Source organism: Vibrio sp. 10N.286.51.E5, assembly GCF_041469125.1.
Taxonomy (GTDB): Bacteria; Pseudomonadota; Gammaproteobacteria; order Enterobacterales; family Vibrionaceae; genus Vibrio; species Vibrio crassostreae_C.
Genome location: NZ_JBFRJZ010000022.1, coordinates 1 through 57,671, shown reverse-complemented (window position 1 = coordinate 57,671; position 57,671 = coordinate 1). Strand labels below are relative to the sequence as shown.

Annotated in this window: 53 protein-coding genes and 4 pseudogenes (1 of these 57 running past the window's edge); 34 read left to right on the top strand and 23 right to left on the bottom strand. The window is 44.9% G+C overall.

Annotation, left to right across the window (positions count from 1 at the left end; all coding sequences use genetic code 11):
• The 3 genes from AB4161_RS08305 to AB4161_RS08295 form a co-directional block, all read left to right on the top strand.
• Positions 1–656, top strand: partial view of a DASS family sodium-coupled anion symporter gene (locus tag AB4161_RS08305; RefSeq protein ID WP_372083186.1) — the final stretch only. 760 nt of this gene lie to the left of the window's left edge; only the last 656 of its 1,416 coding nucleotides appear in the window; the start codon falls outside the window, past its left edge; its stop codon occupies positions 654–656.
• Between the two features lie 292 nt (positions 657–948).
• A complete protein-coding gene (locus AB4161_RS08300; RefSeq protein WP_372083185.1) occupies positions 949–2,829 on the top strand; it encodes a methyl-accepting chemotaxis protein in 1,881 nt (626 codons plus the stop codon).
• A 162-nt stretch (positions 2,830–2,991) separates the two neighbouring features.
• Positions 2,992–3,879: a DMT family transporter gene (locus AB4161_RS08295; RefSeq protein WP_017071213.1), complete on the top strand. Its 888-nt coding sequence runs from the start codon at positions 2,992–2,994 to the stop codon at positions 3,877–3,879.
• A gap of 85 nt (positions 3,880–3,964) precedes the next feature.
• Here the strand turns inward: AB4161_RS08295 and epmA are convergent, their stop codons facing one another.
• Positions 3,965–4,936 carry an elongation factor P--(R)-beta-lysine ligase gene (epmA, locus tag AB4161_RS08290; RefSeq protein WP_065677189.1) on the bottom strand — a complete coding sequence of 324 codons (972 nt, stop codon included), beginning with the start codon at positions 4,934–4,936 and terminating at the stop codon, positions 3,965–3,967.
• Positions 4,937–5,387: 451 nt separating this feature from the next.
• Here epmA and frdA point away from each other — a divergent pair, with 451 nt between their 5' ends.
• The 4 genes from frdA to frdD are packed head-to-tail and all read left to right on the top strand — an operon-like array spanning position 5,388 to position 8,759.
• The gene (frdA, locus tag AB4161_RS08285) at positions 5,388–7,211 is read left to right on the top strand and encodes a fumarate reductase (quinol) flavoprotein subunit (protein WP_372083184.1); all 1,824 of its coding nucleotides are present in this window, start codon (positions 5,388–5,390) and stop codon (positions 7,209–7,211) included.
• Positions 7,211–7,975 (top strand): succinate dehydrogenase/fumarate reductase iron-sulfur subunit, encoded by a 765-nt coding sequence (locus AB4161_RS08280; RefSeq protein ID WP_009847917.1) that lies wholly within the window; start codon positions 7,211–7,213, stop codon positions 7,973–7,975. Before frdA ends, AB4161_RS08280 begins: the two co-directional genes overlap by 1 nt.
• A gap of 1 nt (position 7,976) precedes the next feature.
• The gene (frdC, locus tag AB4161_RS08275) at positions 7,977–8,360 is read left to right on the top strand and encodes a fumarate reductase subunit FrdC (RefSeq protein WP_017061300.1); all 384 of its coding nucleotides are present in this window, start codon (positions 7,977–7,979) and stop codon (positions 8,358–8,360) included.
• Positions 8,361–8,372: 12 nt separating this feature from the next.
• Entirely contained in the window at positions 8,373–8,759 is a 387-nt protein-coding gene (gene frdD, locus AB4161_RS08270; RefSeq protein ID WP_052880182.1) for a fumarate reductase subunit FrdD, read from the top strand.
• 347 nt (positions 8,760–9,106) lie between these two features.
• Here frdD and efp read toward each other — a convergent pair whose 3' ends face one another.
• On the bottom strand, positions 9,107–9,673 hold the full coding sequence (gene efp / locus AB4161_RS08265; protein WP_017061297.1) for an elongation factor P: 567 nt from the start codon (positions 9,671–9,673) through the stop codon (positions 9,107–9,109).
• 33 nt (positions 9,674–9,706) lie between these two features.
• On the opposite strand from efp, the gene epmB reads away from it, so the two are divergent.
• The 3 genes from epmB to AB4161_RS08250 all read left to right on the top strand — a co-directional run bounded on the left by epmB (position 9,707) and on the right by AB4161_RS08250 (position 11,882).
• On the top strand, positions 9,707–10,729 hold the full coding sequence (epmB, locus tag AB4161_RS08260) for an EF-P beta-lysylation protein EpmB (protein ID WP_372083183.1): 1,023 nt from the start codon (positions 9,707–9,709) through the stop codon (positions 10,727–10,729).
• Between the two features lie 13 nt (positions 10,730–10,742).
• Entirely contained in the window at positions 10,743–11,288 is a 546-nt protein-coding gene (locus AB4161_RS08255; RefSeq protein WP_372083182.1) for a prepilin-type N-terminal cleavage/methylation domain-containing protein, read from the top strand.
• Positions 11,289–11,393: 105 nt separating this feature from the next.
• Positions 11,394–11,882, top strand: a complete 489-nt coding sequence (locus AB4161_RS08250) for an MgtC/SapB family protein (protein WP_004733333.1) — start codon at positions 11,394–11,396, stop codon at positions 11,880–11,882.
• 93 nt (positions 11,883–11,975) lie between these two features.
• On the opposite strand, the gene AB4161_RS08245 is transcribed toward AB4161_RS08250, so the two are convergent.
• Entirely contained in the window at positions 11,976–13,097 is a 1,122-nt protein-coding gene (locus AB4161_RS08245) for an ISAs1 family transposase (RefSeq protein WP_372083181.1), read from the bottom strand.
• Positions 13,098–13,522: 425 nt separating this feature from the next.
• Between AB4161_RS08245 and AB4161_RS08240 the strand changes: the two genes are divergently transcribed.
• The 3 genes from AB4161_RS08240 to AB4161_RS08230 all read left to right on the top strand — a co-directional run bounded on the left by AB4161_RS08240 (position 13,523) and on the right by AB4161_RS08230 (position 17,579).
• Positions 13,523–14,905 (top strand): serine hydrolase domain-containing protein, encoded by a 1,383-nt coding sequence (locus AB4161_RS08240; protein WP_372083180.1) that lies wholly within the window; start codon positions 13,523–13,525, stop codon positions 14,903–14,905.
• Between the two features lie 302 nt (positions 14,906–15,207).
• On the top strand, positions 15,208–16,185 hold the full coding sequence (locus AB4161_RS08235; protein WP_372083179.1) for an alpha-amylase family glycosyl hydrolase: 978 nt from the start codon (positions 15,208–15,210) through the stop codon (positions 16,183–16,185).
• A 359-nt stretch (positions 16,186–16,544) separates the two neighbouring features.
• A complete protein-coding gene (locus AB4161_RS08230; RefSeq protein ID WP_372083178.1) occupies positions 16,545–17,579 on the top strand; it encodes an OmpA family protein in 1,035 nt (344 codons plus the stop codon).
• Between the two features lie 168 nt (positions 17,580–17,747).
• On the opposite strand, the pseudogene AB4161_RS08225 reads toward AB4161_RS08230, so the two are convergent.
• The 3 genes and pseudogenes from AB4161_RS08225 to AB4161_RS08215 form a co-directional block, all read right to left on the bottom strand.
• Positions 17,748–17,982: pseudogene (locus AB4161_RS08225) on the bottom strand (transposase family protein); the annotation flags it as partial.
• 126 nt (positions 17,983–18,108) lie between these two features.
• The gene (locus AB4161_RS08220; protein ID WP_017071094.1) at positions 18,109–19,587 is read right to left on the bottom strand and encodes a diguanylate cyclase; all 1,479 of its coding nucleotides are present in this window, start codon (positions 19,585–19,587) and stop codon (positions 18,109–18,111) included.
• 192 nt (positions 19,588–19,779) lie between these two features.
• The gene (locus AB4161_RS08215) at positions 19,780–20,337 is read right to left on the bottom strand and encodes a VC2662 family protein (protein ID WP_017067162.1); all 558 of its coding nucleotides are present in this window, start codon (positions 20,335–20,337) and stop codon (positions 19,780–19,782) included.
• A gap of 441 nt (positions 20,338–20,778) precedes the next feature.
• On the opposite strand from AB4161_RS08215, the gene AB4161_RS08210 reads away from it, so the two are divergent.
• Positions 20,779–23,199, top strand: a complete 2,421-nt coding sequence (locus tag AB4161_RS08210; RefSeq protein WP_372083177.1) for an ATP-binding protein — start codon at positions 20,779–20,781, stop codon at positions 23,197–23,199.
• Between the two features lie 155 nt (positions 23,200–23,354).
• Here AB4161_RS08210 and groL read toward each other — a convergent pair whose 3' ends face one another.
• Both groL and AB4161_RS08200 read right to left on the bottom strand, forming a co-directional pair.
• Positions 23,355–25,001, bottom strand: a complete 1,647-nt coding sequence (gene groL, locus AB4161_RS08205) for a chaperonin GroEL (RefSeq protein ID WP_102397875.1) — start codon at positions 24,999–25,001, stop codon at positions 23,355–23,357.
• A gap of 206 nt (positions 25,002–25,207) precedes the next feature.
• Positions 25,208–25,498 carry a co-chaperone GroES gene (locus tag AB4161_RS08200; protein ID WP_010433998.1) on the bottom strand — a complete coding sequence of 97 codons (291 nt, stop codon included), beginning with the start codon at positions 25,496–25,498 and terminating at the stop codon, positions 25,208–25,210.
• A 218-nt stretch (positions 25,499–25,716) separates the two neighbouring features.
• Here AB4161_RS08200 and AB4161_RS08195 point away from each other — a divergent pair, with 218 nt between their 5' ends.
• On the top strand, positions 25,717–27,066 hold the full coding sequence (locus AB4161_RS08195) for an MATE family efflux transporter (protein ID WP_372083176.1): 1,350 nt from the start codon (positions 25,717–25,719) through the stop codon (positions 27,064–27,066).
• A gap of 62 nt (positions 27,067–27,128) precedes the next feature.
• On the opposite strand, the gene AB4161_RS08190 is transcribed toward AB4161_RS08195, so the two are convergent.
• Both AB4161_RS08190 and AB4161_RS08185 read right to left on the bottom strand, forming a co-directional pair.
• Positions 27,129–27,425, bottom strand: a complete 297-nt coding sequence (locus tag AB4161_RS08190) for a HigA family addiction module antitoxin (RefSeq protein ID WP_017067998.1) — start codon at positions 27,423–27,425, stop codon at positions 27,129–27,131.
• Positions 27,425–27,703, bottom strand: coding sequence for a type II toxin-antitoxin system RelE/ParE family toxin (locus tag AB4161_RS08185; RefSeq protein ID WP_017067997.1), 279 nt, complete (start codon positions 27,701–27,703; stop codon positions 27,425–27,427). The genes AB4161_RS08190 and AB4161_RS08185 overlap by 1 nt, the downstream gene beginning before the upstream one ends.
• A 155-nt stretch (positions 27,704–27,858) precedes the next feature.
• Here AB4161_RS08185 and AB4161_RS08180 point away from each other — a divergent pair, with 155 nt between their 5' ends.
• Positions 27,859–28,344, top strand: a complete 486-nt coding sequence (locus AB4161_RS08180; protein ID WP_136975775.1) for a methylated-DNA--[protein]-cysteine S-methyltransferase — start codon at positions 27,859–27,861, stop codon at positions 28,342–28,344.
• 108 nt (positions 28,345–28,452) lie between these two features.
• On the top strand, positions 28,453–28,704 hold the full coding sequence (locus AB4161_RS08175) for a type II toxin-antitoxin system Phd/YefM family antitoxin (RefSeq protein WP_372083175.1): 252 nt from the start codon (positions 28,453–28,455) through the stop codon (positions 28,702–28,704).
• 36 nt (positions 28,705–28,740) lie between these two features.
• Here the strand turns inward: AB4161_RS08175 and AB4161_RS08170 are convergent, their stop codons facing one another.
• The 3 genes and pseudogenes from AB4161_RS08170 to AB4161_RS08160 all read right to left on the bottom strand — a co-directional run.
• The gene (locus AB4161_RS08170; protein ID WP_372083174.1) at positions 28,741–29,064 is read right to left on the bottom strand and encodes a nucleotidyltransferase family protein; all 324 of its coding nucleotides are present in this window, start codon (positions 29,062–29,064) and stop codon (positions 28,741–28,743) included.
• A gap of 7 nt (positions 29,065–29,071) precedes the next feature.
• Positions 29,072–29,500, bottom strand: a complete 429-nt coding sequence (locus AB4161_RS08165) for an HI0074 family nucleotidyltransferase substrate-binding subunit (protein WP_102481904.1) — start codon at positions 29,498–29,500, stop codon at positions 29,072–29,074.
• A gap of 312 nt (positions 29,501–29,812) precedes the next feature.
• Positions 29,813–30,088, bottom strand: a pseudogene (locus AB4161_RS08160) (2,3-bisphosphoglycerate-independent phosphoglycerate mutase); the annotation flags it as partial.
• A 188-nt stretch (positions 30,089–30,276) separates the two neighbouring features.
• Between AB4161_RS08160 and AB4161_RS08155 the strand changes: the two are divergent.
• Complete coding sequence (locus AB4161_RS08155; protein ID WP_371714710.1) at positions 30,277–30,474, top strand: hypothetical protein; 198 nt, start codon at positions 30,277–30,279, stop codon at positions 30,472–30,474.
• A 67-nt stretch (positions 30,475–30,541) separates the two neighbouring features.
• On the opposite strand, the gene AB4161_RS08150 is transcribed toward AB4161_RS08155, so the two are convergent.
• Positions 30,542–30,700: a hypothetical protein gene (locus AB4161_RS08150; RefSeq protein ID WP_170962346.1), complete on the bottom strand. Its 159-nt coding sequence runs from the start codon at positions 30,698–30,700 to the stop codon at positions 30,542–30,544.
• 190 nt (positions 30,701–30,890) lie between these two features.
• Here AB4161_RS08150 and AB4161_RS08145 point away from each other — a divergent pair, with 190 nt between their 5' ends.
• The 5 genes from AB4161_RS08145 (at position 30,891) to AB4161_RS08125 (ending at position 38,043) form a co-directional block, all read left to right on the top strand.
• A complete protein-coding gene (locus AB4161_RS08145) occupies positions 30,891–31,130 on the top strand; it encodes a hypothetical protein (protein ID WP_372083173.1) in 240 nt (79 codons plus the stop codon).
• A 148-nt stretch (positions 31,131–31,278) separates the two neighbouring features.
• Positions 31,279–31,563 (top strand): NadS family protein, encoded by a 285-nt coding sequence (gene nadS / locus AB4161_RS08140; protein WP_017067989.1) that lies wholly within the window; start codon positions 31,279–31,281, stop codon positions 31,561–31,563.
• A 701-nt stretch (positions 31,564–32,264) separates the two neighbouring features.
• Positions 32,265–33,896 carry a site-specific integrase gene (locus tag AB4161_RS08135; RefSeq protein ID WP_372083172.1) on the top strand — a complete coding sequence of 544 codons (1,632 nt, stop codon included), beginning with the start codon at positions 32,265–32,267 and terminating at the stop codon, positions 33,894–33,896.
• A complete protein-coding gene (locus AB4161_RS08130; RefSeq protein WP_372083171.1) occupies positions 33,893–36,817 on the top strand; it encodes a hypothetical protein in 2,925 nt (974 codons plus the stop codon). The genes AB4161_RS08135 and AB4161_RS08130 overlap by 4 nt, the downstream gene beginning before the upstream one ends.
• On the top strand, positions 36,814–38,043 hold the full coding sequence (locus tag AB4161_RS08125) for a hypothetical protein (RefSeq protein ID WP_372083170.1): 1,230 nt from the start codon (positions 36,814–36,816) through the stop codon (positions 38,041–38,043). The genes AB4161_RS08130 and AB4161_RS08125 overlap by 4 nt, the downstream gene beginning before the upstream one ends.
• A gap of 15 nt (positions 38,044–38,058) precedes the next feature.
• On the opposite strand, the gene AB4161_RS08120 is transcribed toward AB4161_RS08125, so the two are convergent.
• Positions 38,059–38,202 carry a hypothetical protein gene (locus tag AB4161_RS08120; RefSeq protein WP_371723280.1) on the bottom strand — a complete coding sequence of 48 codons (144 nt, stop codon included), beginning with the start codon at positions 38,200–38,202 and terminating at the stop codon, positions 38,059–38,061.
• Positions 38,203–38,230: 28 nt separating this feature from the next.
• Between AB4161_RS08120 and AB4161_RS08115 the strand changes: the two are divergent.
• The 8 genes and pseudogenes from AB4161_RS08115 (at position 38,231) to AB4161_RS08080 (ending at position 44,114) form a co-directional block, all read left to right on the top strand.
• Positions 38,231–38,565, top strand: a pseudogene (locus tag AB4161_RS08115) (type II toxin-antitoxin system RelE/ParE family toxin).
• Positions 38,552–38,881 (top strand): helix-turn-helix domain-containing protein, encoded by a 330-nt coding sequence (locus AB4161_RS08110; RefSeq protein WP_372083169.1) that lies wholly within the window; start codon positions 38,552–38,554, stop codon positions 38,879–38,881. Before AB4161_RS08115 ends, AB4161_RS08110 begins: the two are co-directional and overlap by 14 nt.
• A gap of 404 nt (positions 38,882–39,285) precedes the next feature.
• Positions 39,286–40,647, top strand: coding sequence for a type II toxin-antitoxin system HipA family toxin (locus AB4161_RS08105; protein WP_167853017.1), 1,362 nt, complete (start codon positions 39,286–39,288; stop codon positions 40,645–40,647).
• A complete protein-coding gene (locus AB4161_RS08100; RefSeq protein WP_372083168.1) occupies positions 40,632–41,120 on the top strand; it encodes a helix-turn-helix transcriptional regulator in 489 nt (162 codons plus the stop codon). Before AB4161_RS08105 ends, AB4161_RS08100 begins: the two co-directional genes overlap by 16 nt.
• Positions 41,121–41,543: 423 nt before the next feature.
• Entirely contained in the window at positions 41,544–42,707 is a 1,164-nt protein-coding gene (locus AB4161_RS08095; protein ID WP_372083167.1) for an Arm DNA-binding domain-containing protein, read from the top strand.
• Positions 42,704–43,291 carry a hypothetical protein gene (locus AB4161_RS08090; protein ID WP_372083166.1) on the top strand — a complete coding sequence of 196 codons (588 nt, stop codon included), beginning with the start codon at positions 42,704–42,706 and terminating at the stop codon, positions 43,289–43,291. The genes AB4161_RS08095 and AB4161_RS08090 overlap by 4 nt, the downstream gene beginning before the upstream one ends.
• Positions 43,292–43,551: 260 nt before the next feature.
• Positions 43,552–43,797, top strand: a complete 246-nt coding sequence (locus AB4161_RS08085) for a type II toxin-antitoxin system CcdA family antitoxin (protein ID WP_135455622.1) — start codon at positions 43,552–43,554, stop codon at positions 43,795–43,797.
• Positions 43,797–44,114 carry a CcdB family protein gene (locus tag AB4161_RS08080; RefSeq protein ID WP_372083165.1) on the top strand — a complete coding sequence of 106 codons (318 nt, stop codon included), beginning with the start codon at positions 43,797–43,799 and terminating at the stop codon, positions 44,112–44,114. Before AB4161_RS08085 ends, AB4161_RS08080 begins: the two co-directional genes overlap by 1 nt.
• Positions 44,115–44,464: 350 nt before the next feature.
• On the opposite strand, the gene AB4161_RS08075 is transcribed toward AB4161_RS08080, so the two are convergent.
• The 4 genes from AB4161_RS08075 to gpmM all read right to left on the bottom strand — a co-directional run bounded on the left by AB4161_RS08075 (position 44,465) and on the right by gpmM (position 48,222).
• A complete protein-coding gene (locus AB4161_RS08075) occupies positions 44,465–45,019 on the bottom strand; it encodes a GTP pyrophosphokinase (RefSeq protein ID WP_372083164.1) in 555 nt (184 codons plus the stop codon).
• A gap of 287 nt (positions 45,020–45,306) precedes the next feature.
• Positions 45,307–45,585: a type II toxin-antitoxin system RelE/ParE family toxin gene (locus AB4161_RS08070; RefSeq protein ID WP_372083162.1), complete on the bottom strand. Its 279-nt coding sequence runs from the start codon at positions 45,583–45,585 to the stop codon at positions 45,307–45,309.
• Positions 45,582–45,866, bottom strand: coding sequence for a type II toxin-antitoxin system RelB/DinJ family antitoxin (locus AB4161_RS08065; RefSeq protein WP_372083161.1), 285 nt, complete (start codon positions 45,864–45,866; stop codon positions 45,582–45,584). Before AB4161_RS08065 ends, AB4161_RS08070 begins: the two co-directional genes overlap by 4 nt.
• An 823-nt stretch (positions 45,867–46,689) precedes the next feature.
• Positions 46,690–48,222, bottom strand: a complete 1,533-nt coding sequence (gene gpmM / locus AB4161_RS08060) for a 2,3-bisphosphoglycerate-independent phosphoglycerate mutase (protein WP_372083160.1) — start codon at positions 48,220–48,222, stop codon at positions 46,690–46,692.
• 702 nt (positions 48,223–48,924) lie between these two features.
• Between gpmM and AB4161_RS08055 the strand changes: the two genes are divergently transcribed.
• The 3 genes from AB4161_RS08055 (at position 48,925) to AB4161_RS08045 (ending at position 53,837) form a co-directional block, all read left to right on the top strand.
• A complete protein-coding gene (locus AB4161_RS08055) occupies positions 48,925–50,037 on the top strand; it encodes a capsule assembly Wzi family protein (RefSeq protein WP_372083159.1) in 1,113 nt (370 codons plus the stop codon).
• Between the two features lie 32 nt (positions 50,038–50,069).
• Positions 50,070–52,739 (top strand): SLBB domain-containing protein, encoded by a 2,670-nt coding sequence (locus tag AB4161_RS08050; protein WP_372083158.1) that lies wholly within the window; start codon positions 50,070–50,072, stop codon positions 52,737–52,739.
• Positions 52,740–52,850: 111 nt separating this feature from the next.
• Positions 52,851–53,837: a Wzz/FepE/Etk N-terminal domain-containing protein gene (locus tag AB4161_RS08045; RefSeq protein WP_372083157.1), complete on the top strand. Its 987-nt coding sequence runs from the start codon at positions 52,851–52,853 to the stop codon at positions 53,835–53,837.
• A 197-nt stretch (positions 53,838–54,034) separates the two neighbouring features.
• Here the strand turns inward: AB4161_RS08045 and AB4161_RS08040 are convergent, their stop codons facing one another.
• From AB4161_RS08040 to AB4161_RS08025, 4 genes and pseudogenes are all read right to left on the bottom strand, one after another.
• Positions 54,035–54,823, bottom strand: a complete 789-nt coding sequence (locus AB4161_RS08040) for a hypothetical protein (RefSeq protein ID WP_372083156.1) — start codon at positions 54,821–54,823, stop codon at positions 54,035–54,037.
• A gap of 9 nt (positions 54,824–54,832) precedes the next feature.
• Entirely contained in the window at positions 54,833–56,002 is a 1,170-nt protein-coding gene (locus tag AB4161_RS08035; RefSeq protein WP_372083155.1) for a BamA/TamA family outer membrane protein, read from the bottom strand.
• A 126-nt stretch (positions 56,003–56,128) separates the two neighbouring features.
• Complete coding sequence (locus tag AB4161_RS08030) at positions 56,129–56,473, bottom strand: hypothetical protein (RefSeq protein ID WP_372083154.1); 345 nt, start codon at positions 56,471–56,473, stop codon at positions 56,129–56,131.
• Between the two features lie 340 nt (positions 56,474–56,813).
• Positions 56,814–57,622, bottom strand: a pseudogene (locus tag AB4161_RS08025) (SDR family NAD(P)-dependent oxidoreductase).
• Positions 57,623–57,671: the final 49 nt, after the last annotated feature.

Below are 57,671 nucleotides of genomic sequence, written 5' to 3'. Positions count from 1 at the left end.
TCTTCCCTTCTAAAGAAAGAAACATGGTGCTCAAGCTTGATGGACAATTTAGAAAGAGCTGGCGAGCGATTGTGGTTTACATCACCTTCGCTGCGACAATCTTATTGTGGATGACCACCAAACTGCACGGCATGAACACCTATGTCGTGTCTATCATTCCACTGGCTGTGTTTACGCTCACTGGCATCATGGGCAAAGAAGAGCTCAAGCTGATTAACTGGGATGTGTTGTGGCTGGTCGCAGGTGGTATTGCGATTGGTATTGGCTTAGATAAAACAGGCTTAGCCGCTGCACTCGCACACGCAATTGACTATGAATCGCTCTCACCTGCAGCTGTGGTACTGACATTGTCTATCGTGTGTTGGTTAATGGCGAACTTCATGTCAAACACTGCGACGGCCAACTTGCTGATGCCGATAGCCGCTGCAATTGGTGCTTCCATGGAAAGCCTAGTTGCGATTGGTGGTCTGCAAGGCTTGCTGGTTGTGATCGCCTTCTCTGCGTCACTTGGTATGATTCTGCCCGTATCGACACCACCAAACTCACTGGCCTACTCGACCGGGCTTATCGAAAGCAAAGACATGGCGAAGATGGGCATCATCTTAGGTATTGTGGGCTTGCTGATGGTTTACCTCGCCCTGTTTATCATCACCTAGTAAGCGTTAACGCTCCCCTTTAATCCTAACTAAAGCGCTGAATGTAAATTTGGCGCTTTTTTCGATCTATACCACTCCACCTCAAGCAATTAACTGACATTTCAATCAATAGGTAACTGTGATATTACTTCACTGTTTTACAAAAAGCAGAGCAAATATATTTAGAATTTATGATTTTAAACACAGTCATTCAACTTAAGACAGCGGCACTATACGCCAATCAAAGACACATCAATTCATTATTAAGTACGTCAACGTAGTTAGGTTTTGTCTAATCAGAGAGGAATGGACCTTGAGACATACTATTAAATTTAAAATTCAGATCGCAATTGCGGTCATTATTGCCGTCGTGAGTGGCGCTCAAGCCTGGATATCGGTTAATCAACTGACTCAAGAAACTGAAGTCGCGATCAACCAAGAAATGAGAAATGTCAGTGCTGGCACGACGAATTATATTGCCGATTGGCTCTCGACTCGCAGCGATATGATGCTTGCTAATGAACCGACCATTTCAAGCAACAGTAACTCTGACCGCGAGTTGCTAATCACCAAACAAGCTGGACAATTCTTGTCTGTTTATGCCGGATTCAGCGACGGCACTATCGCGTATGGCGACAAAGGTGAAGATTGGCCAGCAGGCTACGACCCACGCACCCGCCCTTGGTATAAAGATGCCAACGCAACATCAGACCTCGTCATTACTGAACCTTATCAAGACTTTGACGGCAGCATTGTCATCAGCTTTGCAAAAGCATTCAACGGTGAAAGACAAGGTGTCCTCGCGGCAGACCTAACTGTAACCAGCATTATCGACACCGTACTCAACGTGAAACTGGATAACGATGGCTTTGCGTTTTTAGTTGACGGTAACAACAACATCGTTGCCTACAGTGATGAAGAGCTAAGTCAGAAACCACTGACCAGTTTGAATCCGGAACTAACAGCCAACAAAGTGTCACAACTGATCCAAGGCCAAATGATCACTACGCTAACTTGGCCTGGCCAAGAGGATAAAATGGTCTACATTGCCAATGTCCCGAATACCGATTGGTCACTGGGTATTGTTATCGATAAGGAAATGGCGTTTTCCGCAGTATCTGACGCGATTCAGTTCATCGCTCTTACTTCTTTGATTTTGTATATCGTCATTTCGATTGCGAGCACAGTGGTGATCAACCGCCTGCTTTCCCCACTACAAACCTTGTCTGAAGCGCTGACTCAGCTAGCTCAAGGCAGAGGTGATCTCACTCAGCGTATTGATATCACGCGTATGGATGAGATAGGCAAACTAGCCGAACTTGTGAACCAGTTCTTAAGCCAGATGCAAAGCATGTTGAAGGGCGTAATAGAGCACAGCCACGATTTAAACAATCATGCAGAAAAAGCCAATCAACTGGCGACCCAATCATCCATTCGAGTTGAGAATCAGCAAAACGATATCAATCAAATAGCGACCGCGATTCATGAGATGTCAGCCACGGCAGCTGAAGTGGCTAGCCATGCCGAACTCACGGCATCCGCTTCTCAAGCGTCAGCCACCGCTTGTAACGAAGGCCAAGAGGTTATTCAACAAAACCGCGATGCGATTACTGGTCTTGCAACTCAAGTTGAAGACGCTGCCAATGTTATTCGAGAACTGGAAAACAACGCGCAAAGCATCAATCAGATACTATCCACCATTCAAGGCATTGCCGAACAAACCAACCTGTTGGCATTGAACGCTGCGATTGAAGCGGCGCGTGCGGGTGAGCAAGGTCGTGGATTTGCGGTTGTTGCAGACGAGGTTCGAGTCCTGAGCCAAAGAACGCATGGCTCGACCGAAGAAATCCGCGTGATGATTGATACGTTACAGAAGAATACCGAACATGCCGTTGAAAGCATGACCACCAGCACCCAACTGGCAGAGAACAGCGTTGGCTTCGCAGAGCAAGCTCATGGCAGCCTCTCTAAAATCACCCAAGCGATCACTGAAATCAACGATATGGCGCTGCAAATAGCGAGTGCTGCAGAAGAGCAACGCGCAGTAAGCGAAGACATCAGTCGTAATACGCAAGGAATCAAGGATGCCTCCGACGATCTTGCACAACAAGCTGAAAGCAGCCGCAATAGCTCAAATGAAATGAGTAACGCTGCCGAGTCGATGCGCCGAGATGTGGAGCGCTTTAAGGTATAACTCATCTCAAGCAACATAAGTTAAACCTCACCACCGAGCGGCAGGTGACGTAAACCGATAACTGAAACAAAGTGACTCTTTTCACAAGAATCACTTTGTTCTCAGTCCGGTTTAATGCATATTGATGAGCTAATTTATCCCAGACACAAGGATGTTATTCAGATGGGATTCGAATGGTTGGCTCTTGCTGCCGCTTTTCTTTGGGCTATCGCGAGCCTGATGTCAGTAAAGCCTGCTCAACACTTAGGTTCTTTCGCCTATAGCCGTTGGCGCATGGGTTGCACTGCTATCATCTTATCGAGCATGGCTTGGTTTACTGGTGGCTGGTCAACGGTCGAAGCAGACCTAGTCACGCCGATGATGCTGTCTGGGCTAATTGGCATCTTCATTGGTGATACCGCCCTATTTGCTTGTTTGAACAGAATGGGACCGCGCCAAGCAGGTTTGCTGTTCTCTTGTCACGCCGTGTTCTCGGCGATTCTTGGTTACTTCCTATTTAGCGAAAGCATGACTTCGGTGGAGCTGATTGGCTCGGCTTTGGTGTTCAGTGGTGTATTAACCGCGATATTCTTTGGTCGTCGAGGACAAGCCAACAACCAACTCGAAACCATCAAGGGCACCGTGTGGATTGGTGTAGCTCTCGGAATCACAGCGGCTATCTGCCAAGCATTAGGTGGGATCATCGCAAAACCCGTGATGCAAACCAGCATAGACCCTGTTGCCGCTTCAGCAATTCGTATGATCACCGCTTTTGTTGCTCACTCCGCATTTCGCTTAACGGGTGCCAAGCTCTCACGCGCAATTAACCCGATGAATGGTCAAATATTCGCGATTACCGCAGTGAACGGCTTTCTTGCTATGGCGGTGGGAATGACGCTGATCTTGTATGCACTGCAAGAAGGAAATGTCGGCATGGTTGCTCTGTTGTCTTCAACCACACCTATCATGTTGTTACCAATACTTTGGCTGTACACCAAACAGAGACCAAATGCCTACGCTTGGATCGGTGCCATTGTTGCCGTAGTGGGTACTGGTATTCTAGTCAGCTAGCTAGTGAAGTTAATTGGCAGCTGATTGGAAACTGAGAGTGAATAGCTAATGACTATTCACTCTCAGTAAAAACAAAAGCAACAAGTTAAGAACGTGGGAAAGGAAAAGCCGTCACGTCATCGATGTGGTCATAACCTAACGCCAGCATGATCAGACGATCAATACCTAAAGCAACACCCGCACAGTCTGGTAAGCCCGCTTTTAATGCCTCAATCAAGTGATGGTCAATCGGTTGAGGCGATAAGCCCATCTCAATGCGTTTGGCATTGTCATCTTCAAAGCGCTTGAGCTGCTCTTGTGGTTTATCCAGCTCATGGAAGCCGTTTGCCAATTCAATCCCTTTGAAATACACCTCAAAGCGATCCGCCACTCGTGGATCATTCGGGTTAATCTTGGCTAACGCCGCTTGTGATGCTGGGAAGTCATAAACAAACGCAGGCACTTGTTGCCCTATCTTAGCTTCAACCCCAATACTAAACAGCAGCTGCAGCAAGGTGTCGCGGTCTTCTTCTGGTTCTGCAATGTCGCTGAGCCCAAGTTTTGCTGCGGCTTGCTTTAGCGTAGCCATCGAATCTTCCAGGGGACACACTCCTAACACGTCAATAAAGGCTTGTTGGTAAGTCATTCGCTCTGCTGAGCCTGATTTAAGTACCTGCTGTAACAACAGATCCATTTCATCCATCAAGTCATGGTGATCAAAGCCAACGCGATACCACTCCAACATAGTGAACTCAGGGTTGTGATAACGGCCATTTTCTTCGTTACGGAAAGACTTACAAATTTGGTAAATACAGCCACTGCCCGCCGCTAATAGACGTTTCATATGAAACTCAGGGCTAGTCATAAAGAACAGTGGCTGACCGTGTGCATAACCCGGCCCTACGAATTCAGTTTTGAAAGTATGCAAATGCACGTCCGTCACCGTGGCGTGGCTCATCGCAGGCGTATCCACTTCCATCACGTTTCGCTCAGCAAAGAACTGACGAATTTGATTAAGGATATCAGCACGTTGCTTTAACTGTTTAATGGTTGCGGCCGGTTGCCATGTAGAGTGCATTATTGAGTTCCATATTACTGAATTCTAGGCGACGAAAATTACCACCTTTCATCGCTTTTGTAAGCTTCTATCTTTCTATTCGTGAAAGCAAAATGTTGTTTTAATGAAGCCAGAAAATTACGTTCTACAATACAATTATCAATACAGATTTCACATCAACATTGATAACAAAAATCATACTCAACAAGCCGTTAACACCCGTCCTGTGGGTTAATCGTTATCAACAATTCATTGCCGTGATTGCAGTCACATAACCTATAATTTCTATGCCTCCATATGCATTACCGACCTAAAAACCCAAATGCATCAACTTTTCGAATACCTTCCTCTCTTACACTGAACCTACCACTTAAGGCTTAGGGGTGCTAAATGGTTCCTACAATTTAGAACCTCCTAAATAGGCTTTTTATAATAACAAGCGGAATACTCCGCATCACACTGGAGAATAACTGTGAAGACAATTACCACAGATATCGCAGTCATCGGCGCAGGCGGCGCTGGTCTTCGTACAGCTATTGCTGCGGCTGAAGCTAATCCTGAACTGGAAGTAGCACTGATTTCTAAAGTTTACCCAATGCGTTCGCACACGGTGGCAGCAGAAGGCGGTTCAGCAGCGGTAATTAAAGACGAAGATAGCCTAGATAACCACTTCAACGATACTGTTGGCGGTGGCGACTGGCTATGTGAACAGGATGTTGTTGAATACTTTGTTGAAAACTCGACTCGCGAAATGATCCAAATGGAACAATGGGGCTGCCCATGGAGTCGTAAAGAAAACGGTGAAGTAAACGTACGCCGATTCGGCGGTATGAAGGTAGAGAGAACGTGGTTCGCAGCGGATAAAACCGGCTTCCACATGCTTCATACTCTGTTCCAGACTTCGATGAAGTACGACACAATCAAACGATTTGATGAGTACTTTGTGGTGGATTTGCTCGTTGAAGATGGCGAAGTACAAGGCCTAATCGCGATTCACATGTCTGAAGGTGAGCTTGTTACCATCAAAGCAAAATCTGTTGTTCTAGCAACCGGCGGCGCAGGTCGTGTTTACCACTGTAATACCAACGGCGGCATCGTAACTGGCGACGGTATGGCAATGGCTTATCGCCACGGTGTACCACTGCGTGATATGGAGTTCGTTCAATACCACCCAACAGGCCTACCGGGCACTGGCATCTTGATGACCGAAGGTTGTCGTGGTGAAGGCGGTATCATCGTCAACAAGAACGGCTACCGTTACCTGCAAGATTACGGCATGGGCCCTGAAACTCCAGTGGGCGAGCCGAAAAACAAATACATGGAACTGGGTCCACGTGACAAAGTTTCTCAAGCATTCTGGCACGAGCAGCAGAAAGGCAACACCATCAAGCACCCACTTGGTGATGTCGTGCACCTTGACCTTCGCCACCTTGGTGAAGAGTACCTGCAAGAGCGTCTACCGTTCATCTGTGAGCTTGCAAAAGCGTACGTAAACGTCGACCCAGCAAAAGAGCCAATCCCAATTCGTCCAACCGTTCACTACACCATGGGTGGTATTGAGACTAACGGTACCTGTGAAACTCGTATTAAAGGCCTATTCGCCGTTGGTGAATGTGCTTCAGTTGGCCTACACGGTGCAAACCGCCTAGGTTCTAACTCTCTGGCTGAGTTCGTAGTATTTGGCCGCGTTGCTGGTGAACAAGCCGTGAAACGCGCTGCTGAATTCAAAGGCTGGAACGAAGAGTCTATCGCTAAGCAAGTGAAAGCGGTTGAAGAGCGCATCGCAGGTCTACTAAACCAAGAAGGCGACGAGAACTGGGCTGATATCCGTACTGAAATGGGTCACACCATGGAAGCGGGTTGTGGTATCTACCGTCAAGAAGACTTGATGCAAAAGACCATCGACAAACTCACTGAACTGAAAGCTCGCTACAAGAAGATCAGCATTAAAGACAAAGGCAAAGTATTCAACACTGACCTACTTTACGCTATCGAAGTGGGTTACGGTCTTGAAGTTGCAGAAGCGATGGTTCACTCAGCGATCCTTCGTAAAGAGTCTCGCGGTGCACACCAACGTCTAGACGACAACTGCACAGAACGTGATGACGTAAACTTCCTGAAACACTCTCTATCTTTCTACAACGAAGATGCAGCACCAACCATCGACTACAGCGGCGTTAAGATTACTAAATCTCAACCTAAAGCTCGTCTGTACGGTGAAGCTGCAGAGAAAGCCGCTGCCGCTGAAAAAGCAGCAGAAGAGAATGCTAAGAAGAGCGAAGAGGAGCAAGCATAATGTCAGCGAATCGAATCCAAAAAATTGAAATCCTGCGTTATGACCCTGAGCACGATGCAGAACCTCACTTTCAAACCTTTGAAGTTCCGTTTGATGAGACCATGTCAGTACTTGATGCGATCGGTTACATCAAAGACAACCTAGATAAAGACCTGTCTTACCGTTGGTCTTGTCGTATGGCGATTTGTGGTTCTTGCGGCATCATGGTTGATGGCGTGCCAAAACTGGCGTGTAAGAGCTTCTTACGTGACTACCCGAATGGCTTCAAGATTGAGCCTTTAGCTAACTTCCCAATCGAAAAAGATTTGATTGTCGACATGACGCCGTTCATCGAGCGCCTTGAAGCGATCAAGCCTTACATCATTGGTAACGACCGTAAGCCAGAAGACGGCACGAACATCCAAACTCCAGAGCAAATGGCGAAATACAAGCAGTTCGCTGGCTGCATCAACTGTGGTTTGTGTTACGCAGCATGTCCTCAGTTTGGTCTAAACCCTGAGTTCATCGGCCCTGCGGCACTTGCTCTTGCTCACCGCTACAACCTAGATAGCCGTGACAATGGTAAAGCTGAACGTATGAAGCTTATCAATGGCGACAATGGCGCTTGGGGCTGTACGTTTGTAGGTTACTGTTCTGACGTATGTCCGAAGAAAGTAGACCCAGCGGCTGCAGTAAACCAAGGTAAAGTTGAGTCTTCAATGGACTTCGTTATCTCGATGTTCAAGCCAGACGGATCGCAAGTAAAAACAGCAGAGGAGGCATAATATGAGCAATCGTAAGCCTTATGTTCGTGAGATGAAGAGAACGTGGTGGAGCAACCATCCGTTCTACCGCTTCTACATGCTACGTGAAGCGACTGTACTGCCTTTGATTCTATTCACTCTGTTCCTAACCTTCGGTTTGGGTGCACTAGTGAAAGGGCCTGAAGCTTGGGCTGGTTGGTTGAGCTTTATGGCTAACCCTATCGTCGTTGGTATCAACATCGTGGCACTGCTAGGCAGCTTGCTGCACGCTCAAACCTTCTTCAGCATGATGCCTCAAGTGATGCCAATCCGTCTTAAAGGCAAATTGGTTGATAAAAAAATCATCGTACTGACCCAGTGGGCAGCGGTGGCTTTTATTTCTTTAATCGTTCTTGTTGTGGTGTAAGGAGCTTTCGTTATGAACACAAATTACAAAGTAAAACCTGTTAACCACAACCCACAACGCTCTGATGAGCCAATCTGGTGGGGCCTATTTGGCGCTGGCGGTACTTGGTTCGCGATGATCACACCAATCACAATCTTAGTGCTGGGTATCTTAGTGCCAATGGGCATTATCGATGCGGACGCAATGAGCTACGAGCGTGTGTCTGAATTCGCCACCAGCATTATCGGTGCGCTATTCATCATCGGTACGCTAGCACTGCCAATGTGGCATGCAATGCACCGTCTTCACCACGGCATGCACGACCTTAAGTTCCACGTCGGCGTTGCGGGTAAAGTGGGTTGCTACTTCTTCGCAGGCCTAATCAGCGCGTTATCTGTTATTTTCATCTTTATGATCTAACAGTTAAGAGCAGATTCGGGATTCGAGTATCGAAGAGCTTAAAAGCAGATGCGGGATTCGAGTAATCGAGTATCGAAGAGCTTAAGAGCAGAAAAACGAAAGCAGAGCTAGGTTATCCAGCTCTGCTTTTTTGTTATTTGTTGAATATCTTATCTCTCTGACTCGGCTCTGATCTTCCTGCTTTTCGTATCTCGCATCTCGTTCACACATATCTGCTCTTCCAGCTCTTCGTATCTCGCATCCCGCATCCCGCATCTCGTTTACGCGTGTCTGCTCTTCTGCTTTTCCCCGATCTCCAGATACAAAAAAGGCCGCCTAAGCGACCTTTTTCAGATACTTGAAGTCAATTACTTCACACGACCAACGTATTCGCCAGTACGAGTATCAACTTTAACAACTTCACCGATTGCGATGAATAGAGGTACGCGAACTACCGCGCCAGTTGCTAGAGTTGCAGGCTTACCGCCAGTACCTTGTGTGTCGCCTTTAAGGCCAGGATCGGTTTCTGTTACTGCGATCTCAACAAAGTTTGGTGGAGTTACTGTGATAGGGTTATCATTCCACAACGTTAGAGTACATACGTCGTTTTCAACTAACCATTTAGAAGTCTCGCCTACTGCTTTTGCATCAGCAGCGATTTGCTCGAATGTTTCGTTGTTCATGAAGTGGTAGAATTCGCCATCGCTGTATAGGTAGCCTAGTTCAACGTCTACAACGTCCGCTAGTTCTACTGTATCGCCTGACTTAAATGTTTTCTCTAACACTTTGCCTGACAGCAGTTTACGAAGTTTAACACGGTTAAACGCTTGGCCTTTACCTGGCTTAACGTATTCATTGTCGATAATTGAGCAAGGCTCGTTATCCATCATGAATTTTAAACCGCCTTTGAATTCATTGGTGCTTACTGACGCCATGATTTTCTCTTCCACATCTTTGAGTTAATTTCAATGCCGCATATCATAACCCGAAAAGTCGAATCTGTTGAGCAAAACTGGCTCAAACAACTATCGAATGCGATCTCTGACCCGACAAAACTGCTTGAGGCATTGGAAATAGACCCAACACCATGGCAAGCAGGCTTCGCTGCTCGTGAGTTATTTGCACTTCGGGTACCTCTTAGCTTTGTCGAACGAATGGAAAAAGGCAACCCACACGATCCATTGCTACGACAAATTTTACCGCTAAGCGAAGAGTTTGAGGTACACCAAGGCTATTCCGCCGATCCTTTGGAAGAGCAAGACAACGCCATTCCCGGGCTACTGCATAAATACAAAAACCGCGCACTGATGATTGTAAAAGGGGGGTGCGCTGTAAACTGCCGCTACTGCTTCCGTCGTCACTTCCCTTACCAAGATAACAAGGGCTCGAAGTCTGTTTGGCAAACCAGCCTCGACTATGTGGCTGCTCACCCAGAGATCAACGAAGTTATCTTATCGGGTGGCGACCCTTTGATGGCCAAAGACAGCGAACTCGAATGGCTTATCCATGCTATCGAACAGATCCCGCATATAAAAACCGTTCGAATTCATAGCCGATTACCGGTTGTGATTCCCGCTCGAGTAACGGATGAACTGTGCCAATTGTTAGCTCAAACTCGCCTTAATGTGGTGATGGTCAGCCACATTAACCATGCTAACGAAATCAACTTAGAGCTCAAACAAGCCTTCCACAAGCTTAAGTTAAGTGGTGCTACTCTGCTCAACCAAGGCGTGATGCTTAAAGGCGTAAACAACAACGCTAACTCATTGAAAGAATTAAGCGAAAAGCTATTCGACGCCGGTATTTTACCTTACTATATGCATGTACTTGATAAGGTTCAGGGCGCAGCGCACTTCTATATTTCAGATGAAGAGGCGAAGCATCACTTTAAAGGACTAATCTCTGAGGTTTCTGGCTACCTAGTACCTAAGTTAACCCGTGAAATTGGCGGACGCAGCAGCAAGACACCGCTCGACCTACACATTGAATAGAGAAGTTGTATCAATGAAACACAATACCTCAGTTGCTCCACCAGCAACCACATCTCAACCAGCGCTTAGGTTCAGCTCAAGAGGTTTCACCATCATCGAGCTGGTCGTGGTGATCGTGATTCTAGGTATTGTGTCGGTCACTGCAGCTTCTAAGTTCCTCAACCTTCAAACCGATGCTCGTATCTCGACATTAAACGGCCTTAAAGGCGGAATGGAGGGCGCAAGTGCTATGCTTTATGGTAAGACATCAGCATTGGGCTTAGATAAAGCAGCTAGCGCATCGATTAATGTTGAGGGTGACAATATCTCAGTGGTCTATGGTTATCCTGCAGCGATGAACGATCAAACTTGGTCACAGCTCATCGAATCAAGCTTTCTAGATGCTGTTTGGGATACGGGTCAAGCTGACTGGTTCTTTACCAACACAGATGCGAATGATGGCATTATTCTTTATGCGCCTTCTAGCCGAAAAAAACAGGCTGATAACTGCTACCTTGAGTACCAAGAAGCGACAGAGACCACGACACCAGCCTTCACCTTAACAACAAGCGGCTGCTAGGTTTTAAGTAATCTTTATCAATCGTTAAGACAAAAAGTTTTTGTTCGATCGTCCGGTCTATTATTAGCATACTCGGCTCTATTCTAAATTTTTAGGAGGGGTGATATGTCACAATTTATAGAACAAACTCTCAACCTTGCCCCCTTTAGCTGGGCAGGCCTCGCTGCATGCATGCTGTGTGGTTCTTTAATCGGAATCGAAAGGCAAACACGCGGTAAACCCGTCGGAATCCGAACGTCGATTCTGATCATCAGTGGTACCTATTTCTTCCTTACGATGGCGATTAGCCTTTCCCCTAACACACTCGATCAAGCTCGTGTGCTTGGTCAGATAATTACGGGTGTTGGATTTCTTGGGGCTGGTGTAATGATGACACTGGATGGCAAGATTCATGGCGTGACTTCAGCCGCAATTATCTGGGTACTCGCAGCATTAGGTATGATGATCGCACTAGGGCATCTTTCCCAATCGGTCATTATCACGCTAATGGCGCTAGTGATTCTGCTTGGTGTCGATAAAGTGGAAAACAGCTTCCAAAGCTTACGTCGTGGCGTTCACCAAAAGTGGATGCGAAAAGGTCGCGTGAAGAAATAGCGCAGCACTTGATAGCCTTAGTGGTAATGCCAATGATACAAAGAAGCCTAGTCAAACGACTAGGCTTCGCATTCAGGGCGACCGCATGAGTGCTTAGTTTTCAACCAGGGTATTAAAACCAGCACTCAAAACGGCTTCTAACATCGATGTATTCATCATACACCGTTTCTGCTTACCCACGATGCTTAACTTGGTTGATTCTGCTCGAAGCATATTCAAGCTCATATGGCGTAAGCACGACAAATTCTCTGCACCGTGGTCTTTGTAGATCTGGCATGCATCCTCGTTCATACTGACATCGAGAACCCAATGCATCGACTCAATCCCCCAATGTTCTCGTACTGCTATTGCCGCTTCTTCGCCAGTAAGTGCCTTGGAGCTAATGTAGTAACGATACTCTAAATCAACCTCTTTCCCTTTAACAAGGCGGTAATTCTCAACCATAACAATGCGTTGCAAGCCTTTCCATCGTTTGAAGTCACCCTCAAGTTTGGCGCTATCAGCAACGTAGCATTGACGAGACTCTATGCGCCCATGGTGAGTTTCAAGTGAAATACTATCAGCCATATTTGCTCGTTCAGACGCGAAGGCTTTTTCTATGGATTGACGAAGCTTCCCTTGATTGCTTTTGACGGCTAATAAGTAGTCTCCACCCTGATCTACAATGGCTTTGGCTATTTTGGTTTGGCAGGCCATAGCATCGATAGTCACTAGTGCGCCTTTAATATTGAGCATCTTTATTAGTTCAGGAATGGCCGTTATCTCATTGCTTTTTTGCTCGGTTTTGAGTTGCCCAAGCACTAATTTATTTGATGACGCATAAGCACTAACCATATGTATGGTGCTGGCTCTATCTTCGCGGTTGTAGGAGCCACGAAGCGTTTTGCCATCTATCGCAACGACTTGGCCTTCCGTGAGGGTATGGACCGACGACATCCAATTAACAAAGCATTCATGAAACTGCTCAGGTTCAATAGTCGATATGATTCGAGCAATAGTGTCATCGGCAGGAATACCTCTCAAAAACAATCCATTACGTTGGAACCAGTCGCGATGCCCAAGGAGGTATTCGCGAATATCAAACCAACCCTTAGCACCTGCGATAACAGCGCACAATGAACCAAATAGAACTTCAAAAAGGCAATAAGTCACTTTTGCACCTTGGCGCTGGTCGGTGATGGTTTGAAAATGTTCTTTGAAGTGCTCAATGTGCATAATACTCTCCGGAAAAGAGAGTATAAGATCACAGCTCAAAGTGATCGTCAAATCGATCGTTTTAAGTGGTTATAAAACGTTCATGATTTTGCCCTGACTTAAGTTGTCACTTACACTGTCATTTACTGGCTGATTGTTCATTTGTGTTTTGCTCTACTCACAGTCTATCTTAATAGGGAAGAGCTTACTGTCTGAGATGGGCCACTCTTATCCTTTTTTAACATGTAAATTAACTCATACAGTTTCGAAAAGGAATCGCTCAAGCGATCAAACACAAAATGAAGGGGCAATATTATTATTGAGCGCTCGTTTATGTGAAGCGTATTGTTACATTCTGCACGACTCGACCCATCAAATGCGATTGTTCGACGTTTGAGCTTTGAGCTAAGTTGGTTGCATTTGACGAAAATACTATAGGTAACTAAATGATTTCAAAATATAAGTTCGCACTACTAGGTTCTGCAATGGCGGTTGCTTCTTTAGCTATGGCCAATGAAGATAAGCCTTCAATGCAAGAGGTTCTTGCCCAATATCTTGCCGAGCCAGGCGCAACGGTCACCATGCCAGTTTCGGCAGTTAAAGATGGCTTTTCACATGAGTTTGCTGAGGCTGCGCATAAAGGGTTCAATAATTTCCATTATCAGATGGGGGGCGACCACGCGCTTTATTATAACGCTCGACTCAGTGAGTTAATGCGCACTGCGATTGCTGACCCAGCAGCAAAACAAAAAGAGCTCAAAGTAGCGATTGATCAGCGTATTGGTGACATCACCTTTGATACCAAAAACAGCGGCACGATCGCGCTAAAAGACTATGTAGTGCATCCTCACCACCGAGTCCAAGGTGTCATGATGCTTCACAAAGGTGAAATCGTTTATCAAGCGTATCCGGGGATGAACCCAAGTGATAACCACGTTTGGATGTCTGCAGCCAAGGCAACGGTAGGCTTGGTTATTGCTCAACTAGTTGACGAAGGCAAAGTCGATTTAGATGAGTCAATAGTGACTTATGTCCCTGAATTAAAAGGCAGCAACTGGGATCAAGTCTCGGTTAAAAATGCACTGAATATGTCAACGGGCCTTCAACTTGAAGAAACCCTAGAATCAATCTTAGATCCTGAATCAATCATTGTTCGCTTCTTCTCTGCAGAGTTTGGTCAACCAGCACCGGGCAAAGAGGTAGTTGAGAACTGGCTAGATGTGGTTAAACAAGCCGAAAAAATAGACGGTGAAAAGCCGGGTGAGGTAAACCGTTATAGCTCAGCTACGACAACCGTATTGAACTATATGGCTGAAAAAATTGAAAACAAACCGTGGACCGATATTTTTGAACAGCGAGTTTGGAGCAAACTGGGTGCATCGAAAGGCATTCAATTTAACCTGACCCCTGAAGGAACGGCAGTAGCGCACGGCTTAGTGTCAACCACGTTAGAAGACATGGCGAAATTTGGTGCTTTATATACACCGAGTTGGAATAAAGTATCTGATGAGCAAGTAGTGACACCACAAGTCATGTCCATTATGTACGACAATGCCAATCCAACAGCAGTATTTGAGCGCGGCGCCAAATATGCAGGCCTTGTAAGCGACTTTGTTGATGCACCAGCCACTAATACCTTCCAGTTTGATGCGATGTTTGCCGATGGTGCATTGTATAAACATGGCAACTTGGGACAAGGGATCTACATTGATCCGAAACGTGACTTTGTTGGTGTCTATTTCTCATCTAATCCATACGTCCCACCATATGGTGAAGATAAAATGATGGGCTTTATCCGTGAAGCGGCAAAGGTTGTCGCAGGACAATAAGCTCCTAGCCACCACCTTTATAGCTTCAAGTGAAGGTGGTTGGTTGAACAATGTCAACACAAATAATAAAGGCTCTAAGTTGGCAGGACTTAGAGCCTTTACTGTGTGCGACGGTATAAATTATATAAAATCAAATATAAAATTAGGCCACCCATAATAAAATTCACCCCTAAAAATCGTGGGAAAGCATAAATCAAACTACCCAGGTTAAATCACCCCTTAAATCCTGCCATCCAATGCAAATAGCGAGATTTTACGCCCTCTACTAAACTGAAGTAATTTATCGATTTAGGAGTCATGTTATGCCCCGCCCTCGCAGAACCCAAATTAGTATTGAAGACACGCCGTATTACCACTGCTGTAGTCGCGTGGTTCGGTGTGCCTATCGGTGTGGCGATGATGCTTACTCCGGCAAAAACTATGACCATCGCCGAGGCTGGGTTGAGTCGTTGCTGTTAAAGCTTGAAACCGTCTTCGCCATTGATGTGGCGGCTTTTGCGGTGATGTCGAACCACCTGCATGTGGTGTTGCGAGTCGATATCGATTTGGCAAACCGTTGGAGCGACCAAGAAGTGCTTGAACAGTGGCATAAACTGTTTAAAGGCGATGAATTAACTCGTAAATTTGTTAGGGGGGAGTTAGTCGAAACCCATGAAGTTGCCAGATTAAAGCACGCTATTGCGACCTATCGAAGCCGATTGTGTGACATCAGTTGGTTTATGCGCTGCCTGAATGAACCTATCGCAAGGCAAGCAAACCAAGAGGATAACTGCTCAGGTCGGTTTTGGGAGGGGCGCTTTAAGTCGCAAGCTCTACTCGATGAAGCCGCGCTTATCACCTGTATGGCTTATGTTGATTTGAACCCTATTAGAGCCAAGCTAGCCACATCCCCCGAGCTGTCAGACCACACTAGTATTCAACTGCGCATTCGTGCTGCTATCAAAGGCGAACAACCGCAAAATCTGTTGCCATTTGTTGGAAACGAGCACGAGAATCAACATAATGGGCTTGCGTTTTCGTTAAAGGATTACCTCGACTTGGTTGATGAGACCGGGCGCATCATTCGCAATGACAAGCGCGGTTTCATTAGTGAGAAAAGCGCAAAGTTACTGACCAAACTGAGTATCCCTCATGATAATTGGCTAAGGCTTACTACCGAATTTGGTAAACTATTTCATGGGCCAGTCGGCACGCTCGAAGAGCTCACTTGTTATTGCGAACACCTAGAAAAGCGACGACGACATTTTTCTTCTTGCTGTCAGCACCTCAAAGCAAGTTAACTCTGCCCCAGTTTGGTTAACAACCGCCGCCATTTGCTCGAACAAGAGCATGGATTGGCTGAATATCGTCCCAATTCACGATTATTAGTAATATGAGGCGATTTTATCGTGTTCACCTCTTTGACTTCCCCGTGTTCATCGCTTTTACAACAAAGTGACTTTCCGTTACGTGAACGCAAAAAAAAAGGTTTATGTGCTTGTTTTATAATGGGTGGCTAAATTTAGGCTACTCTTTAAATGCATGGTAAATCAATTACATGCGGAATATAGCACGCAGTTACTAACGGTTGGTTAAATGCATAAGTAAAAAGCCACGAAGGGACTAGATTGCAGATTTGACTAATTTAAAAGGATGTTAAATGAATAGAAAACTCGCCTTTTTGGGAACAGTTCTAATTGCAGGTAATTCACTTGCAATGGCACAAGATAACCCTTGGTATGTGGGTGGCCGCATTGGTGTGACACACTATAGTGATTTTGATGGAGTAGTATCTTCAAGTCAGTTGAAAGACGATGATGATTTTGGCGGCGGCGTATTTTTAGGCTACAGCTTTAATGATTGGTTTGGCCTTGAGGGTGGGTATACCTACCTAGGTGAACTGCAAGTAACGGATCAAGCGTCAATCAAAACCAATGTGATTGACTTCGTAGGTAAGTTTACTTGGCAAGCAACAGATTCATTTGATGTGTTCTTAAAAGCCGGTGGATATGGGTATCAAACCAAGGGAAGAGATGGATTATCCGGCCTCAAAGACACCGATATTGATGGCACTGTCGGTATTGGTATTGAGCAGCGCTTTACTGATAACTTTTCAGCTCGCTTAGAGTATCAATATTATAATAACGCGACGCTTGATGATGGTGGCTTTGACTCGAACTGGGACACCAATTTGTTCGCACTGGGCTTGGTTTATAGCTGGGGCGGAACAAAGGCAGCTGCAGTAACTGAAGCACCAATGATTCAAGAAGAAGAGGTCGTTGTTGAAGAAGAGCCTGTCGTTGTTGAGGAGGTTGTTGAAAAATCAATGGTTCAAGTTGAACCTGCGAAGGTTGAAGTATACTTTGATTTCGACAAAGAACATCTGACCCAAAAATCAACTGATCAACTACAACCTATCATTGATCATCTACAAGAACATCCAGAGTCAACCGTTGTTCTTGTTGGTCATGCCGATTCAAGTGGGCCTTCAGAGCTGAATCAGAAACTATCTGAAAAACGTGCTGAAACAGTGGCTAACTACTTAACAACAGAGTATTCAATTTCAGAAGACCGTATTACTACTTCTGGTGAAGGCGAATCAACGCCAATCGCAACCAATGATACAGAGGAAGGCCGAGCTAAAAATCGTCGCGTATCGGTTTTTTCCCCTTCTTTCACAATGGAAGAAAAATAAGCTCTTTTAACCTCAAGTAATTAACGTTAAAAGCCAAGGTAATTTGTACCTTGGCTTTTTTTCGCAATATCAATTCTACACCCAAATGGCTTGTCGTTACGTGAACAAAAAAAGAGGTTTATGTGCTTGTTTTTTAATGGGTGGCTCAATTTATTTTTGCTCAATTTATTTTCCATCGATAGCGACAACTTGACCATCAGTAAGCGCATGCACTGCAGACATCCACTTTGAAGCATTCATGGTGCCCTAGGATGTATTCTCGAATGTCGAACCATCCTTTGGCTCCTGCGATCACGGCGCACAATGACCCGAATAGCACCTCAAATAAGCAGTAAGTTACTTTTGCTGACTGGCGTTTATCAGTCACCGTTTGAAAGTGTTCTTTGAACTCATCGATATGCATGGCGTTTAGTCTCTTATAGGAAAGAGCGCATATGATCACAGGTAAAAGTGATCGTCAAATCGATCCAGCCGGTAGCTTAAAAAGTGTTCGCGATCTCGCCCTGGCTTCGCATTATTTTGGGAGAACTTAATACACTTGAATACACACCTGATTCTTACCCGCAGCCTTTGCCTTATAGAGCTGCTCATCAGACGAACGAATACTCTGGTTTTCCCACAAGTGCCCTACGCTGTCGAACTTATACAAAGAGTAAAGCGTCGCGCCACCAGACACTGAGATACTAATCTTGTCACCCGTAGGGCATCGATAACTCTGTAGGCTAATGTCGTTTTGAATTCGCTCAAAGATCGATGAAAGCAACTCAGACGATTCACCCGTAATCGCGACAACAAACTCTTCGCCACCAAATCGAGCCACGATATCTTGCTGTCTAACGCTGTTCAGCATCAACCGAGCAACATGGCAAATCACCTCGTCCCCCACTTTATGGCCATGCTGATCATTAACGACTTTGAAATCATCGATATCAAACACGCCAACACCAATAATCGGCTCTTCATCTTGCGCCAGTAATCGAGCCTCAAAACCACGTCGATTCAGCAAGCCCGTTAATGGGTCGCGCATTGCTAGCTCATTTAAACGCTGGTGCTCTTGTCTTGTATAGAAGCGCCATAGCCATAAAACCGAGAGCAGATACAAAACCAACAGTATCGAAAGCTGAATCTTCTCCATCTCTAAGACATGCAGAAAGTGCTCGCTCTTATCTTCTTCAATACTCAGATATAGCTGGGTGTTAATGTCATCAACATACAGAGGCTTGGAATACGTAAAATCCATAAACCCGTATTTGTTTGCGCCTCGAGTACTGGTGACTTTATAGCCATGGGTAGGGTTCGATACTAGGTTCGAGACATAACCATCGACACCCAACACCCCTTTAAACTCACCATTAACGTAGATTCCTTTGGTTAAGGTCACCACTTTCTGACCTGTCAGGTAGTCATCATATTGGCCGGTATACACCACTTGGTCTTGCCCTTGAGCTAAGCCAAAGCGAATCGTGTTCACCCAATAAGGCCTGCTATTCACAACCGAATCAAAGGTGTCGCCCTTAATGTAACTGGCAAAATCAGAAGGCGAAGAGATAATGAATTTCTCTTTTGAAATGAAATAAATCGCAGAGATGGTATCAATGGTATTGGCAAAATAAGCCATGGTCGGCGCGATGAACAGGCGCTTGCCCGCTTCGGTATAAAGGTCCGATTCCGGGTTGCACATCTCGCGAGGGCCAGAGAACATAAAATCAAAACGAGGGGCATGTTGCTCCTCACTGGTGAAGTAACACGTCCCACCCTCGATCTTTTTGTCATGCGAGAATACGTAGGTATCCCCATGCAGTGGATAAAGCGCAGTGATGTTGTACTCAAGCGCATTTATGATCTGTGTGAGCTCCGCTAAAGAGCGTGTTACGCCTTGGTTTTCCATTCCATACTGTTTATCTGATTCTTCCGCTGAATCAACGAGCAACAAGCTCAAAACTACTAAAAAACTGGCGGTCAGGCCTAAGAAAGCCTTTTTAAAATCGACGGTATGGTGGTTAATCAAAGCATATAAATCATCATTAGGAATTTATCGCACATTGTACTTATAAGTAAAAATACTGCAATAGAAAATATAAAACAATATGCTTATCTATTTTGGAGGGGCGTTTGGATATCTATAAGAAAATGTTGAGTTGCAATAACGCCTAAGTCAGATGCACTTAGGCGTTATGAATCACTATAGTAACACTAAGCCTTACTTAGCAAAGTTTACAATCGGGAAGCACGGGAAGAAACCGTTGTCAGCACAGTTGATCAGACCAACTTGTACGCCTTCGATTTTGTTGGTTTTGTTGAAGATACCAACCTGAACCGTAGACACTTCTGAAAGGTTCGCAGCGCCAACATCAACCATAGTGTTACCTTCTGAGTAGTTGACGAAACTCACGTTCGCGCCTTTCACATCATTAGTAATGTTCACAGCACCAAGGTTAACACCCGTTGTTTTACCCGTGTTCCAGTTGAAGAAACCTAGAGATGCACCGGTCATTTCTTGGTTCACTTTTGATGCACCCAAAATACCCAGGTTCACACCTGTGGTCGTTTGCGTCTCAGACATACCAACAACGGCAAGATCGACACCTTTAAGGTCGTTCACTTGTCCGTGAAGCAGAGCCAAACGCACACCGCCAACAGCATCTGAGTCAGGTGCGTTGAAGCCATTGATCGTTGAAAACATAACAGGCGAAGAGGCAAATGCCGCCGGTGCCATTACTGCTGCAGACACAGCAAGTACTGAAAGTAGTTTTTTCATTGGGGAGTCTCCACTGACTTATTGTTCACTTGATTAATCCATTTTTAATCAAGCATTTATTGTCCTTTATTCAACAGCTACCCATGTTAAATCAATGTAATAACTGTACTGTTGAATATAAGCCGCTAAATCATAAAGAGCAATGGTTAAGAGCAGATGCGGGATTCGAGTGAACGAGATGCGAAAAGCAAAAAAAACAGAGACCGAAACCTTCGCTCTAACGCTTATTATTCCAAACAAAAATCTAGGCGAGAAAATCAACATGTTTCACAAGCTTATAGCCCACACACTTATTGCCGCATCTAAAGCGATGTCATCCTAAAAAATTTATTGATAAAAGCTCAACAGACCTCAGGTATTCAAAAACTAATGTTCGTAAAATTCTGAAAATAAACTAAATTCTAATATAGGAATAGAACGATATGAAACAGCGGGAATAGCATGATTAAGGAACCTACGAATAAACAGACCATTAAAGCGATTATTTCGCGTGGTTTTTTGGCTATCGTGTTATTTTTAGGCCTCTATATCTATGTTAGCCATGCTCTGAAGAACAAAGAGCAGGACATGATTAATCTCCAGCTCAGTCTTTCTGAAGCTTATAGCGTTATGCTCTCTGTCAGACGACAAGAGCAGCAGTTTGTTTCCACAAGGCAACCAGAGATTCAAGAACAACTCAATATAAAGCGAAGTCAGCTGATCGAAAAGCTGGCTGAGATCGATGGGAAAATCGTACGAAGCGACCTCAATATTTCTTTTAATTATGCCAAAGTTGTCGAGTATCTCGACGAGTACCACACCGCCTTTACATTATTAGCCCTTGAGTTAGTCAGCATACATGGCAAGAGGGACCAAATTGGGCTCATTGAGAAACTAAAAAATGCAGCGTTGACACTTGAGCGCTTCGTACATGAATCCAATAATGTGCAGCTTGAAGAATTGACTTTAGAAACACAAGATCTCATGTATCAGTTCTTTACCGATTTTGATCAGACAACATTAGATAAGATTGTCGATTCATTGTTCAAAATCCAAGATGAAATAGAACAGAATTCCCGAACGATCAGTGCATTAGCTTCGTTTAATAATTTTAAACGCCACTTTTGGCGATTGCAGCGAGGGTTAAAGAGTGTCGGGTACAGCTCTGATAGCGGCCTCAAAGGAGAACTCACCAGCAGTATTTATCATGTTGAAGATGAGCTCAACTTACTTTTCACCGAAACACCCAAGCAGATCGCAGAGAGCCTGACGCAGATAAAGTCGTACAGCTACTTATCGACAGCCGCATTAGGAGGGGTGACGTTACTGGTGCTGCTTTATGTTGTGTGGCGTGCCAGTCAACTTGAAACTCAATTGATTGTTTCACAAGAGAAAGCACGACAAGCAAACCGTGCAAAAAGTGCCTTTCTTGCCAATATGTCTCATGAGATACGGACACCGCTTAATGGCGTGATTGGTATGTCAGAAATACTGGCAGAAACCAAACTATCCGCAGAACAGAAAGACTGCCTTGGGACTATCTATACCTCTTCTCAAACCTTACTTATGTTGATCAACGATGTTCTCGATCTGTCCAAAATTGAATCGGGTAAACTGGAAATTAATCCACATACGACAGACTTAAGAGAGCTGCTGTTTGATAGCGTGACTCTGATTTCTTCTAAAGCTTATCAAAAGCAGATTAAGTTGGAAGTTGAAATTGATGGCGAGCTCCCAGAGTACATTCATGTTGATGGGAATAAAATTCGCCAAGTGTTGATGAATTTAGCCTCAAATGCGATCAAATTTACAGAACAAGGCTCTATCGTATTCACCGCTAAACGGCTTCCATCATTGGAAACAGAGTGTGTGGTCGAGTTTTCTGTTCGAGATACGGGTATTGGTATCGCAGCAGACCAACAAGAGCACATTTTCAAAGCGTTTTGCCAAGAAGATACCAACATCACCTCCAATATTGCGGGGACCGGATTAGGGCTTAGTATTTCGTCACGTATGGTGGAAATGATGGGAGGCTCGATAAACGTTGAGTCAGAGAAGGACGTGGGCAGTTGCTTTCATTTCCAATTAACCGTAGTGCCATCAGATCATTCTGAACATAAAAATCGTAAACAAACCGTTGTCTATTATTCAGATGCGCCATCGAAACTTTTACTCGATGACTTGTTCCGCCTTGGTTACTCACCACAACTAAAATCAATCGAAACAAACTTGGCGGCAACTGACCTCCCAGAGATCGCTTTGATGGAAGATATTAACCAAGCCAAAACACTGCATCGCTTAGCACCAGAGGTGAAAATCATCATAGTGAAAGATAATCTTAGTGATCCTATGAGTGAGTGTCATTTTATCTCAGGCTATGTGACTCTTCCTATGCTCGGTTCCCGCTTAAGTAGCATGTTGAACTCCGTGCTTGAAAGGTCACAGCCACAACCCCCTCAACATCAACCTGAGCCGATAGAAGCGACTGTACGTCAAAAAGTCCTCATAGTTGAAGATAACCGCGTAAATCAGAAGGTGGTATGTATCAATTTAGATAAGTTAGGGATTGACTATTTGATTGCCAATGATGGACAAGAAGCGATTGATTTATATCGAGAGCATCATCAAGAAATCGGCCTTGTTTTGATGGACTGCATGATGCCGAATGTCGATGGCTTTGAAGCAACGGAGCAAATAAGGCGCTATGAAGAAAACCTTCAACTTCAGGCAACACATATCCTCGCTTTAACAGCTTCAGTGCTCGATGATGATATTAAACGATGCTTCGAGTGTGGAATGAACGATTATCTTCCAAAACCATTTAAGCGTGACATGATGCTGCAAAAAATTGATGAACAACAGTTTACGCACAAGGCAGGCTGACCAAGGAGCTTTGGAAAAAAAGAGTGATGGTGAAGCTGAAATACAGATACGGGATGCGAATAAATAAGACTTTAAGAGCAAAAAAAACGGAGACCGAAGTCTCCGTTTTCTAAAGCTTATGTGTGACTTTCTCTGCTATAGAGAAAGGGGGATGATTACATCATGCCGCCCATGCCACCCATACCGCCCATGCCACCCATATCAGGCATTGCAGGGCCAGAATCTTGTGGCTTATCAGTGATCATCGCTTCTGTTGTGATCATAAGACCAGCAACTGACGCTGCGAACTGAAGTGCAGAGCGAGTTACCTTAGTTGGATCTAGGATACCCATTGCAATCATGTCGCCGTATTCGCCAGTCGCCGCGTTGTAACCGTAGTTACCTTCGCCAGCACGAACGTTGTTAGCAACAACAGACTCTTCATCACCTGCGTTCTTCGTGATTTGACGGATAGGCGATTCCATTGCACGTAGTGCAACACGGATACCGACGTTTTGCTCTTCGTTGTCGCCTTCAAGGCCAGCAACTTTAGATGCAGCGCGGATAAGTGCAACACCACCACCAGCAACCACACCTTCTTCAACGGCAGCGCGAGTTGCGTGAAGTGCATCTTCAACGCGGTCTTTCTTCTCTTTCATCTCAACTTCAGTTGCAGCGCCTACTTTGATTACTGCAACACCGCCAGCTAGCTTAGCTACGCGCTCTTGAAGTTTCTCTTTGTCGTAGTCAGACGTTGCATCTTCGATTTGTTGACGGATTTGAGAAACGCGACCTTGGATCATTGTTTCTTCGCCCGCGCCATCGATGATGGTTGAGTTTTCTTTAGTGATAGTTACACGCTTAGCTTGACCTAGGTCTTCTAGCGTTACTTTCTCTAGGTCTAGGCCGATCTCTTCAGAGATAACCGTACCGCCCGTTAGGATAGCGATATCTTGTAGCATAGACTTACGACGGTCACCGAAACCAGGCGCTTTAACAGCAGCCACTTTAACGATGCCACGCATGTTGTTCACAACTAGAGTTGCAAGCGCTTCGCCTTCTACATCTTCAGCGATGATAAGAAGTGGACGAGATGCCTTAGCAACTGCTTCTAGAGTCGGAAGAAGTTCACGGATGTTCGAAACTTTCTTGTCGATAAGAAGAATGAATGGGCTTTCTAGATCAACAGAACCCGCTTCTTGGTTGTTGATGAAGTAAGGAGATAGGTAACCACGGTCGAACTGCATACCTTCAACTACGTCTAGCTCGTCTTGTAGAGCCTGACCTTCTTCAACCGTGATTACGCCATCACGACCTACTTTTTCCATCGCTTCAGCAATGATGTTACCTACTGTCGAATCAGAGTTCGCAGAGATAGTACCTACTTGCGCGATAGCTTTTGTATCTGCGCATGGAACAGAAAGGCCTTTTAGCTCTTCAACTGCAGCGATAACTGCTTTGTCGATACCGCGCTTAAGATCCATTGGATTCATGCCAGCAGCAACGGCTTTTAAGCCTTCAGTGATGATTGCTTGAGCAAGAACTGTTGCTGTAGTCGTACCGTCGCCCGCTGCGTCATTCGCTTGCGAAGCCACTTCTTTAACCATTTGCGCGCCCATGTTTTGGAACTTGTCTTCAAGTTCGATTTCACGTGCAACTGAAACACCATCTTTAGTGATCGTTGGTGCGCCAAATGATTTGTCTAGAACAACGTTACGGCCTTTAGGACCTAGCGTTACTTTTACTGCGTCAGCCAGAACGTTTACACCTTCTAGCATTTTAATACGTGCGTCATTACCAAATTTAACGTCTTTAGCAGCCATCTTAATTTCCTTTCAAATTCTTTGTTTCGGGGCGTCTCAGCGTTATCGCGTCATTCTGAACAGTGAGGGACGAACGTGATTCAGAATCTACTCAAATCGCACTCTGTTTAGATTCCAGATAATTCGTTCCTCATTTCTGGAATGACGATATGAATCATCCAATACTGGCTCTGATAACTTTTACTGAGAGTTAAATGAAAAATAGATTACTCGACGATCGCCATGATGTCGTTTTCAGACATAATCAGAACTTCTTTGCCGTCGATTTTTTCAGTTTTCGTGCCGTAACCTTCAGCAAAGATAACGGTATCGCCAACTTTTACGTCCAACGGTTGCACTGAACCGTTTTCTAGAATGCGGCCTTTGCCGACAGCTAGAATGATACCGCGAGTCGATTTTTCTGCGGCAGAACCAGTTAGAACGATGCCACCAGCAGATTTAGATTCAACTTCTTGGCGCTCAACGATAACTCGGTCATGTAGAGGACGGATATTCATCGGTCTTATCTCCTGATAATTTCCATTTAAATTTTGATAGTTGCCACGATTAGCGTGGGTCAAACAATATGTTGGGGGCGATGTGAAAGATCCCAAGGGGGGAACGGAAAAATTGTGAGCTAAAGTGCAGATTCTCACCCCTCATCTTTCCCTGCTTTTCGTTTACTCGTATCCCGCATCTGTTTATCCTACGCTTTTGGTTTCTATCGGCGTTTTGCATGCAAGATAAGCACGGGCTATTAACTGCCCCAATTGAGAGTACATTGCGTACCATGACCATACCGACCATATTCGGTATGGTGGCGATCTTGATGTTTAACTTGGTCGATACCTTCTTTATCTCACTGCTCGGCACACAAGCACTTGCAGCAGTGAGCTTTACCTTTCCAGTTACCTTTGCGATTAACTGCATCACCATGGGGATTGGCATTGGCTTATCGACATGTATCGGTCGATTGCTTGGCCAAGGCAGCGCACAAAATGCAGCACGCTTTACCTGTCATGGCTTATTGCTGGCTCTGCTTCTGGTCGGCTGCGCGTCTACATTAGGTATTATCGCCTTAGAACCACTGTTTACCCTGCTAGGAGCAAAGCAAGAGTTGTTGCCGCTGATATCGGAATACATGTCGGTGTGGTATCTCGCGATCCCATTTTTGGTCATCCCCATGGCAGGCAACAGCGCCATTCGTGCCAGCGGCGATACTAAAACACCCGCCAAGATTATGCTACTGGCTGGCCTTATCAATGGCGTTTTAGATCCGCTACTTATCTTCGGGTATGGGCCTTTCCCTGAACTGGGGATTCAAGGCGCTGCGATTGCCAGTGGTTTCAGTTGGTTTGGTGCGTTGTGTGGCTCACTCTACGTATTGATGGTGCGAGAAAAACTGCTTGCGCCGCCTAAGCTGACAAACATCGTCAGTGACTGGCGACAGATCTTAAAAATAGGCACCCCAGCGGCTTTGTCTAACGCTCTGAACCCACTTGCCGGCGCTATCATCATGATGATGCTGGCCAAACAAGGGACTGAAGCCGTGGCGGCGTATGGCGCAGCGCAACGTATCGAGTCCATTCTTATCATTGTGTTGATGTCTCTTACTTCGGCGCTTACGCCTTTCATGGCGCAGAACTTTGGCGCAAACAACCCACAACGCAGTTTTAAGGCACTGTTTCTGAGTATGCGTTTTGCTGTGATGTTCCAAGGTTTGATTTTCTTAATGATGGTGCCGTTGAGCATTCCTTTGGCTGCCCTGTTCTCTCAAGAAGAATCCGTCCGAGGCATATTGTGGCATTACCTGTTAGTCGTGCCCTTTAGCTATGGATTCCAAGGCATTGTGATGATGCTGATCAGTGGGATGAATGCCATGCATCAACCACTCAAAGCCTTTCAATGGAGCTTCATGCGTTTGTTTGTCTTTACCTTGCCATTCGCTTGGATAGGCAGCCAAATTGATGGTGTCGAAGGGCTGTTTATAGGCTTAGCCTTGGGGAACATTGTCGGCGGTATTTCAGGGTACTTGTTTGCGCTTCGTGTAAGGGGTAAAGCAGATGCGGGATACGAAGAGGGATAGTACAAACCAAAAACTGAAAGACAAACGCTGACTACGCAGCGCTTAGTCCATCTTCGTTATATTTATGTCGCTAGAGCAAAGTTGATCGTATTTACCTTCGCTAGATTAACGTTCTGTTTTGCTTGCCACAGATCATAGTGATCCTGCATTGTTAACCAACTCTCCGGGGTTCTACCCAGTGACTTAGAAAGACGTAAAGCCATTTCAGGAGAAACTGCACTTTGGCCTTTAAGAACACGATTCAGCGTAGAAGGTGATACATCAAGCTGCTTTGCAACAAAACGACAGCTATAACCAAACGGTTCCATATATAGGTCATAAATAAACTCACCTGGGTGAGGAGGGTTGTGCATACTCATTAGTGATAATCCTCATAATTTAAAATATAGGCATTACCATCAATAAATTCGAAAGTAATACGCCAATTACCATTTACTGTGATTGACCAAATACCATCTCTATCCCCTTTTAATGGGTGAAGCTTAAAGCCAGGTAGATCAACATCATCAATAATGGTTGCAGTATCTATAGCTGCCAACTGCATCCTAAGCTTACGCTCATGCTTAGCTTGAATACCGGCTTTACTGCCAGTCTCAAAAAACTTTTTGAGACCTTTATGCTTGAATGTTTTAATCATACAGAGAGTGTAGCGTGTTGCGCATCATGAATCAAATTTCAAGCGACTTAAGAGCAGATGCGAGATTCGGGTAAACGGGATGCGAAGAGCCTCAAAAACAGATACGAGATTCGAAGAGCTTGAGAGCAGAAAAAGACTAAAAGAAGGAAGATGACATGGAAGACACCACTTACAAAATGCTTTATGACGCACCAATTGGCAAGATGATCATTGTGAGCAATGGTGTGTCGCTTATTGAAATTGACCATGTAAATCACGAAGAGCTAATGACTAGCAATCCAGATGACCTTTGCCAACTGGCAGCGAAACAGTTAGATGAGTACTTCGCAGGTCAACGAATAGAATTCGATTTGCCATTAAGAGCGATAAAAGGCACTGAGTTTCAAAAAGTAGCTTGGCAGGCTTTAACAACCATTCCTTATGGCGAAACCATCAGTTACGGTGAACAAGCAAAGAGAATGGACAACCCAAAAGCAGTAAGAGCTGTGGGTGGTGCAAATGGCAAGAACCCATTTAGTATTGTTGTACCTTGCCATCGAGTCATCGGCGCAAATGGCACATTAACCGGCTACACCGGCGGCATGAACCGCAAAGAGTGGTTACTGGATTTTGAGCGTTCGGTTGTAGATAGAACGCAATAAACCTTACCTCGCTAGATCAATAATATAAAGTTTCACCATCAAGAAGCGCCATTATCACCAGACAACATATAGTCTATATTTAAAATTTCATACAAAGAGGTGATGGTAATGTCCACTGATACGATAGGTTACTTAAAAAAGCACGCAGCCAACCTCGATTTATCTGAACCTATGACCATTACTCAAAATGGTAAGCCCGCTTATACGATTGAATCTTATGACGATAGAAAGCATAGAGAAGAAGCTATAGCGCTAATGAAACTATTATCGTTTTCTATTGATGATGCAAAACATGGCCGAGTCAATTCAGGTACTCAGGTTCGAGATAAACTGGCAAAGCGTAAACAATCGGTTCAATAATCAACATCATCGATACGCTAATAAAAATACGCTCGATTATTTGAGTTTAATCCCATAGGTGTCAATATGGGCAAGTAGCTCATTCGATGTAATTTTATGCTTAACGAGCAAGTCAACCTTGAATGGAAGTGACGATTGTTCTAAACGATCTTGCAAGCCTGCGACGACACTTAACGAAATACCGTCCCCCTCGATAACAATATCGATGTCAGAGTTATCTTTATAAGTTCCAAGGGCTCTAGAACCAAACACCCAGGCATGAATGACTGAAGCATGGTTCAAAACAACATCCTCAATCAGCTGATATTGATGAGGCTTAAGGCCGACAGAGCCTGGGCTAACCAAATAACTATCGTTCACATTTAACCTATTGATCACATTTACTCTCTTGATCACATTTAAGCTTTAAATAGAGTGTGACTTGCCCTATCACTGGTGAAAATGACTCTAAGATCAGTGACTGAGCTTCAAGGACATTTTCCTCATCATAGGTGTGAGACAATAAATTTCGTTTTATGAGTGCTTCAAGCATGATCTCACACTGCTCCGAAGATAGGTGCTTAGCTTCTAAGGCTGTACGAAAAACGCTCCTCGGCGAAGCCACATCAAACCCTTCAAACTCAAGTAAGTCTTTAAGGGTCTTCCATGTAAGCTCAAAAGAAAATTCAAAAGTTTGTACTAACCCAGCAAGCTCTAACTCATTGTAGCTATCTTGTGAGCACGCTCTCTCAAGCCTTTGCTGCGCTTTCATTAAGTTTTGCAGTCGTTGCTTCCAACGGTCTGGGTTTGAGTTCATATAAACAGCCTAGGGATAAGGTAAAAGACAAGTATAGTATGAGCCTTAAGCTACCTAATCATTCAAGAAATGTCACTCTTTCGATATATATCAAGGCCGTTCTTTTTGTCTTTTGTTTAAGGTAGTGTCCTTCTGTTCTTCCCTACCTGTATATCCTGCATATTTTTCTCACCCAACACCTGCCCTTAAAGCTCTTCGATACTCGATTATCCGCATCCCGCATCTATAAAAAAGCCCGCACTTTGAAGTGCGGGCTTTCAAAATCGTTACAGCTCAGTGAACCGCTGAGCCAAACCATTACTTAACTACTTACTACTTAACGATCACGTCACCTGACATTTCAGCTGGGATATCAATACCAGACAGAAAAAGCATCGTTGGTGCTAAGTCAGACAGCTTACCGCCTTCTTTGAACTCAACGTCTTTGCTGCCCACGTAGATAAGTGGAACAGGTAGGTTAGTGTGCGCTGTGTGGATGCCGCCCGCTTCTGGGTTTACCATCATTTCCGCGTTACCGTGGCCAGCAGTGATAAGCAGTTGGCCATCGGCTTCTTTAATTGCTTCAACCACTTTGCCAAGACATTCATCTCATAGGCCCAACGTTGAATAAACTAATAGCAACAAGCAAATCAAAACTAAAGACTCGTGTGGGGTAAAACTTGCGCCGTTAAGCCGCTATGCTAATCTCATTTTGTTAGGTGGTTACTCGGCCCTCAGGTAACCTTCAGTGAAAATCGAGCGTTGGTGATAGGCGCTTACATCAAGAGGACGGCATCATGTTAGCTCCAATTCTCAGTGCGTTGTTAATGACGATTCCCTTTATCGCGGTCAGTGATAAGGTTCCTTCTTGGCTCAATGTCACCGGCTGGGCGTTGATCGTATTGATGCTGTTGCTAGGCTGGGCAACATTAAAAGCCGATAACATCATCGCTTGGTGTGAAAAGCAACGGGATAACGACCGCCCGACTCGTTAACACGAAGGCTTACCTTTTACTCACATTAACGTATCGAAAGCCGCCGCCTTAAAACGGCGCATTTTCGCTAGGGCTTGTCTTTCACGTCTTGTATTTTCTTCTCTTCTGCAGCATCGGGACGTCTTGAACACACCTCTTCAAATTGATTTAACGTCGTTTCATCGATCGCGCCTGATTGGTGTAAATCATTGACGGTCTCACTCACTGTCTTCAATACATCGCTCATCTCATCCTCACTTTGATGCTCACAACCTTTGCTTTTGTCCTCTGAGCTTAACAGAAACGATACCAAAACGAACTCATAAGATCAGTCGCAACTGGCAAAGTGAATCAGCGCTTTTCAACGTTAAGCAAACCTTAACTTAAAGACTCAAGTTTGCGACAGAACCGGGGATTCGCAAGAATACGGCGTTGATATGTGTCTTAATCAAAACTTGCAAAAAAGTAATCCATTGGCTTACACTTCATTTATGCATACAATCGTTGAATTACCCGAATACAAGAAACGAGTTGAAAAGCTCCTTTCTGAGGAAGAGAACAAGCAAATCATTAATTATCTAGCAGAGCACCCGAAAGCCGGTGTGTTAATGCAAGGGACAGGTGGAATTCGTAAGCTCAGGTGGGCAAAAGAGGGCAGTGGTAAAGTGGTGGTGTAAGAGTTATCTATTACTACCATAGTGAAGAAATACCATTATTTATGCTTTCTCTCTTTGGCAAAAACGAGAAAGCTAACTTATCTAAAGCTGAATGTAATGTTCTTAATAAACTAACCAAAATACTTGCAGACAGTTACGGGAGGCAATCATGACTAATGCATTTGAAAGTATCCAGCAAGGTCTAATGGAAGCCATTGAATTCGCAGATGGCGAAAACAAAGAGGCTACAGTTCACAAGTTTGACTCTGTTGACGTTAAAGCGGTGCGTAATAATGTAGCAATGACTCAGACTGAGTTTGCATCTACATTTGGTATCAGTCTAGGTACATTACGTCACTGGGAGCGTGGAGATAGAACACCAAGAGGTCCTGCTTTAGTGTTACTGAATGTACTTGCGAAAGATCCCCAAGCAGTAATCAGAGCTCTTGCTTGAACTACTACACCTCTAAAGGAGTGTTAATTCCTATCGCTCTACCATTAGAATAGAATCGGCTTACATTGTCTCTTATAGGCGTTTAACGTGTTGGTCGTCCCTACCACCAAAAGATTTATGCTGGTGACCTTAACCCCTCAAGTGGAAGCGGGTACACCTAAAATGCAATGAGATTAAATGCAATGCATTGAAATGCAATGTGACATCACACATAAAACACAGATAACGGCTTGACGTCACCACTGAACATTGGCTAACTTTATAAAAACAGCCGTACACGGTTGTCTTTAAACTCAATATTGCCATGTTCTGGCACTAAGCGAGATAAGTATTGCGGTCTCGCTTCAACCTCGCCATTAAGGTACTGCCTTATAAATAACGGGAAATGGCCGTCCCCTTTACACTCAACTGCACCATGATCGCACCTCTTTGTGCGTCATGCAGTGTCACTCGCGAGACCTTCATACTCTCGCTCACTAACTGGCGACACCGCTTGTATTGCTGTGTTGCAGTGCTGCTGATTGTTACTCAGCGCTGAGATGGGATTGCCCATCAAGGACCTGACAACCTCACGCGCAGACTTGATCATGCTCCACCCTGATCACACTTAACTCTCTATTTTCTCAATGAAACATACGACATTCGGATAATCGGATTGCGTACGTTCGGCTTACTTTTATCATGCCTAAAGGATTTTACTTATGGGTAGACAATCAAATGAAAAAAAACGCAACCGAGCCAACAATGCCGGCGGCGTTCCCGTCGATGCGTATAACGTCGCCCTTGCCATCGCCAATGTGTTGCATGAACTCAGACCCAAGACGTCGGGCGTGCTGACTGAACCCACGACGCCCCTCAACCTTTATCACATTTACTTCCTGTATTTATGGATCGCAGGCCATCTGTCTGGCATCGAAAGAGAACAGGATATTCCCGATCTGGTGTTGGTCTCAGGGCGAGTCGATTGTGCACTTCATCACCTTCGCCGAGTGCGTGAAGGTGGCGTTTCATGGGTCGAATATGCCATACCTTGCGCCCTGGCAAAGGAAACCGTGTATTTATGGCAACCCATGCCAGACGCGCTCAATGCCGTCTTTAGCTATTGGCTCACTCATCATGACACGGAGCTTCGCCTCACTAAAATGCAAAAGAAACAGCTCTTTTGGCGATTAAAAAAGAGAAAGCTACGCACGCCGGAGGCGCTGAGAAGCCAACTTGTGCTGCGAAAAGACCTCTTGTATTCCTACATCGAGCGAATGGCACATTGCGATCCTTATCTCTCACTTCCAGCTCAAAAACTCATCACAGCCAAGAAAGTCCACCATCACAGTGCACTGAGTTACCAAATGCTGAACTGCGATCAAATTCGCTATGAGATTTTTTGTGCGCACAACCGCTATTTGCAGAGACTCATTCCCCAAATAAACCAGCGTCATATTAAACCCTTTTGTGATGTCAGGCTTCCCACCACTGGCGCACTTATTCCCGTCTTTACAACGCTTAACGAGCGTCCCCCTTACCTGAAAAAAGCAGGCGCGATCGTGGCGTTCACTCTCGAACTGACCGAGGGCGCTCGAACCTATATTCCAATACCGCCCATTTCCATTGGCTCTACGCGCGCGATCCCGATTCCCAAGCTGAGTCTCTTCTTTGGTCACCTTCGCCAACAACTGGCAACGGTGCCAGAAAGAAACGCCTCCCAAGACGCGCTTCGTGAGTATTACAACGCGCGCACCTACGAGCTGGCGTTGTTATTTGTCCTTCTTACCGGCGCTCGTCCTACTCACCACATCTCGATAGAGCGGGAAGCCTGCTTTGATTTACAACGCGCCCTTATCAAAGACAAGGGACGCTACCGCCTTATCGATATTCCGAACTACTTACGACAAGCGATTGAGTCTTACCTTAAACTTCAAGCGCGCGTGCTCCAAACGTTAGCGCCCAATGACGCTTCTGCCATGGGGCCCCTATGGTACTTGATTGATGAGAACAACGTCGCCGTCCCCCTCACCGCAAAAACCTTGAGGTTGTTTATGCATGCACAGTGGCAGCATTGCTTTCAACAAAGGCTGGGGGCCCCCGAAGAAAAAGTCGTCCCTTACCAGCTTCGTCACAGCTTTGCCCAACACGCCTTGATGGCCACTCACCCACGCTTAACCACCCAACAAATTGATGTACTGATGGGCCACAGCGAACTGGGTGAACACCTTGGCAGCGCTTATGCTTTTCAAGCTTGCAACCAAACATTGATTGCGCATTTGAACCACTGGCCATCGCGGCTGCAGCTCTCTGCCCTTACGCCCTACCCTTCAAAAAAGGACCGTGCCTTATGAACCGTCAAAGCCACACCGCAAAACACATCCATCACTTCTATCAACAGCAGTCGATAGCGTGCGCTGAAGTTGACGCCTTCGAGGCCTTCTTAACGCTGCTTTTTCAAGAGAGGGGCCAAGAAAGTGAGCATGAACGCCAATTGACCGAGTCACAAATGGCCTCGATAAACCGAGCCATTTCAGGTATCCCAACAGGCCGGCAAAGAGCCTTAAAACGGGCGCGTGATGAGACGCTTTATTACCTAAACCAGGTGTGTGGCTGGGTCTTACCACCGGTAAAGGTGCAACAATTTAACGATCATGAACACTTGTGGTTGGTCTCGCTGTATCAACAAAGTGCAAGGGCTCATGCTATCTCTATGCACTACCAACAAGAGAGCCAGCACCGTATCAAGCAAAGAGGAACCCCAAACTTGGCGTGGACCGTGTTGACCTTGATGAGAGAAGTGGCGCCTCTGCCGCTCAACGCTTGGTGTGAAAGACTCAATGATCCCACCCCGCTGGAGCGCATTGGCGATCAACTCACCCTAACCATCACGCACCCTGTTAACCTGTCGTATTTTGATGATACCGAACCCGTCAGTTTTACGCGCTACGCCGTATCACCGCTTGCAGCCCGCGCCTTCTATGACTGGCAGTGCCGACAAGAGCCGGGCAACCCAAGAGTGACACTTAACCGATTGCTCAACTCACTCGAGGATTTTTATCCCTCTGCGCAGCGCAAAGCGCTTACCCCTCATCAATGGCAACAATCTGTCCAAACCTTATGGCTCCATCGCTTCGCCATCCCCCCTGAAATATTAAAAGATTTCTCTGAGCCCATGCGCCATGTAAGTGCGTTACCACAAGAGGCGGCCTTATCGCGCGTAGCCACAGCGCAAGATATTTATCAGCCGCCACCGTTTGCGAAGATCCCCCCCCGAGCCCCAAACCAAGAGACTCCGTTTCATCGCTGGCCTCACGCCATGCTCATCAAGTCGCTCAATATGCCCCAACAAGCCGCGCCCACTCAACCCGAGTGGCAAGCAGACAACCTGTTGCCCCGCTTATTGTTTGATTATGTGCAAGAACTGAAGCAATTTGGCGGCGTGAAAAAAAACACCCTCAGCCCCGCCACCTTGCTGCGCTACACCAGTTTTAAAAATGAACTGTCGACGACCCCACTCCCTCTCTCGATCGCCAATGACAGGGAAGCCCTGCAACAATGGGCCAAAGATCGATACCGCCTCATCCAAGACGAGACAATGGAAAAATGGACTCTGTATCAATTCTTCCGTTTTCTTACTCAGCAACCCATCACTGAGCACTTAGATCTCTCGACCTTCATCAAACCGACCCAAAGCCTAAAAATTGATGCCCTTTCTCTTAGCGCTGAAGAGGTGCACCACCTGGTCACTCAGTTATTAACGCACAGCCTGTCCCCGATGCAGGCGTTATTTGCGAGTGTCAGCGCGTTATTGAGTTATTACGGCGCCCTTCGACGCGGGGAACTCTTACGCCTGCGCCTTCAAGATATTCGATGCACCCACGAAAAAGGTCAGTTATTTGCGATCTACATTACCAATACCGAGGAAGGCAAAACAAAAAGCGGAGACACGCGCACGGTTCAGGTTGTGATGCCCGAAATCGGCGCCAAATTAATACGGTTATTACTGGCGTTCAAAGCCAACCGCCCTCCTAGCGAGCCATTCATTGGCTTTGAAGACGAGTCCATCCATTTACGAGCGCGCCACTACCTTTTGCCTATCACGAAAGTGCTCAAACAATTACACGGTAAAAAAGCGCGCTTTCATCACCTTCGTCACAGCGGCGCCAAGCTGCTCTATCAACAAGCACTTTGCCTTGCTAACGGTGCGGCGCCAAAGGCTTGGCATAAAACGCATCAACCCGTCACCGCGTCTCTCTTCTCAACATCCGTTGTTGAGCAGCGATTTCAATACTGGTTGCAAGGGCGTTCATTTTCAGAGTTAAACAATATGCTGCTGTTTGATGAAATCGGTCGAATGCTGGGCCATCAACACTATGCGACAACTCGACTGCATTACCTGCATGGTATGGAATGGGTCGCGCCTGCCTTTCTCCCTCAACAGCGAGAATACACACATGCCGAGCTGAGATACCTCTGGGGAATGAAACCAGGTTCCAATGATATCACTCGTCTTCTGATGAGGCTTAGCCCTCAATACGCCCAGCTTTCATCCTCTGAAAAGCAGCGCCACCTGCCGAGCTTTACTCATGCACAGCTGACGGAGGCTCTGAGCCAACGTTTGGGCAGCAAGCGCAAACCAAATGGTGATAAAGAACAGCTTCAAGAGGCGGAGTCAAACGACAACGAGTGGATTGGACTTTGGACAAAAGGCGTCTCAAGTGGAACCCAAACCCGCCCTTATCGTTTTCAGTGGGAAACTCGAGAGCAAATCAAACGCTTAAAAGAAACGCCTTTGGCTTTTTCCATGGTGAGTGACGCATGGCGCGCCTTTGGGCAATACCAAGGCATTGAATGGAATAAAGCCGCACGAACCGCCCTACGTCCCCTTGGCGAGCTACACCTCGAAAAGAAACCGCCGCAAAGCGATGACGAGGGAATGATCAATGGCAAGCAATTGTATTTTCTTAGCCCATGCAACCAAAAGGTGGAAAAAGCGCTCCACACCCTCAAGCAATCACCGCTCAAATACCATTGTCATATCACGCTGCATCAAAACCGAAAACGTCTCGACAGTAAAAAATGGGACTTTATACAGGAGGCTTTACTCACAGCAAAAGACACCGCGAATAAAATCATCATCCCCACCGGTCGCACTCAACTCAAGATAGCGTTGGAGTTAGAGGTCACCGATCCACTTCTTCTTGAGCAATTTCAAACCTGGTGGAACACCATGATACTTAACGCCTCACAGCCAAAAGGACACACATTATGAACACATTGAACTTTCAACCAAAAGTACACGCACGCATTACCGAGCTGGTTAGCGGCATCAAAAAAGGCAGCGAGCATCCCTTTGTCACCTTCATTGTCACTGATAAATCGCTTCACCTCATTGGCGGCGCGACGGAGAAGCTCATCATGACCACGTTGGACAGAGCGTCGGATTGCACATTGGACAACGCCGCTTTCTCGTTTAGCGCCACCGCTTTTGCCAACCTATGGCTGTGCCAAACCAATCATATCGACCAAAAAGAAACGATTTCATTGCAGCTCCGTCATGACAACCAACAAGACGGCATCGTACTGGAAGGGCGAACCGAACTGAACTCCTTTCGCTACGCCCTCGCGCAGCCCGCTTGTGAACATCATCTGGCCTTCTTTGATAGCGTCATGACGCACCCCAAGCAAATTATTGAGACCAAGCAAGCGCTGGCGATATGTCAACTGGCCAATACCTGCACCCCTTTCTCAGTGTTTGAGGTCAACAAAGACAGCAATCGCGTTCAAATAGAGAGAGACAACGACATCATTCCTTTCGCGCTTCCTAAGGGTATGAACATCGACATCGATATGGCCCTGACTCCAGAGGCCAAGCACTCACTGGAATCGATCGCGCAAACAACACAAAGCGAGACCTTGTCTGTCTATATCGATGATGAGCAAGCGATGTTTAGCGATGGAGAGCAGGTGTATTGCCACTCCCTGGCGCCATTGCGCGCCTACCGAGAAAGACAGCAGCAACATTTTGAGTTAGAAGCCAAAGTGGTGATTGATGTTCTTGAATTTAAAGCCGAAAGGGACAATTTTCAAAAAATCGAAGAGATTAAAAAAACCAACCAAGCCTTACTTTACCTCACCCCTGAGAGTATGTATTTCGCGAGCTTAGCACCCAAAGTTGGCGCCTTAATGGCACTCACGACCAAGAGTATCATTACTTCACAAGAACAACTGTATAGCGTCAACCTCAACGCCTTATCAAATGTACGTATCAAAGACATCACATCGGCTGATCAAGTCAAGATGACGGTGCTGCGCAGCGCGCAAGGTGAACTCAAATTGGGGTTTCACAATGACGAAGATGGGAAGCACCCTTATTACAGTGTGCCTTTGGAGCGTGCTTTGCCACTCTTGCCTGAGCTAAAACGGATCATCGATATCTCACAGCTCTCAAGTGATAAGCCTGAACAAAACGATCTGTTTGGATTTGATGACGTGTAATGCCATTAATGAGAGTCAGTAAGTGCTCAGACGTCGCGTAGGGAAAGGCTTGATAACACGACCGATGCCGATAAGTAGTGATTCTACAATCAACATGTCTAAGATCAGATCCATTGCCTTAAAAGTCACAACTACGTTAATCACGTATAGCTTCGCCATCTGTACGTTACTTGCGTATATTTTGCGAATGAAAAGTATATTTGCACATCTCGAATCAACCATATTTGAAAAGTATCGTAATGAATATCTAAGTGATGATGAGTTTAGGCTTTTTCAAGCTGAGTTAATGTCTAATCCAAAACAGGGGGACGTGATTCAGGGTACAGGTGGTTTGCGAAAGATTCAAGTTGCAAGTAAGGGCAAGCGTGGCGGGTCTCGTATTATCTATTACTTCCTCGATGAAAAGCGTCGGTTCTACTTACTGACAATTTATGGCAAGAATGAAATGTCCGATTTAACCGCAGACCAAAAGAAACAACTAAAGGCTTTTTTATGGAGGCGTGGCGTAATGAGCAATCGTGATCTATTTACAGAGTTAAGTTCAGCTCTTATTGAGGCTCAAGAGTATTCCAAGGGCAAACTAACTCTTAAAACTCATCATGTTAAAGATATCCGCGAACTAGATATTTCACCTGATGAAATCGTGAGTATTCGTGAACAGTTTAATATGTCGCGTGGTGTGTTTGCGCGTTTGCTGCATACATCATCTCGTACACTAGAAAACTGGGAACAAGGGCGTAGCGCACCAAATGGACAAGCGGTAACTCTTCTAAAATTGGTTCAGCGTCATCCGGAAACTCTGTCTCACATCACGAGCTCTAAGCGCTTAAGAATTTAAAATACTTTTTGTGACTGCTCACCGCCTATCGGGCGATGCTTCTTTCGTTAGCCATTGCTCGATAGTATCGAGACTTACGCAGCTTCACTAAGTGCTTACCTTTTTCTTTGCAGCTTGTACTCCAATTTAACGACAAAGCTGTGCCACGAGGCATCCGCTATGTGTTTCGCCAGTTTGCGGTTTTTCATCATATTGGATTTCAACGTCTCAACAATCACAGCGTGGTTTTTGTCAACGAAAGTTAGACTCACGGTCAAGCCAGCAAGGCTGCTTTCTTGATTGTGCAGTCTTGTGAGACAGTTGTGCCACCTCGCCTATTCATGAGTATCTATTTACTCACAATTTGAAAAAAACAGCATTATTGCGTATTATTTTACACATAAAACACAAGTGAGGTGCAGCCAATGGAAGAATTAACAGTACAAGCTTTTATCAAAGGTGAATGGCTCGATGTTGCTCTCATCTCATTCCCTAAGAGTGCTCAGCATAACTTCCAAATTTCTGAACTCAATTATCTCAGTGATTATGCTCTCTATCATCATGATAAAGACGATTTGCATGCAGTTTCGATCAATCACCCTGTTTCTTTTTTCTTTGATGATATGGGAAAACCTGGTTGGTTAAGATTCCTAGACGACATAATGCCAAGTGGTGCTAGTAGAAGGTACTGGGTCAAGCACTTAGATATTGAGGATCTAAGCTTCGATGAACAAGACTTTGTTTTACTTAAGTTTGGGACGATGTCGCCTATCGGCAATTTACGGGTGAAAGAGTCTCTTCCTGAGCGTTACGAAATATCAGACAACCTCTATTTCTCTGTTGAGGATGTTAAGAACCGAGCGGGTGATTTCCTCGACTATGCACAGCAAAGAGGCGCAGCGGCAGGTGGAGCGACGGGCGCGGGAGGAGAGGCCCCTAAATTACTCCTACGTAGCGAGATAACCCCTCACACTGGCGACGAAAAAATATGGATAGATCCCTATCAAGATGACCCTAGCAATCACGATTTACACTACCTGGTAAAATACCCCAGAGGTTCGAGAAGCACCGTCGACTGTAATATTCTAAGAGCTGAGTTCTATTACTATCATGCACTTACTGAAATGGGTTTTGATACGATTCCAATACAAGGCATGCGCTTAGAAGAAGGTCTTAATTACCCTTCGTTATGGCTACCTAGATTTGATATTCAAATCAATAAGGAACAGGTGGAAAAATTCGGTATGGAATCCGTATACTCCATGCTAAATAAAGGTGCAGGAGTCACTCTCAACCACGAAGCCACTATCAGAAGCCTCATAGAAAAGATGACCCAAAGCCACATGGTTCAACATCAAGGGTATGCTTTCGACCCCCAGGAGTTCGTCGTTGAGTGGGTAAAGCGAGATTTACTCAATATCTTGTTTGGGAATAGTGACAACCACGGAAGAAATACTTCCTTCCTGAGAGGAGACGGTTTTATTAAGCTGGCTCCTATATACGACTTTGCACCAATGAAAGCCGATCCCGAGGGCATTCCAAGAAGCACAAAATGGCAAGCACCACTCGAAGTCGGCGGAACCTATGATTTTATAGGAATAGCTGAATCCCTGTCAGATCTAGTACCAACAGCCGTCCTTCTTGAAGAACTAAGAGATACAGCCGCTAAATGCCTTGACCTTAAAAAGAGACTGGAAGAACAAGGTGTACCAAAACAAATCTTGGAGATGCCAGCAATTGGGTTTAATCATATATCTGAAAAATTGACAAAATGGGGGCTAGCATGAGTAAGAGTAGCCGATCAAATAAAGAGACTGTATATGAGACCGTAGCTCGCCTAAGAGCAAGCCGAGAACAGCCAAAGTCAATAGCTTCCCATCAACCAACACACTCGGGAAAGAGTAAATTACAACCAAATACTCAAGCAAAACAGAAGGTATCTAAGAACTCAAAAGCGATCAGGGCATCTGATCGTAAAACGGCTATGGACGATATTATCAAACAACTCTTGCTTGGTGGGCTCACACAAGGCCAAGCCCTTAGAACACTGCGAGTGAACATACTAGGCCTAAAACAGGATGTTTTTGCAAAACTCGTCGATGTCTCAAGAAAAACACTCTCAGATATTGAAAATGATAGAGGTAGCTACAACACCGAGGTTCTAAACAAAGTATTCAAACCTTTTGGTATGAAAACGGGGGTAATTCCCTCATCGCCGAGTTTGCTCATTTCTCTATTAAACAGTAACGAGACAGAGTGATACAAACTACAGTGAACTCTGATGCAATTCCACAAAGGCGGAGAACAAGCTGACAGGTTTGGGTTTAATGACACATCAGCGGCGCACCAATGAACCGTCATCTTTGATGAAAAAACCATCAAAAGCACTGGACATCGATCCAGTAAACGACTAGAGTCAATATTGAACGTTTTATAGGCTATCGGAAGAAATGGGCGTGAAGACACGCTTTAGGATTTGGAAGATACCGTGAAATGCGCTGGCAGATGATGACCTTGCGTCACACCGCCGCACACAATATGCAGTTGGGATAGGAAGGCGGCAACCTCCCTACCCCGTACCGGCTGCGAGGAGTTTAAACCGACCCAGCCGATGGCTCGATTCTAGCGAATTCCATTGGTGAGGGACAGATCTATTTAAGACCTGATATCAATGGAGGCCGCTATGGCTCATATTCGCATCCGTCCTAATGGGCGCATTCAGTTCGATCTTCATTTGTACGGCCAACGCTTTCGCGAAGGCACCCAGCAAATGGCCACTCCGAAAAACTTAAGGCTTGCTCAAGCCACCCTCAAGCAAATGAACGCCGAGATTGACCTTGGCACCTTTCAATACCGTGACTACTTCCCTGACAGTAAAAAAGTGGCCTTGTTTGAATCCTTACAGCGAGATAAATACCCCGACCGTCTTTATCCGTTTTTCAATGACTTTGCGAATCAGTGGTATGAGCGTCAAAAAGGCAATTGGAAAGCGAGTTATAAAGGCGTGGTAAAAAACACCCTTGAGCACTACCTCATTCCGCACTTTGGCAATACCTTAGTCTCTGAAGTGTCGCTCTCTCAAGTGGAATTTTTTCGTCAGACGCTGCAAGAAGCTCGTAAGGCTAATGGCGAGCGACAACTCACCAACAAGCGCATCAATAATATTTTATGGCCGCTGATTGCCATTCTGAGCCTCGCCGCCGAAGAGCATCACTTTGATTACCCATTTCGACGCTACAAATCCCTGAAAGAGGAAAAAGCGGATTCGAAACCGCTGACCATGGATGAAGTCCGTACTTTCTTAGAATGCTGTGATACGCAATGGCATGATTATTTTTTACTGCGATTTTGGACGGGCATGCGAAGTTGTGAAGTGCATGGCCTGTATTGGGAGCACATTGATTTTGACCATCGCTTGATTCGCGTTAGACAAAATTATGTGAATGGGGAAATTTGCGATGTGAAAACACCCAAATCTCGTCGTGATTTGCAGATGTGCGACACCTTGTTCGCAGCGCTAAAACGTCAGTGGGAAATGAGAGATGAGTGCAGCCCATTTGTGTTTCCCTCTAAAACAGGACAAGGGTTAGATACGCATTACATCAGCAAGCATGTTTGGCACCCAACGTTGAAAAAAGCAGGCCTGAAACCACGTCGCGCTTACGAAACGCGCCATACCGCTGCGGTGCTGCACATTGCTGCGCATGAGAATCCACTTTTTATCTCACACAAATTAGGACACAGCGACACCAAGCTACTGTTTGAGGTGTACGCCCCTTATGTCGCCAATGCTTCCAGACAAGACGGGAACGCGTTTAACGACATGATGTTAGGAGGCGCGGCATGATGATACTGACCTTTAACCGCGCTCAATACTTCCATCAAAACCTAACGGATAATGATCAACTGTGCGCCTTTGCATTAGGCTCTGAACTGCCTTCGGTTTATACACTCATCGGCAACAAACAAGAAATGGCGTTAAGTTCATTGAACGAACAACGCCGTTTAGAAGCGATAGCCAAGCAATGTTATGAGCGTTTTATGGAAGATCCAAGGTTGCAATTGGTACTCGATAAGTACGCCGACAGTATGATGACCTCGGGCATGGCTATGTTTCACGATGTTCGATTACACGCTCAGTCCCCTGGGCTGACTTTAACGAAGTACTACTGCGCACTTAAACAAACGGATGGGCATTTGGATAGATCGATGGTGTGGGAAAAACACCTTCAATGGTGCCAAGCGTTATCTTTTGCTTTGTATGAACATTGCCAAGATCCACGCAGTGATATTTGTTATGGCGAGAAGACCGTCATTATCGATAAGCCGCATAACAGGCAGTGTTACAGCTACACGACCATCAAGAAAGCGGTGTCGTTTCAGCTCAACCGATATCAGTACAGGCAAGTGCCTTGGCAGTGGCAAGACTAGCGCTCCTGATAACACGGGAATACCGATAACATGTGTGACCCGTATTTTTCATTCAAGTTTAAACTCAGAAAGTGCGTCTTTCACGCTTAGTCATAATGTCACCTGTTTTAGTCTCGAGATGATCATACATCACCTCTTAATCAGGTGGCCAAATTAACTAGGCCACTACAAACAATAGCCATGTGATTCATACCCGCTTGTTATATGCCTTTCATGTACCTATACTTAATGCGCACCTTAAATACGCATAGGTAATTATCATGAGAAACGCATATAGCACGCAAGCGCCTAAAAAAGCTGCAAACTTAAGCTTAAATAGCGAATTACTCGCTGAAGCTAAGCGCCTGAATATAAACCTCTCAGCAACAATGGAAAAAGCGCTTGAAAAAGAAGTGAGCCAACGCCGTAAAACTGAGTGGTTGGAGCAGAATGCAGATGCTATCAGTGCTTGCAACGAACTAACCGAAAACCACAGTCTGTTTTCCGATTCTTACAGAATATTCTAATGTCACAGTTTTCACTCTACCAAAATAACGATAAAAGCACTGCTACCGCTTATCCATACTTTGTTGATGTTCAAAGTGAAATGCTTGATACGCTAAATACCCGACTGGTGATCCCATTAACACCAGTTGAAATGTTAGAAAAGAAAGCCCCTACTCACCTATGCCCAGTAATCCATATTGATGAAGGTGACTTCGTGATCCTCACTCACCAAATGGCAAGTGTGCCGACTAAGATGTTACGTGAACCAGTCAATGAATTGAGTACATTTAGAAACGAAATCATTGCTGCTATTGACTTTCTGATTACTGGCATGTAACGCTCGATATACGCCAATAGCTCCGGTGAGCTCACCTTCGCTTTCACCACCAAGTCCACATGAAAGGGGCTTTGTGAAGATAGATAGCAGAGGTATCAAGGATACATTTTCATACAACAGCAAGCTCCTTCAATAGAAGACCGAACCACTGAGGAATCACATTCCGAGGCACATGAAGAGAGCATGCCCCGCTTCAAGGCGTAGCCATTCTTGTTGAGATCGATGCTGAGACATTTACGAGTACCTTTAACGAGCAAAGTTAAAGGTTACGACGTTTATTGAAAGGATTGAATGAGTCGATTTAAAGACGCTTACAACACATGGCTGTTGTCGTGTATCCGTGATGAACCTTAAATAAAGCTTCGCTTAAACTTCTCATGGTTTTCGATATTCGACCTCAAATCTTCTTTATCCCAAATTTGAAGTTCCCACGGAAAGTAAAAGTTACTTCTATTTTTAAAATAGATGTGAAGTCCTTTATAGCCTTCCTTATCGCGCAAATACCAGTTTTTCAAACCAAGTTCATCTTGCCAGTTATCCAGCTCTTCCATCACTTCTGCGATCTCGGACTTGGTTAATATAATCCTTGCCCCAAAAATATCATTGAGCCAATTGTTCACCGGATACTGATTGTCGCGCTCACTATAACGCGCAATTTTATCGTCGATACTTTCTCTTGTTTTTACTCGATAAAAGTATTTCAACTCAATATGGGAGGTCATGAGATAGTCATTGATACTTTCATGAAGCACTAAGCGGTATTTATAGATATGAGAGGCAGGGACGTTCGAGATTGTCCTAGATAGCTTCACTTGCTCAAACATCCCCTGCTCAAAGCAAGACTCTGAAAACTCTTTGTGAATTCTATTGATCTCTTCAATGAGTTTTTTAACTTGCTCCTTCATCCCACCTCCATGATTTTAACGGACTGATGAATAATCTGACATGATTAAATACAGATGGAAGTATAGCAAGTTTGGGAATGGAAGCTAAAGCAAAAGCCACAAAAGCGCCTCTCGGCATAAGCCAATCGCTTTCCATGATAGTACGCCGTATCTTGAAGGGAAACTTGAGTTGAACATGCTTGAGTCATCCTGACCACCAGTGCGCGAAATCTAAATTGATAAAGTAAGCCTAGGTACCAATTTAGAGACCGCCAAATACTTGGGTGTCCTGTATTTTTCACATCACATTAGTCTGTAGGGAATTTTTGCTTCTGATGTAGAGCTCGCATAATACGGATAATTGAACCTTCAACCCAATATGAAACAATCATCGAAACTTCAGAAATAATGAGTAGTCTGCCTTGAGCGCCTTCACGTTGCACTCCCATTAAAGGTTGCTCAAGCAAGTTTTCGACTTTGGCTTCAATAATATTATCGGTTCTTTCAGCTACCTCTGGATTAAAGTCGTAGAGGAATTCAAAGATCTTCTCTCGATCATTAAGAGACTCTTCTTCCCATAAAATCATTGTTGACCTCGGCTACGAATCCTCGCTTTACGGGCTTCCATTCGAGATTTGGCTGAATCATTGTTAATAAACACCGCTTTACCAGAGTCATACTTTTCAAAAGCAAGTTTTACTTGTTCCGTTAACCAAGCATCATGAGATAATGCCTTTCTTTGATGCTCTGCCATTTGTTCTGTCAGTTCACGGCAAGCATCACTAAGAGTGCGACCTTGGCTCTCAGCCAGTTGCTGAGCTAGGCGTTTTGTTTCGTCATCAACACGAAATTGGATTCTAGCATCCATGAGTAGTTCCTTGAAAAGCACTGTACACACAAATGTTAGCACCAGCGCGCTAGATGGCAACTAACGAGCCTTTAAGATTTCACGATGCTTTCACTGTACACGTTCAATGAGAGCCAACTACAGAATTTATCGCCTGCATCCAAGGTTTTTCCGGAGCTGATTTTCCTTTAAATCACAACACCTCGAATACATTGCTCAGCTTAATTATTGGTTAATTGAACTCGAATTTAGGGGATGTTTTGAATAGGGAGCGGCTTTAGGGCAAGCAATCACAAATTGTAACGCAGTTATCGAGCGTTTTAACCAGCTAGGATGCGCAATTATTTACAACGCTTGGTATTATGTATCAATAATCAACACCATCGGCACGCTAATAAACATACGCTCGATTATTTGAGTTTAATCCCATCAGTGTCAATATGGGCTTTGCTGCGCTTTCATTGAGTTTTGCAGTCGTTGCTTCAAACGGTTTGAGTTCATATAAACGGCCTAGTGATAAGGTCAAAGACAAGTATAGTATGAACCTTAAGCTATCTAATCATTCGAGCAATGTCACTCTTTCGATATTCATCAAGGCCGTTCTTTTCGTCTTTTATTTAAGGTCGTGCCCTTCTGTTCTCCCCTGCATATTTTTCTCACCCAATTCCTGTCTTTAAAGCTCTTCGCTACTCGTTTACCCGCATCCCGAATCTGCTCTTAGCTCTTCGTATCTCGTTTACTCGTATCTCGCATCTATAAAAAAGCCCGCACTTTGAAGTGCGGGCTTTCAAAATCATTAAAGCTCAACGTGAACCGCTGAGCCAAACAACTATTTAACTACTGACTATTTAACGATCACATCGCCTGACATTTCAGCTGGGATATCAATACCAGACAGAGAAAGCATCGTTGGTGCTAGGTCAGACAGCTTACCGCCCTCTTTGAACTCAACGTCTTTGTTACCTACGTAGATAAGTGGCACTGGTAGGTTAGTGTGCGCCGTGTGGATGCCGCCCGTTTCTGGGTTTACCATCATTTCTGCGTTACCATGGTCTGCTGTGATAAGCAGTTGGCCATCGGCTTCTTTGATTGCTTCAACCACTTTGCCAAGACATTCGTCTAGCGACTCTACCGCTTTAACCGCTGCATCGTATACGCCAGTGTGGCCAACCATGTCACAGTTAGGGAAGTTACAAACGATAGCGTCGTATTTGCCGCCTTTGATTGCTGCAACAAGCTTTTCAGTTAGCTCTGGTGCGCTCATTTCTGGCTGTAGGTCGTAAGTCGCCACTTTTGGAGAAGCAACAAGCTGACGCTCTTCGCCTTCAAACTCGTCTTCTTTACCGCCGTTGAAGAAGAACGTCACGTGTGCGTATTTCTCTGTTTCAGAGATACGTAGCTGCGTTTTGCCTTCTTTCGATAGCCATTCACCGTAAGTGTTCTCTAGAGAAGCCGGTGGGAATGCACATAGCAGTGGAATATCGGCTGCGTATTGAGTCAGCATCACGAAATCGATCGCTGGGAATACGTTACGAGCAAAACCATCGAAATCAGGAACGAATGCACGTGTAATTTCACGAGCACGGTCAGCACGGTAGTTCATGAAGATAACCGTATCGCCATCAACGATAGCGGCAGACTCTTCACCTTCCGCTTTGATTTCAGTCGCTTTAACGAACTCATCGTTTTCGTCACGAGCGTAAGCCGCTTCTAGGCCAGCTACTGCAGTGTCGAATGTGAACTCTGCTTTTGCTTGAGTCAGCAGGTCGTAAGATTCTTGAACGCGATCCCAGTTGTTATCACGGTCCATTGCGTAGTAACGACCAATAAGCGAAGCAACACGACCTTTCCCTAGCTTAGCGAACAACTCTTGGAAACGTGCCAGTGTGTTTTCAGCGCTACGTGGTGGCGTATCACGACCGTCTAGGAAAGCGTGTAGGTAGATTTTCTCTGCGCCACGCTCTGCTGCCATTTCAACAGCGGCGTAGATGTGATCTTCATGAGAGTGAACGCCACCTGGAGACATAAGGCCCATGATGTGAACCGCTTTCTCAGCTTTCACCGCTTTATCGATAGCGTTAACCAGCGTTTCAGTTTGGCCGAATTCGCCGTCTGAAATGGACTTAGTAATACGAGTAAGATCTTGGTATACCACGCGACCCGCACCAATGTTGGTGTGACCCACTTCAGAGTTACCCATTTGGCCATCAGGTAGGCCTACATCTAAGCCAGAAGCCGAGATTAGCGTGTTAGGTTGGTTAGCAATAAGACCGTCTAAAACTGGAGTCTTAGCGTTCGCGATAGCGTTGTCTTGGTTGTCTTCACGGTAACCGTAACCGTCAAGGATCACTAGAGCCATTGGCTTCTTAGCTGACATAGGACTGACCTCGTTCAATTCAAAATAAATCGGTATAAAAACAAATTAGCGTAATTTTACTACAGTTTACAGTCAAAACTGTAGCGGAAGATCAAGAAAGGGCGCAGGTAGGGAGGCCGGACATGAAAAAAAGCATCACTTTAGGAGAAGCTAGTATCCAGAATACATTGAAGTTAGATCAGATTAAATGGCGGCCAAAAGAGCACTCAGTTGAGTATAGATGAACATCAATACTTAAGTAACCATACTTAGAAATGTCCACTTAACAAACGGGCTGGCAATGACAATTAGATGCATACCGATTAAAAAGGCACACATTTGTATTTAAGCGTGACACCAACGTCCCTCGTCAGTAGAATTACTAGCCAAAAAGTAATAGTATTCACATTTAGATTGCCTGTAGGAGCCAAACCTAAGGGCGGTAGCGTGTACGCTCTGAATAGCATTTGCTGCTTTTATCGCTAATATAGTAGGCTAACTCCGGACATCGAAATGAAAGAAAAATTCTTTAAGGGACGAATACACCATCGTGCTGTATGTACCCATGTCTTAATCCCCTTTTCAGTATTAATGTCCCCTTGTGTTTTTGCTTCTCCATGGATTGAGACCCAAGACCCATTTTTAAGAGCATCACTACACAAACTCTCAGACAACTTATTGTTACAGGCGCCAATTAGCAGTTACCCACTTCGTTGGAATACTGTGGGTGATCAAATAAAGCAAAAACACACCCCAGACAATACTCGTTTTGCTGTTCAGCATTTACGACATGCTATGAGCAACGCTCAGTTTGCTCGAGGTAATGTCATGGCTAAGGCCGTGTATCAATCAAGCCCTGAAACACACCTTGGATTTGGCTCTGTTGGAACAGATCACTGGGGTGTCTACTCGAGTTATGATCATATGGAAGATGATTTTTCCTTTCGTTTGAACATCAACTATGCCGACAGTATTGAGCCAAGTGCAGGTCAATCAGGTACAGAATCTGATTACGACACTCAAGCGAATTTTAAAGGCTCCCATCTCACATTAAATTCGGGGGCAGCCTTATTCACTATCGGCTATTTAGAGCGATGGTGGGGGCCAACTTGGCAACATAATTTGCAGCAAGGTAGCTTTGGTGAAACCTCCCCAACCCTTCAATTTTCTTGGGTTGGAGACAAAGCCCCTGTAATAGGTTTCTGGAACTTTGATTCTGCTGTCAACTACATAGACCAAGAGAGCAACTACCTTTGGTTAAATCGCTTATCAGCAAAACCACTGCGCGCTTTTGAGCTTGGGCTTAACTATCAATTATCGGATGCAGACAAGCAAGATGATGCATTGAACAGTTATGGTGTCGATGGTCGTCTTACCCTCCCGAAATTACAAAATTTATCACATGCTATCTATGCTAACTGGCAAGAGATTGAGCTAGGAGAAAAAACGTCTGCAATCACTTATGGTTGGGAAGGACAAGCTCATTATTGGGGTGCAGAATTAACTCTGGTCATTGAAGGTCAAACCGTCGATGAACAAGATCGAGATACTTGGACTGACGCACAACAACAACTATTGAACGATCAGACCTCAGTACTTTGGGGTGACAGCGTTTCTGTCGCTCTTTATGCTCAACTCATGAATGACCATCGAGTAAGTGTTGTTTACAGAGACTCCCAAGCGGAGCAAACCGCAGAGACCGCGACACAAATTGATTATCAAATCCCATTCCAGCAAGGCATGTTTAGCTTCGGAATCGGGTACGTAGATTACACATCACCAAATAAAACCATTGATGAGCCTAATTTTGTCTTTGGTTATGAATATCGTTACTAACTCGTATCGTTAGCAAGGAACCTAAATATCACATGAAGCTGTTTATTAAAGCCACGTTGGCAACATCGATTATTCTCAGTCAGTTTGCTTGGGCTAATCAACCAACGTCAGCGCAAATCGAACAATTTAAGAAACTACCAAAAGCTCAACAAGAGCAACTGGCTCGTCAATATGGTTTTGATTTAAGCGCCCTAAATTCGGGTTCATCACAATCAAATACTCAAGAACCGGTTGCAGCACCAGAAAGAACAACAACTTTACCTATTGAAAATAAAGAGAATAAAGACAAGATTGCCGAGCCTTCGGGTATTCAAGCTTTCGGGTATGATGTATTCAAAGGTACTCCAGACTCGTTTAATACATTCGATAGTGTCCCGGTACCAAACGACTACGTTGTTGGTCCTGGGGATGAAATTCGCATCCAAATGTTCGGTAAAGAAGATGGTGACACCTTAGTTACAGTCGATCGTAACGGTCAAATATCCTTACCACGTATTGGTCCTGTTAGTGTGTCTGGCAAATCATTCAGTCAGGTAAATGATGAGCTTGTCGGGTTAATCAAAGAACGTATCATTGGCGGTAATGTACTAGTTTCGATGGGCAACATGCGCATGATGCAAGTGTATATTACCGGGGAAGCGACGGTTCCTGGAGCTTATAACGTTAATGGTGTTACAACACTAACCCAAGCTTTAATTGCTGCTGGTGGCGTAAAAGAAACGGGCTCACTGAGAAAAGTGCAACTTAAGCGTGAAGGCAAAGTGGTTGCTGTATTAGATATGTACAACCTGCTTCTTAACGGTGACAGTAGTCAAGATGTTCGTTTAGAAAAAGGCGATACTTTATTCATACCACCTAAGAAATCGACCATTACCGTCGATGGTGAAGTGCTTCGTCCTGCACACTTTGAACTAACGAAACCAACATCGTTATCAAAAGTTCTGAGTTATGCTGGTGGAACAAAAGCAACAGCATATCTTGGCAGTGTCACCATAAAGCGTAAGACTCAATCTGGAACTGTTATGGAGACAGTAGATCTTACAAAATCCTCTGGTCAAAATTACAAAGTAAAAGACGGCGATGAAATCCATTTAGGCCTAGTAAGCGACTACCCAATAAATGCAGTTGGCCTGCGAGGTCAAGCAGTACGTCAGGGGGGGTACGAATATCGACCAGGTATGAGAGTCTCTGATATTGTGTCTTCAATTGACAAAGATTTAAGTGCTACGGCTGACCTTGACTATGCACTTATTGTTCGCGAAGTAGAACCACGCGGCGAAGTGGAAGTTCTTCAATTCAATCTAGGGAAAGCAATTACATCCCCAGGTTCTAAAAATGACGTTGTTCTTAAGAATCGAGACCATATCTTTGTTTTGACTAATGATATTGACACTGAATATTGGTTTGGAAAGAGTTCACGAAGTCAGGCTAACTTAGAGATTGAGAAACTTCAGTTAGAAAAAGAAAAAGAAAAAGAAAAAGCGTCGCAAGCAAATTCAAAAGTAGACAGTCGAATTGATGCTGAAACAGGGGCTGTCATTCATGGCGATGTTCAAGAACACGCTGACACTCAGACGAATATCTCAGATATTGTAAATACGAAAAGCCTATCGCATCGAGAAAGAGAACTTGAACCTATTATTGAACGACTTCGTTCACAGTCAAAAGAAGGCTCACCCGTAAAATTAGTGGAGATCAGTGGTGACGTAAAATACCCTGGCTTGTACCCATTAGCAAAAGGGATGAGTTCTGCAGACCTTGTTACCGCTGCCGGTGGTTTATTAGAGTCAGCCTTTACAATCGAAGCCGAACTGAGTCGCTTTAATGCTGGTAATGGTATGGACCAAACCGAAGTTATCAAGCATCAACGAATCGACCTAAGTGCGCTGTTAGCAGGTAACCCTGCGGCTGACTCCCGCCTAGAGTCTAAAGATCGACTGATTGTATTCAAAAAGCCCTCTTGGCAATCTGAGATGGTTATAGAGTTACAAGGTGAAGTTATGTTCCCTGGCAGGTATGCAGTAAACCGAGGGGATACGATTCAGGAAGTAATACAACGAGCGGGAGGCTTGACACAATTTGCTTACCCACAAGGCTCGGTATTTTCAAGAGAAAAGCTGAAAGTCCGAGAGCAGCGTGAAATGAAATACCTGCAGCGCGAATTAGAAACGCAAATAGCGAACCTAACGTTACGTAAAAACAGTTCATCGGCAAGTTTCTCATCTAGCCCATCAGAAGCGATGCAATTGGTTCAGAGTTTAAATTCAACACCAGCCTTGGGACGTATGGTGATAGATTTACCCGCTATTATTGAAGGTGATGAAGACGCGAACCTAATGGTAGCCAACGGCGATAAGCTTTACATACCTGAATTTGAAAAGACCGTTTCTATTATTGGTGAAGTTCAGTTTACATCGACTCACACTTTCGACAATGCTAAGACGGTGGATGACTATATCAACCTAGCTGGCGGCACCAAAAAGCAAGCAGATTCGGACCGAGTTTATGTGGTTCGTGCTGATGGCTCTGTGATGATTCCAAATAACTCATATTGGTTTAGCCGTAACAGCGAGTCACTTCGTCCAGGTGATACCATCATAGTACCAATTGATGTGGACTACCTAGATGGATTGAGCACGATCACCTCGGCAACTCAAATCATGTATCAATTGGGTGTTGCTTGGAGCGCGATCAAGGACTAGTGGCAACACTTAATAGCTAGTTAGTATCAAATGCATGCCTCCCCCTTTTTTGAATAAGGGGGGAGGGATAGGTTTAGACAACATTGCGTTGTCCTTAATAGAATGATGAAAATGTCGAAATCCCAAACTCCAAACAATGAAAATCAATATCCATTTCCTCCGGGCTATTTTCCGCAGCAACAAGCGGCCGATGATGAAATTGATCTAAGAGAACTATTCAAGGCGATCTGGCAGGGCAAATGGATCATTATCTTAACGACATTTGTCTTTGCTGTGGGGGGGGTATTGTTCGCGCTTTCTCAACCAAATACTTATAAGTCGAATGTCTTGCTAACCCCGACTCAATCAAGTAGCAGTGGCGGCCTTTCTGGCTCACTGGGCGGACTAGCTGCGATTGCTGGCGTAAATATAGGGGGAGGTGATACTGCAGATCCGAAGGTCGAAGCATTGGCTGTATTACAATCACGCAAGTTCATTGAAGCCTTCATTCAAAAACATGACCTTTTAGTCCCTTTAATGGCGATTGAGTCTTGGAACGAAGATTCCAATAAAGTTGCTTATGACAGTGAGCTCTATGATGAGACGTCTAACGAGTGGTTATTTGATGAAGATGAGGGGGAAACCTTAGAGCCGACTTTATGGGAAGCGCATAAAGCATTTAAAGATATCTTCAGCGTGTCAGAAGACAAAGACAACGGCATGGTGACTATCGCAATCATCAGTAAGTCTCCTTACATTGCCCAAGAGTGGGTAACGCTCATTGTTAAAGACATCAATAAATGGATGAAAGAGAAAGCGCTCTCTGAAGCCGGTTCAAAAATTGAATACTTAGAAGGGCAGATCAATCGAACCCAAGTCACTGAACTGCAAAACATGTTCTACTCTTTGATTGAAGAGCAATACAAAACACAAATGCTTGCCGAAGTTGACGATGAGTTTGTATTTAAGACCATTGACCCAGCAGTAGCACCAGAAGAGAAAGATGGACCGAAGCGTGCCCTTATTTGTGTGTTAGCAACGTTACTGGGCGGTATGCTCGGTGTAGCGATTGTCTTGGTTCGATTTGCGTTCAGGAAAGAAGAGGACGTGGAGGCTTAGGCTTAGGCTTAGGGCGATAAGTTTTCCAAGCTAGAGCGACCTAGCTGAAAAAACTCTAATAAAAAGAAATAAGATGCATACTTTTGGCAATCGAACATCTAAAAAGATCTGCCATTTGTATGCACCTCTCTCAAAGTCATCACAAACCTAGGTACTAGTACCAAGTAAACATAGAATCATAGCAAAAAGTCGCAAATTTACTCTTCTTCTTTCACCGTAAAATCTGCACAACTACTCTGATACTGCTGAAGTTCTGCACCTCCCCGTAACAAAAATCCGTGATAACGCGCTTTCACTAACTGGTAGCCTAGCGAAGGGGCATACCAAAACGTCACGCGCTCTGCCCCCGTCTGGTTAACCGGAATCACCTCTATCTCACCCCACTTAACGACTTTAATCGACGTCAAATCTTGGACCTCATAATCATAAGGCTCTGGCCCATCCGTGGCTTGACGAGTTAAAGAGAACGATCTATCCCCATCCAACACATACTGGCGTATCTGAACTGAAAGCGTGTCAACATCCCGAAGCGGCTCACCGTTATTTTGATACTCTGTGATTTCCCCATCAAGATCAACCCGCGTTTCACTGCCGTCATCAGAAAAACTCACTTTCATGTCTCGGCTCTTAAAGCCCGACACAACTTGATGAAAAGAGGTCGTCAGCCAGCTGTCACTCTCTTCCGACCAAGTAAGCGTTGCCTGTTGATCGTATTGAGTACCAATACCTAAAATACTGGCCTTACTTTGTGAGATGATAGTCGCGTTGGTTCCTTCCCACGATTCCGTACGATGCATATACCCGGTGCGAATACCACTTAAATAAATCTGATAGTAAGCGGTTCTCTCGCACTGCTGAGGGTGCGATAAAGCTTGTGGATGCGATGAATCTTGTAGCTGCTGTGGCTGCGCCTTTATAGCAGGACTGATTAGCAGCGTTACAGTTGCAGTTAAAACTAAACAGCCTACCGCTCGAAGCTTCATCATATGAACACCTTAAAAGACTTCATTGACGTTAAGATAAAAGGCGGTTTCATTCTGACCAACGCCCACATCGGCTCTTAAGTTAATTTTATCTTTGATACGAAAACGGAACCCCGTACCAACCGAGGTAAGAATATCATCATTGAGCTTAGACACTGAAGGCGCAACGCTGCCAGCAGCCCCCCAAAACACCATACCTAGCCGCTGAACGATCGGCAGTCGGTACTCTACCTGCCCCATCAACATGTGCTCATCACGGTAGCGCCCTTTAATATAGCCGCGCATCGCACTCGACCCGCCAAGGTCTGGCATCGCATACCATGGCACATCGCCTTCACTGAAAAGGCCTTGTACCTGCCACGCAACCAAACCCGGGACAGGATTAAGATTAATGTAGTTCGCCACATCTAAATCATAAAGGCTATACGTTTTGTCACTTTCAAAATTCTGATACAGGCCTGCATCAAGCTGGAACAACCAACCATCACTCGCATTCAAACGATAATCGCGCGAATCATACACACTTGATAACACCACACCGGCGCTTGTGCCTGATGGTAATTCATAAAATGGCGTTGAGCTGCTGTCATTGACTACATTTTCAAGTTTTTCAGCCTTGGCATACGTAATATCACCACCAACCCCTAGGTAATAGTGAGGACCCAATGCTGTCATCCACGTTGGCTTGAAAGAGTACAGCACCTCATCAAACTCATGTTTATTACTGTCTTTATCCCCGGCAGTAATACCTTTGCCGTAATACACCGACGCTTCGTTGTGAAGATCCACATCAAGAAGCAAACGCTGCTTGCCTTGATCAAAATAAGTCATATTCTCAATCGACACACCATAAGACTTATTCTGGGAAACAAACGAGTTTACCACCAGCGAAGAAGGTTGCGTTGACTCATCGGCACCATCGGTGTGATACAACCCCACCATCAAAAGCCCCACACCAAACTTTTTCTCAGGAGTGTAGTACGCCGTAGGTAGGTAGCTCATATCAATGGTTTTGCTGTCATCAAACTCACCATCCGCGCCAAACACATCCAAGACATCATCCACCCAGGTGTGCTCAAGATATTCTGGGGTTTCAAACAAAGGCTCAATAGGCTCAGCTAATACACCTGCACTGAACAGTGCTACGGATACTGAACACAATGGTAAAGAAGTAGACTTCATGGACGTCCTTGAAATAAATCGCAATAATATTTTTGGTAAAAATGAAAAGGCATATTAACTCTTTCGGCTTAACGCAGATCCACGCTCTTGCTCTCTTTAGGCGGGAACATCGACATACGACTCCGGTTACTTCAGCTCATCAAGAGTCGTAGCGACCACTTTCCCATCGCGCATCACGATATTCACCTGCTTCGACTCACCAAGGCAGCCGTCAGAAGCCCACATAACACCCAGTGTTGGGATCACAGCAGGTAACGTAACACACCCCGTTAGCGCCCACCAATGCGGTGCCTCTCGCAAGGTATAGTGATACTGTTGCTGATTGGTATTTTGACTCACTCGTTCAGGGGTGCCCAATTCCGCAGTCACTTCATCATGTGTCATTCCAGGACCAATGACTTCTAGTTTATCGACAGAGGCGCACCCACCTAACAAAGTGATGAGCCCTAGCGCACTTAACATTGTTTTCATTGAATCGTTGTCACACTTGATTAGAAAAATAACGAACATTATAGCCACAACTCTATCAAAAAAAAGTAAAAACCAGGTTGCTTCTCCGCGTCATTGACACAATAGTTAAGGTGTTATGCGGATAACGGATAACGCCCCTTTGTAACCTCTTATTACTTTTTAATGAAAATTTTTGAAATTAAATCTAATCAAGAATAAGACGCTTGTTAGGCAGGGGTTGATATCAGAGGATACTTCCAATACGGAAAACCACCGAACGTTATTTATAAACTAATGGCTGCCATATTAAGTTAGATAGAACACCTAGCAATACGCAAAGCTAAGTTTTAATCAAACACAGTTACTTGTTGTAAAAACGCTTATACCAAGATACAAACTCAGCGACGCCTTCTTTCACACTTACTTGAGGCCTAAAGCCAGTGGCTTGAAATAAGTCTTCAGTGTCAGCGTAAGTTTGATAAACATCACCCGGCTGCATATCTCGAAAATTCTTCTTAGCTTCTATAGCGAGCTCACTCTCTATCGCTTTGATAAAATCCATCAAGTTAACATGACCAATATTGTACACAGAGTAAGGAGCCATATCTGGACGTCCCCAAGAACCGTACACAGTGAAGAAACGTAAGCCAGTTGTTGGAACATCGTAAAAGTGAGAATAGCTATGAGCCATCAATTCATTTGACTTCTTTGTCGCTGCATAAAGTGATACAGGATGACCTACGCTATCAATAGTCGCAAACGGCACCTTAGAGTTCAGCCCGTACATCGAACTCGAGGATGCATAAACTAGATGCTTCACTTGCGATTGGCGACACCCTTCGAGAATATTAAGATGTCCTACCAAGTTAGATTCTGCATAAGCGTGTGGGTTTTCAATCAGATAACGTACTCCAGCTTGCGCTGCTAAATAGATGACTCTATCAAATTGCTCGTTTGAAAATAACGTCTCAATTGCACTACGATCGGCAATATCCATCTCAATAAAACGGAATTGAGAGTGAGAGATACGCTCAAGGCGAGCATGCTTCAAATTAACGTCAAGTAGTCGTTGATATTATCGATACCAACAACCTCGTGACCTGCCGCATTTAACTTTTCAACGGTCGCGCTACCAATGAAACCCACTGCACCTGTTACCAAATATTTCATATCCTGACCTGTTATTAAGTAGAGCTCACACATAGACAGGATCTTAAGA

Excerpts from the sequence above, each read along its gene's own strand:
- AB4161_RS08295 (WP_017071213.1), top strand. The coding sequence starts at position 2,992 with ATGGGATTCGAATGGTTGGCTCTTGCTGCCGCTTTTCTTTGGGCTATC.
- epmA (WP_065677189.1), bottom strand. The coding sequence starts at position 4,936 with ATGCACTCTACATGGCAACCGGCCGCAACCATTAAACAGTTAAAGCAA.
- AB4161_RS08280 (WP_009847917.1), top strand. The coding sequence starts at position 7,211 with ATGTCAGCGAATCGAATCCAAAAAATTGAAATCCTGCGTTATGACCCT.
- frdC (WP_017061300.1), top strand. The coding sequence starts at position 7,977 with ATGAGCAATCGTAAGCCTTATGTTCGTGAGATGAAGAGAACGTGGTGG.
- frdD (WP_052880182.1), top strand. The coding sequence starts at position 8,373 with ATGAACACAAATTACAAAGTAAAACCTGTTAACCACAACCCACAACGC.
- efp (WP_017061297.1), bottom strand. The coding sequence starts at position 9,673 with ATGGCGTCAGTAAGCACCAATGAATTCAAAGGCGGTTTAAAATTCATG.
- epmB (WP_372083183.1), top strand. The coding sequence starts at position 9,707 with ATGCCGCATATCATAACCCGAAAAGTCGAATCTGTTGAGCAAAACTGG.
- AB4161_RS08255 (WP_372083182.1), top strand. The coding sequence starts at position 10,743 with ATGAAACACAATACCTCAGTTGCTCCACCAGCAACCACATCTCAACCA.
- AB4161_RS08250 (WP_004733333.1), top strand. The coding sequence starts at position 11,394 with ATGTCACAATTTATAGAACAAACTCTCAACCTTGCCCCCTTTAGCTGG.
- AB4161_RS08245 (WP_372083181.1), bottom strand. The coding sequence starts at position 13,097 with ATGCACATTGAGCACTTCAAAGAACATTTTCAAACCATCACCGACCAG.
- AB4161_RS08240 (WP_372083180.1), top strand. The coding sequence starts at position 13,523 with ATGATTTCAAAATATAAGTTCGCACTACTAGGTTCTGCAATGGCGGTT.
- AB4161_RS08235 (WP_372083179.1), top strand. The coding sequence starts at position 15,208 with ATGCCCCGCCCTCGCAGAACCCAAATTAGTATTGAAGACACGCCGTAT.
- AB4161_RS08230 (WP_372083178.1), top strand. The coding sequence starts at position 16,545 with ATGAATAGAAAACTCGCCTTTTTGGGAACAGTTCTAATTGCAGGTAAT.
- AB4161_RS08215 (WP_017067162.1), bottom strand. The coding sequence starts at position 20,337 with ATGAAAAAACTACTTTCAGTACTTGCTGTGTCTGCAGCAGTAATGGCA.
- AB4161_RS08210 (WP_372083177.1), top strand. The coding sequence starts at position 20,779 with ATGATTAAGGAACCTACGAATAAACAGACCATTAAAGCGATTATTTCG.
- groL (WP_102397875.1), bottom strand. The coding sequence starts at position 25,001 with ATGGCTGCTAAAGACGTTAAATTTGGTAATGACGCACGTATTAAAATG.
- AB4161_RS08200 (WP_010433998.1), bottom strand. The coding sequence starts at position 25,498 with ATGAATATCCGTCCTCTACATGACCGAGTTATCGTTGAGCGCCAAGAA.
- AB4161_RS08195 (WP_372083176.1), top strand. The coding sequence starts at position 25,717 with ATGCAAGATAAGCACGGGCTATTAACTGCCCCAATTGAGAGTACATTG.
- AB4161_RS08190 (WP_017067998.1), bottom strand. The coding sequence starts at position 27,425 with ATGAGTATGCACAACCCTCCTCACCCAGGTGAGTTTATTTATGACCTA.
- AB4161_RS08185 (WP_017067997.1), bottom strand. The coding sequence starts at position 27,703 with ATGATTAAAACATTCAAGCATAAAGGTCTCAAAAAGTTTTTTGAGACT.
- AB4161_RS08180 (WP_136975775.1), top strand. The coding sequence starts at position 27,859 with ATGGAAGACACCACTTACAAAATGCTTTATGACGCACCAATTGGCAAG.
- AB4161_RS08175 (WP_372083175.1), top strand. The coding sequence starts at position 28,453 with ATGTCCACTGATACGATAGGTTACTTAAAAAAGCACGCAGCCAACCTC.
- AB4161_RS08165 (WP_102481904.1), bottom strand. The coding sequence starts at position 29,500 with ATGAACTCAAACCCAGACCGTTGGAAGCAACGACTGCAAAACTTAATG.
- AB4161_RS08155 (WP_371714710.1), top strand. The coding sequence starts at position 30,277 with ATGTTAGCTCCAATTCTCAGTGCGTTGTTAATGACGATTCCCTTTATC.
- AB4161_RS08150 (WP_170962346.1), bottom strand. The coding sequence starts at position 30,700 with ATGAGCGATGTATTGAAGACAGTGAGTGAGACCGTCAATGATTTACAC.
- AB4161_RS08145 (WP_372083173.1), top strand. The coding sequence starts at position 30,891 with ATGTGTCTTAATCAAAACTTGCAAAAAAGTAATCCATTGGCTTACACT.
- nadS (WP_017067989.1), top strand. The coding sequence starts at position 31,279 with ATGACTAATGCATTTGAAAGTATCCAGCAAGGTCTAATGGAAGCCATT.
- AB4161_RS08135 (WP_372083172.1), top strand. The coding sequence starts at position 32,265 with ATGGGTAGACAATCAAATGAAAAAAAACGCAACCGAGCCAACAATGCC.
- AB4161_RS08130 (WP_372083171.1), top strand. The coding sequence starts at position 33,893 with ATGAACCGTCAAAGCCACACCGCAAAACACATCCATCACTTCTATCAA.
- AB4161_RS08125 (WP_372083170.1), top strand. The coding sequence starts at position 36,814 with ATGAACACATTGAACTTTCAACCAAAAGTACACGCACGCATTACCGAG.
- AB4161_RS08120 (WP_371723280.1), bottom strand. The coding sequence starts at position 38,202 with ATGGCGAAGCTATACGTGATTAACGTAGTTGTGACTTTTAAGGCAATG.
- AB4161_RS08110 (WP_372083169.1), top strand. The coding sequence starts at position 38,552 with ATGAGCAATCGTGATCTATTTACAGAGTTAAGTTCAGCTCTTATTGAG.
- AB4161_RS08105 (WP_167853017.1), top strand. The coding sequence starts at position 39,286 with ATGGAAGAATTAACAGTACAAGCTTTTATCAAAGGTGAATGGCTCGAT.
- AB4161_RS08100 (WP_372083168.1), top strand. The coding sequence starts at position 40,632 with ATGGGGGCTAGCATGAGTAAGAGTAGCCGATCAAATAAAGAGACTGTA.
- AB4161_RS08095 (WP_372083167.1), top strand. The coding sequence starts at position 41,544 with ATGGCTCATATTCGCATCCGTCCTAATGGGCGCATTCAGTTCGATCTT.
- AB4161_RS08090 (WP_372083166.1), top strand. The coding sequence starts at position 42,704 with ATGATGATACTGACCTTTAACCGCGCTCAATACTTCCATCAAAACCTA.
- AB4161_RS08085 (WP_135455622.1), top strand. The coding sequence starts at position 43,552 with ATGAGAAACGCATATAGCACGCAAGCGCCTAAAAAAGCTGCAAACTTA.
- AB4161_RS08080 (WP_372083165.1), top strand. The coding sequence starts at position 43,797 with ATGTCACAGTTTTCACTCTACCAAAATAACGATAAAAGCACTGCTACC.
- AB4161_RS08075 (WP_372083164.1), bottom strand. The coding sequence starts at position 45,019 with ATGAAGGAGCAAGTTAAAAAACTCATTGAAGAGATCAATAGAATTCAC.
- AB4161_RS08070 (WP_372083162.1), bottom strand. The coding sequence starts at position 45,585 with ATGATTTTATGGGAAGAAGAGTCTCTTAATGATCGAGAGAAGATCTTT.
- AB4161_RS08065 (WP_372083161.1), bottom strand. The coding sequence starts at position 45,866 with ATGGATGCTAGAATCCAATTTCGTGTTGATGACGAAACAAAACGCCTA.
- gpmM (WP_372083160.1), bottom strand. The coding sequence starts at position 48,222 with ATGTCAGCTAAGAAGCCAATGGCTCTAGTGATCCTTGACGGTTACGGT.
- AB4161_RS08050 (WP_372083158.1), top strand. The coding sequence starts at position 50,070 with ATGAAGCTGTTTATTAAAGCCACGTTGGCAACATCGATTATTCTCAGT.
- AB4161_RS08045 (WP_372083157.1), top strand. The coding sequence starts at position 52,851 with ATGTCGAAATCCCAAACTCCAAACAATGAAAATCAATATCCATTTCCT.
- AB4161_RS08040 (WP_372083156.1), bottom strand. The coding sequence starts at position 54,823 with ATGATGAAGCTTCGAGCGGTAGGCTGTTTAGTTTTAACTGCAACTGTA.
- AB4161_RS08035 (WP_372083155.1), bottom strand. The coding sequence starts at position 56,002 with ATGAAGTCTACTTCTTTACCATTGTGTTCAGTATCCGTAGCACTGTTC.
- AB4161_RS08030 (WP_372083154.1), bottom strand. The coding sequence starts at position 56,473 with ATGAAAACAATGTTAAGTGCGCTAGGGCTCATCACTTTGTTAGGTGGG.